The following is a 55,370-nucleotide window of genomic DNA, read 5'->3' as shown; positions in this document are numbered from 1 at the left end:
AGGCGCGCCAGCGTTTTGACAGGAAACGGGTCTGCTGTTCGAGGGACCGGTAGAAGGCATCGCTCTGCGCGGTGTCCGTCCCGCGCAGCATGAAAAGTGCGTGGTTGATCCAGCGGATCAGCCGCCGACCGGTCAGCGCCGGGGTCCAGCCCGGCCCCTGCCCGCGCCCGAAACGGTCGATCCAGCCCCAAAGCCAATCCTGCGCTGACGCCCGCGCCCGTGCATCCCCCACGGCGGCAAGATCATCCAGCCATGCAAAACCGTGCAGTTCCGCCGCAAAGGCAGGGTCAGGCGGGGTCAGATCCCACATCGCGGTCTGCGGCGCGGTCAGCAGGCTGCCGGCAAAAAGGTAATTGCCCGCCATCAACTGCCGCCCCCGCGCGAAAGAGCCGATGGTGCGCGGCTCGGGCGACGCGGTGAAACCCGCCACCCGCCCCCGGCCCCGGGTCGCACGCCAAGCGTGCCAGCGGTTCAAAAACCGCACCCTTCGGGCCATGACGCTGGAAAGATTAATCATATCAAGCTGCCCCTGACGCTCTGATGGCGTTTGGCGGCAGCATAACCGCGGCCCTGCAATGAGTCACCGGATTTTCCCCGCGCGCCGGGGGATCGGCGGGGAACGGACGGTTGCCAGCCCGCAGGGGTGCCGCCTAAACAAGGGCACCGCAACCGGAGCGCACCGATGATCGCCAGCCTGATGATGTACCTACGGCCAGAAACCGCCGCGGCCACGGCCCGCTACTGGGCGTTGATCCGCGACGGGCTGCGCGCGCGAGGCGTTGTGGCCCCGGAAGAGTTGGACAATGCGCGAGAGGAATTCGCGGTCGGGAAAGCCCGCGACCTGACCCTTTCGCAAACCTGCGGGATGCCCTACCGCCTGTGGCTGCACGACCATGTTACGCTGATCGGGACACCAGACTTTGCCGTTGAGGGCTGCCCGCAGGGCTATTACAACAGCGTCTTCGTGGTCCGCGCCAATGATCCCCGTGAAACAATTTCCGACTTTCGCGCGGCGCGGTTCACCTACAACCAGACGTTTTCGCAGTCAGGCTACGCCGCCGCCTACGCGCATTGCAGCGCAGAGGGTTTCTGGTTTGCAGATCGCAGTCAAAGCCACGGGCACCGGAACTCCGCCAAAACCGTGGCCGAGGGGCGGGCGGATATTGCGGCGCTGGACGGGGTGTCGTGGCGGCTGATCCAGCGGTATGACGCTTTCGCGGGTGGCTTGCGGGTGCTGGAAACCACGACGCCGACGCCCGGCCTGCCCTATATCGCGGCGGCAGATACCGATCGCGAAGCCACATTTGCAGCGGTCCTCGATGCCATCGCCGGGCTTACGCCCGAGGATGCCGCGACGCTGGGCCTGCGCGGCCTGGTCGAGATACCGAAATCCGCATACCTCGCTGTGCCCTCCCCACCCGACGGGGCGTGAGGGTCAGCCCTTCCGCAGACACGCGATATAGAAACCGTCCATCCCGCCTTTGTCAGCCCAAAAGTCAGGACGCAGACGCAACCCGCCCTCTTCGGTGACCCACTCAGCCGCGACCCCCGGCAACTCCAGCGCAGCGCGGTCGACCGTCATGTCGCCGTGCCGTTCCAACGCCTCATCGACCTGCACTTCGCCCTCGTCGGGCAGCAGGCTACAGGTACAGAACACCAGCCGCCCGCCGGGTTTCAGCAGGGTCCATGCGTGGTCGATCAACTCGGATTGCAGTTCAATCAGGTCCCCGAATTCCGAGCCATCCTTGGCATGGGGCAGATCGGGGTGGCGACGGATGGTGCCGGTGGCGGAACAGGGCGCGTCGAGCAGGATCGCGTCGAACGCGCCCTCTACGGCACGGGCGTCCCTGGTGAGCGTCTTGGCCTTAAGCCCCACGCGGGCAAGGTTTTCCTTCACCCGCTGCATCCGTGGATGCGATTGGTCAACGGCAGTGACAACGGCCCCCGCAGCGGCAAGCTGCATGGTCTTGCCCCCCGGCGCGGCGCAGAGGTCGAGCACGGTTTCACCTTCCGTCGGGGCCAGCACCCGCACCGGGATCGCAGCGGCGGCATCCTGCACCCACCAGTCACCTTCGGCAAAGCCGGGCATGGTGGAGACCTGCCCTGCGTTCATTACGCGCACCGATCCTGTCGGCAAGAGCGTGCCGCCCACGGCCTCGGCCAAGGCGGCCGGATCACCCTTGGCGGTCAGATCCAGCGGTGCGCCCGCGAAATGCGCCTCTTCCATCTTGGCGATGGCGTCGGTGCCCCAAGCCTCGGCCAGTGGACCGCGCAGCCATTTGGGCAAGCGCGGTGCGCGCAGGGCGCCCCAAGCCTCAGGCCCCTGTGCGGCGATCTTGCGCAGCACGGCGTTGGTCAGCCCCTTGAGATGGCTCAGCGTGCGATGCTGCGACACGAGATTGACCATCGTGTTCACGACCCCATGCGCCGCGCCGCCCTGACACAGCTCAATCGTGCCGACGCGCAGCACGTTGCGCACGGTCAACGGCGGGGCCTTTTGCAGATGTTTTTGCAACAGCCGGTCGGCACGCTCCAACCCGCGTAGCGTGTCCTGTGCCAGACGTTGTGCCCGCGCCCGGTCATCGGGGGGCAGCTTGTCCAACGCGCCGGAGGCGAGCAGTTCCGACATCAGTCGCGGCTCTTCGCCCAAAATCTGATCCAGCAGATATACCGCGCTTCTGCGGGCCTGAACGCCTGTGTCTGCCATGGTCATGTCCTATCTGGGTCTCGCTTGAGGGGTTGCCGGGTTGTCTGGGCCAGCGCGCGACGTATATCAAGGGAGAACTTGGCTCAAGAGGACCATGATGCCCGATCAACGCCCCATTCCCGACAGCAAACCCGGCCCTGACCCAACCCCTAGCCCCGCGCCGGACCTGCCACCGCAGCCCAAACCGGGGCCAAAGCCGATCCCCGACACGCCGCATGACCCGACGCCGCAGCCCGGCCCCGATCTGCCTGCCGCCGCACAGCGCGCGCTGGCCGAGGCCGCCGCGCGCCGCAAGACCGCAGCCGCGCTGGACCTGCCCGCTGAACTGGGCGGGCGCGATGGGCCGGAGCCGGTGCGCTATGGCGATTGGGAGAAAAAAGGCATCGCCGTCGATTTCTAAGCGGCCTTAGCGCAGGGTCAGCACCGCCGACTCGCCCGCACCCTTGTCAGAGGTGAAGCGGAGTTTCGCGCCATCGCGCATCACGACTTGGCAATTATAGCCCAAATCCTTGCCGCCCCAAACCAGCGTGCGGCAGAAATAGCCGTCTTTCCACGACCAACTGCCGGTGATCTGCCAAGCGGCCCCCTTGCCAGCGATGGCCCCGCCGGGGGTCACCTGCAGATTGACGAGCGGACGGGTCAGCCTTTTGCCATTCACTGCCGCGACAAAATCTGACTTGCTCTGAATACGGGCATACTCCGCCGCCGCGGGCAGGCCGCTTAGCGCCAGCACCGCAGTCGCGGCGAGTGCAAAGGTAATCCTCATCGAAACCTCCCTTGGTGAATTGCCTTTAGCATTCACGTAAGCAAAAGAGGTAAAGTTTCAGATAATCTGCATCTGGTTCAGCGTTTCAGGCCCAGCACATCAAGCATGTCATATTCGCCCGGCGTCTGCCCCTGCCCCCAAAGCGCGGCCTTCAGCGCGCCCCGCGCAAAGAGCGCCCGGTCGGAAGCGATGTGGCGCAGGATGATCCGCTCCCCGGCGGCGGCGAACATCACGTCATGCTCCCCCACGATGTCACCGCCCCGGATCGCGGTGAAACCGATATCGCCCTGCTGCCGCGCGCCGGTGATCCCATCGCGGCCCCGGTCTGACACATCAGCCAGCTTTACGCCGCGCCCTTCGGCGGCGGCTTCGCCCAGCATCAGAGCCGTGCCAGAGGGGGCATCGACTTTCTGGTTGTGGTGCGATTCGATGATCTCAATGTCGTAATCCACGTCCAGTGCAGCGGCGACCTGACGGGTGAGCTGTGTCAGCAGGTTCACGCCAAGGCTCATATTGCCTGCACGGATGATAATGGCCCCCTGTTCGGCGGCTGGGGCAAGCTGCGCGATTTCCTCATCGGTCATCCCGGTGGTGCCGATGACATGCACGATCCCGGCCTTCGCAGCCGCAGCGGCAAAGGCGATCGTGGCTTGGGGCGCGGTGAAGTCGATCACGGCCTGCACCTTGGCAAACGCCTCAGCGGCATCATCGGTCACGGTGACGCCCAGCGCCGCACCACCCATCGCCTCGCCCACATCGCGCCCCACCCAATCATGACCCGTCCGCTCTACCGCTGCGGCCAGATGCATCTTGTCGCTGGCGGTGATCTCACGGATCAACATTTGGCCCATGCGGCCAGAGGCGCCTGTAACGGCGATGCCGGGGGTCTGTGTCATGAGGTAACTCCTGCGGTTCGGGGGCATGAATGGCTCGGCTGGTTTAGCCCGTCGGCGAGCGCTTGGCAAAGTGCAACCGAAGCCTTAGATGGGGTTCATGGCAAAGAACAAGTTTCATGAGGGCGCAGGCCCGTCGCAACGACAACTCCGCGTGGGCGAAACCGTCCGCCGCGCCTTGTCTGATGTTCTCGCACGTGGGGACGTGCATGACACCGATCTCAACCGGCTGTCGATCACCGTGGGCGAGGTGCGCATCTCTCCTGATCTCAAGATCGCAACGGCCTATGTGCTGCCGCTGGGCGGTGAAGGTCAGGATGAGGTGCTCAAACTGCTGGCGCGCAATAAGAACGAATTGCGCCGGCAAGTGGCTAAGAAACTCACGCTCAAGTTCTCTCCTGATCTGCGGTTCCAATTGGATCGGACATTCGACCGGATGGACGACACGCGCCGGATGCTGAACCAAGATGTGGTGCGCCGCGATGCGGACGCGCCAGACGATGACGCTGCAGACAGCGCGCCGGATCAGTGATCCGCGCCGGTCTGATCGCAATGGCGCTGATCGCGCTGAAAGGCACGCCTTCGGACGCTGCTGAATGCCGCAACATCACGTTCGACGGCAGCTCCTACACCGTTTGCGAGGTCGATCTGGAGCGTGACGATCTGCGGCTCTTTCTCAACGATGACGCAGGCGCGCCCTATGGGTTCTTCGGCTCGCTTGATGAAGCGCTGAAAGCGCAAGGCCTCCGGCTCGGCTTTGCCATGAACGCGGGCATGTACCACGAGGATCGCTCTCCGGTCGGACATTACATCGAAGAGGGTGTCGAGGCGCGCGGCGTGATCGACAGCGCAGGGCCCGGCAACTTTGGTTTGCTGCCCAATGGCGTCTTCTGCCTGCGCGATGGCCGCGCCGATGTGATCGAGACCAAGCGCTATCTTAGGAACAGGCCCGCCTGCCGCTTTGCCACGCAATCCGGCCCGATGTTGGTAATCGATGGCGCTTTGCATCCGCGGTTTTTGCCCGACAGCACCTCGCGCTATATCCGCAATGGGGTTGGTACCAGCACCGATGGCAAACGCGCGGTCTTTGCGATTTCCAATGACGTGGTCACCTTTCATGAGTTTGCCCGGCTCTACCGGGATGAGCTGGACCTGCCTAACGCGCTGTATTTCGACGGCAATATCTCGCGCCTGCGGGCGCCGGGATTGCGCCGCACCGGGGCGGGGTTCACCACGCTGGGGCCGATCGTCGGCATCGTCACGCCTGCAAAGTGACCTTTTCCCCGCTTGGGGGCTGGGCAGCGCGGCATGGCTCCGTTAGAGGGCAGCACCACAAAGGCGAAGGGGCAAGACATGGCACGCAAACGCAAGGGTCGCGATATTTCAGGCTGGCTGGTGGTGGACAAACCCGCCGGGCCGACATCGACCGCCGTGGTCAACAAGGTCCGCTGGGCGCTGGAGGCCAAAAAGGCGGGCCACGCGGGCACGCTGGACCCCGAAGCCACAGGTGTTCTGGCCATCGCCTTGGGCGAAGCGACCAAGACCGTGCCCTACATTATCGACGCGCTTAAAGCCTATGAGTTCACTGTGCGTTTGGGGATTTCCACTAACACCGACGACGCCGAGGGCGAGGTCATCGGCACTTCCGATCTGCGCCCTGACGATGCGGCGATTAAGGATGTGCTGAGCGATTTCATCGGGGATATCCAACAAGTCCCGCCGCAGTTCTCCGCCGTGAAAATCGATGGCCAGCGCGCCTACAAACGCGCCCGCGACGGCGAAGAGATGGACATCGCCGCGCGCGCGCTCTGGGTGGAAAGCCTGCTGCTGCTTGATCGGCCTGATGCCGATCACGTCACGCTTGAGATGGTCTGCGGCAAGGGTGGCTATGTCCGCTCCATCGCCCGCGATCTGGGGCAGAAGCTTGGCTGCCTCGGCCACGTCCGCGAGCTGCGCCGTACCTGGTCTGGCCCGTTTGAGGCCGCGAATGCCCTGACACTGGCACAGATCGACGAGATCGCCCGCACGCCAGAACTCGACACGCATCTGCTGCCGCTGGCCGAAGGCTTGACGGAACTGCCCGAGGTCAAAGCCACTCCCGAAGGCGCGACGCGTCTGCGCAATGGCAACCCCGGCATGGTGATCGCCCATGACGTGGAATATGGCGATGAATGCTGGGCCTCGCTGGATGGCCAGCCCGTCGCCGTGGGCCGCTTCAAGGCAGGCGAGTTGCACCCCAGCCGGGTGTTCAACCTATCTTCGGACACCAACGAGGGCTGAATGGCCCTCATCACCCGCAGCCATACCAAGGGCGATGCGCCCTCAACCGCCGTCTACTCCCCCTGTGAGCTGTATCGCTACAGCCTCACACGGGTCTGGGACAGCGCCGCGCCGCGGGTGATGTTTGTGATGCTGAACCCCTCCACCGCGACCGAGGTGCAGAACGATCCCACCGTCGAGCGTTGCGAGCGCCGGGCGCGGGTGCTGGGCTTTGGCGGTTTCCGGGTGACCAATATCTTTGCCTTCCGCGCCACCGATCCGCGCGACATGCGCGCGGCGGTTGATCCCATCGGCCCCGAGAATGACGCCACGCTTATCGAGGGGGCCGGTTGGGCTGACCGGATCATCGCCGCTTGGGGCGTGCATGGCGCACATCTGGACCGGGGTTTGGCCGTCGCCGCTCGGTTGGCGCGGGGGGATAAACCGCTTTACCACCTTGGTCTCTCCAAAGCTGGCCACCCGCGCCATCCGCTTTACCTGCCCTATACCCAGGAGCCGGTTTTGTGGCAGCCCTAGCGCACTGCGCTAGCAACCACGCGTTAACCATTCTCCGTCTATTCCTTTGATTTTAAAGCCGCGCCATGGCCTTTTAAGGGTGGGATGATGTGTCGGGCACTAGGCAATGAACGGTGGAACTGCGGATGCTGTGGCTGGCTGGAATGATGGGATTAATGGCGGTTGGCGCTGTCACATTTGTGGAAATCGAAACACCGTCAGAGGATGATACGCCTGAAGCCGACACCCCGCGCGGCGGCAGCGCTACTTTGGGGGACATCCTTACCGGCAGCGATGCCGGTGAGGCGGTGCAGGGCGGTAGCGGCGAGGACCAACTTGGCGGCTACGGCGGGAATGATCTGCTGAATGGTGCTGCTGGCAATGATGATCTGCACGGCCATGACGGCAATGACACGCTGCACGGCGACGAAGGTAACGACAGCCTGCACGGCAATGACGGTGATGATGACCTTTTCGGCGGCGCGGGCAACGACAGCCTTTTTGGCCACAATGGCGATGACTTTCTCTATGGCGGCGCGTGTGATGACGCGCTGCAAGGCTCTGCGGGTGATGACCTGCTGAATGGCGACGCAGGAAACGACGCACTCCAAGGCGGGCTTGGCGATGATGCGCTGCGGGGTGGCAACGACGAAGATACGCTTTTTGGCGGCTGGGGGGATGACACGCTTACCGGGGCGGATGACGAGCAGAGCCGCGACTACCTTAATGGCGGCGGCGGGGATGACCTGATTGTCGCAGGCGCGCAGGACGTTGTGACGTCAGGCGAAGGTACGGATCAAATTGTTTTGGGGGATTGGATTACCGAGCAGGGCGCGGCACAGATCATGGACTATCACGCACAGAATGATTCGCTTTTGTTTGTCTGGGATGACAGCACCGCCACCGGGTCAGAGCCGCCCCTTTCCATCCTTCCCGATCCCGACCAACCGAACCAGACGCTCGTCCTGCTGGATGACATCATCGTCGCGCGGGTCGCCGGAGATAGTGTCGCGCTGGAAGATATTGCTCTGATCCCGCTCAGCGCGGCCCTTGCACTTGTTCCTGCCGCGTGACGCATGCAACCGCCGCCGCACAAATCACCCTTTGCCAAAGGCGCAAATTCGCCCTATACGCCCCCATCGCCTGCTGATTCCGTCAGCGGGTGATATCTCCATGGGCCTGAGCTGGACGACATCCCGGCCTGCGCCATCCATTTAAACTCTTTTCGAAAGGAGACCCCGATGTCGATTACTGCTGAAGAAAAAGCAAAAGTCATGAAAGATTTCGGCACCAAAGAAGGCGACACAGGTTCGCCCGAAGTACAGGTTGCCATTCTGACCTCGCGCATCGTCACGCTGACCGAGCACTTCAAGACCCACAAAAAAGACAACCACGGCCGCCGTGGTCTTTTGAAAATGGTCGCGACGCGCCGCAAGCTGCTGGATTACGTTAAGGCCAAAGATGAGTCCCGTTATCAGGACCTCATCAAGCGTCTGGGCCTGCGCCGCTAAGCGCACGCCACCGGGTTACCCGGTGACAGAACTGATAAAACCTCCCGGCCCGCGCCGGGAGGTTTTTTTGTGCGCGCAGCCTGCACGATAGCGCAGCGGAAAGAACCCGCCGCTTATAGCTCTGCCACGATAGAACGCTTCCCATTTGCCTTGAAAACCTGTATGTCCGCGCAATCTGAAATCCGGCGCGCGGACTCCTGCGCCTGAAAAAGAAGATACCGGAGTCAGGGGCAATACGGCCCCTATGCAATGGCCAATGGGCCAAAAAGGAAACGTAGATGTTTAATGTAACGAAAAAATCGATCCAGTGGGGCGAAGAGACGCTGACACTGGAAACCGGTAAGGTTGCCCGTCAGGCGGACGGGTCGGTGATTGCCACGCTGGGGGAAACCAGCGTTATGGCCAACGTGACGTACGCACGTCAGCAAAAGCCGGGCCAGGACTTCTTCCCCCTGACCGTGCACTACCAAGAGAAATATTATGCCGCCGGTAAAGTACCGGGTGGCTTCTTCAAGCGTGAGGCCCGCCCCACCGAGAAAGAGACCCTGACCGCGCGTCTGATCGACCGTCCGATCCGCCCGCTCTTTGTCCCCGGCTTCAAAAACGAAGTTCTGGTGATGTGCACCGTGCTGAGCCACGATCTGGTCAACGACCCCGATATGGTCGCCATGATCGCCGCTTCCGCCGCGCTGACGATCTCCGGCGCGCCGTTCCGTGGCCCGATCGCTGGCTGCCGCGTGGGCTATGAGGATGGCGATTACATCCTGAACCCAACAATCGACGACATGCAGGACCTGCGCCTGAACCCCGAGCAGCGCCTCGATCTGGTTGTCGCCGGCACCAAAGACGCCGTGATGATGGTCGAATCCGAAGCCTATGAGCTGTCGGAAGAGGAAATGCTGGGCGCCGTTAAGTTCGCCCATGAGCAGATCCAGCCGGTGATCGACCTGATCATCGATCTGGCCGAAGACGCCGCGAAAGAGCCGTTTGACTTCCAGCCCGACGACTACTCTGATCTGTCCGCCGCTGTAAAAGCTGCCGGTGAAGACGAAATGCGTGCCGCATTCGCCATCGCCGACAAGCAAGAGCGCACCGCCGCTGTTGCCGCCGCCCGCGAGACGATCAAAGGCAAGCTCAGCGAAGAGCAGCTGGAGGACAAGAACCTCGGCTCCGCGATGAAGGGCCTTGAGGCCAGCATCCTGCGCGGCGACGTGGTGAAAACCGGCAAGCGTATCGACGGTCGTCGCACCGACGAAATCCGCGATATCGTGGCAGAAACCGGCATCCTGCCGCGGACCCACGGCTCGGCGCTCTTCACCCGTGGTGAAACGCAAGGTCTCGTCGTGACCACGCTCGGCACCGGCGACGATGAGCAGTTCATCGACGCGCTGCACGGCAACTTCAAATCGAACTTCCTGCTGCACTATAACTTCCCCCCCTACTCGGTTGGTGAAGTTGGTCGCGTGGGCCCTCCCGGCCGTCGTGAAGTTGGCCACGGTAAGCTCGCTTGGCGTGCCTTGCAGGCGGTTCTGCCCGCAGCCACAGACTTCCCCTACACCATCCGTCTCGTGTCCGAGATCACCGAATCCAACGGCTCCTCGTCGATGGCATCGGTCTGCGGTGGTTCGCTGTCCATGATGGACGCAGGCGTGCCGCTGAAATCGGCTGTGGCCGGTGTGGCGATGGGCCTGATCCTCGAAGATGACGGCTCCTACGCGATCCTGTCGGACATCCTGGGTGACGAAGACCACCTCGGCGACATGGACTTCAAAGTGGCCGGTACCGAAGCGGGCATCACCTCGCTGCAGATGGACATCAAGGTCGCAGGCATCACGCCCGAGATCATGGAAAAAGCCTTGGCTCAGGCCAAAGAAGGCCGTATCCACATCCTTGGCGAGATGAACAAAGCGATCTCCGGCGCAGCGGACTTCTCCGTGCACGCACCGCGCATCGAGACCATGCAGATCCCCACCGACAAGATCCGTGAAGTGATCGGGTCCGGCGGCAAGGTGATCCGCGAGATCGTCGAAGTCTCTGGCGCCAAGGTCGACATCAACGACGAAGGCATCATCAAGATCGCCAGCGCCAATGGCGACGCCATCAAAAAGGCCTACGACATGATCTATTCGATCGTGGCAGAGCCCGAAGAGGGCGCGGTCTACACCGGCACCGTCGTGAAGATCGTCGATTTCGGCGCCTTCGTGAACTTCTTTGGCAAGCGCGACGGTCTGGTACACGTGTCTCAGATCGAAAACCGCCGCCTGAACCACCCTTCGGACGTTCTGAAGGAAGGTCAGGAAGTGAAAGTGAAGCTTCTGGGCTTTGACGATCGCGGCAAGGTGCGCCTGTCGATGAAAGTCGTCGATCAGGAAACTGGTGAAGAAGTCGCTGCCGAGAAGAAAGAACCGGCAGAAGGTTGATTAAAACCTGCTGCGGACCCTCACCAGGGTCCGCAGTTTTTCCCGCAGGGCAGTACAAGACATGAGCGCAGAGAATCTGGTCACGATTTGCATCACCATGGGGCTGCGCCCCGATGTCCTGCAACAAACGCTCGAAAGCCTCGGCCCGGAACTGCGTAAGCTCCCCATCATTGGCATCAACGACTTTGGCGATGCCGAAACAAGCGCGGTCTTCGACCGTCTCTGCCCCCACGGCCAACGCATTGATCTGGGCAAACAGGTCGGACACCACCCCGCCGTTGACGCCATGTATGCCAAGGTGCGCACGCCTTATGTCTTTCACATGGAAGACGACTGGGAATTCACCCGCCACGATTTTTTAGATGACGCCCTGCGCCTGCTAGAGGCACATCCCGATATTTCCTCGGTCTGTTTCCGCGACACCGATAACTTCTTCATCGAAGACGCGGCCCGCGCCCAGATCGTCAAGGAGGACTGTGCAGGCGTCTCCTACGCGCGCATGGATGCTCTCAGCCCTAAATGGTATGGCTATACGTTCAACCCGCATCTTGCCCCCCTCTCCCTCTGGAAAGAGGTTGGCGGCTTCAGCGGTTTCAAACGTGAAAGCCATATTTCGCGTCACCTGCGCAAACAGGGTAAATTTACGGCCTTTCTGAAACCCGGCGCTTGCCAGCACATCGGGTTTGTCAGCGTCGCCCACAAACCGCCTTCCGCCTTCAAACGATTCAAAAACTGGCTGCGCGGTCGACCCACCCCCAAAGTTTAACCCGTAAGAACCTGTTGCCGTCCCCCGGGCCGACAGGGATGAGGTCAAATCCATGCCGCAGCGCCCCAAGGGATTCGTCATCAATCTCGCCGCCTCCCCCCAACGGCTGGACAGCGCGAAGGCCGAACTGGACGGGGCGCAAGTCGACCCGATCCGCGTAGACGCATTTGACGGGCGTGAAATCGACCTCGCGCAGTTCGCGCCCTATGATGATAGCAAAGCCCGACGGTTCATGGGCCGCTCGATGACCCAAGGTGAGGTCGGATGCTACGTCTCCCACCAGCGCGCCGCCACGGCCTTTCTAGAAAGCGGCGATGAGATCGGCTTCGTTTTCGAAGATGATATCGCCCTGCAGCCTGATTTCAAAACTGCCGTGCCGCAACTGATAAAATGGCTCCGCGCCCGCGACGATTGGCACTGCGTCAACTTAGGCGCAACGCGCTTGAAGATCACCAGTCCCATGGCCAAGGTCGCAGGCATTGAGGTGCTCCGCGCCCACTATTTCCCCATGCTCGCCCATGCGCTGATCTGGAACCGCGCCGGAGCCAATGCCTTCCTTGCCGCCTCCGAGCCTATTTTCTGCCCCGCAGACAATATGTTAAGACAAGTCCTCACACGTTCCGACATGGGGCTGGCAACCGCCCAAAGCCTCGTGACCGCTGGGCGGTTCGACAGTGACATTTCCGCCCGTTCAGGCGGAAACCGAGGTCAGTTCCGCCGATCGCCGCTCTATGGCCTGCGCAAACAGCGCCGCTTGCTGCATGAAAAAGCGATGGCCTTCGCGCATAAGCTCGGCCATCGCTAACAGCGCATCAACCCGGCAGCTTGGCCTTACGCAGATAGGGCAACACAGTCTCAAACGCCCCGAACTTCGCCTTGGCGTCCTCGTCTGACACGGTCGCGGGAATGATCACATCCTCGCCCACCTGCCAATCCGCCGGCGTTGCGACGCCATTCTTGCCGGCAGTCTGCAACCCATCCAGCGCCCGCAGGACCTCGGCAAAGTTGCGGCCCACGTTCATCGGGTAGGTCATGCTCAGCTTCAACTGCTTATCCGGCGAAATGATAAAGACCGAGCGTACAGTGGCACTGTCATTGGGCGTGCGACCATCAGGCATATAGGCTTCGGCGGGCAGCATATCAAAAGCCTTCGACACCTCGAGCCCTGCGTCAGCGATAATCGGGAAACCGGCCTTTGTGCCCGCAACCTTCTCAATATCGCCCTTCCACTTTTTATGCTCTTCCACCCCGTCAACACTCACGCCGATCACCTTGGTGCCGCGCTTTTCCCACTCATCGGAGAGCCGCGCCACGGCGCCGAATTCGGTCGTGCAAACGGGGGTGAAATCCTTCGGATGCGAGAACAGGATCGCCCAGCTGTCACCGACGAACTCATGCAGCGAAAAACTGCCCTGATCGGTTTCGACGGTAAGGTCGGGAATAGTGTCGTTGATACGCAAGCCCATGATATCCTCCGGGTCAATCTGTGAACAGATAGGCTAGAGGTAATCGCAAACCCCGCCATTTTCACCCCCCGATTGCCACAAAGCAAAACTTCACCGCAGCGCCACGGCCCCCTTCTCCTTCATCCTTTCTTAAATACCGATCCCGCCCCGCCTCACATCGAAAGGCTGGGCACGGAGCGCCCTTCAGAACGGCGCCTTCGCCCGGACCTTGGTCGATGCCCCGCCCTGCGGATGGTTAAACCGCAACTCTTCACTGTGCAGCATCAACCGAGGAAAATCTCGCGCAGGCCCGGTGGCATAGAACGGATCGCCCAGAATAGGATGCCCAAGCGCCAGCATATGCACGCGCAGCTGGTGGCTGCGTCCTGTTTTGGGGAACAGGCGCATGCGCGCGGTCTCGCCATCGGACTTGATCTTTTTCCAGTCGGTCTGCGCGGGCTTGCCGGTCTCATGACACACCATCTGCAGCGGACGATTGGGCCAATCAACGATCAGCGGCAGATCGACCGTGCCGGACTTCTCTTCCGGCACACCCCAGACCCGAGCAACATAGGTTTTTCGCGTCATGCGTTTTTCAAACTGCAGCCCAAGATGGCGCTGTGCATGGGGTGTCATCGCAAAGATCATCACGCCCGAGGTGTCCCGATCCAACCGATGCACCAGCAACGCCTCGGGAAAGACCGCCTGCACCCGCGCGATCAGGCAATCAGCCAGATGCTCGCCTTTGCCGGGCACGCTCAGCAAACCGGAGGGCTTATCGACCAGCAAAACTTCGGCGTCTTCATGCAGAATGACCAGCGGGTCCTGCGGCGGGTTATATTCGCTATCCATGGTTCCCCCTCGCAGATGCCGCCCCGCGGATCAAGCGGCGCGTGGCGGTCAGGCGACCGCAGCGAAACTGTCTTTGAGGATCGCGGCCAATGCAACGGCATCCGCTTGGGTGAATGCATTGGGCTGGTCGCTGTCGATATCAAAGACCCCCAGCAATTCCCCCGCGCCGTTCCAGACCGGCAGCACCAATTCCGACCGCGTCGACGAGGCGCAGGCGATATGGCCCGGGAAGGCATCGACATCTTCCACCAATTGCACCTCGCCCGTGCGGGCCGCAGCCCCGCAGACCCCGCGCGAAAACGGGATCACCAAACAGCCGTGTCCGCCTTGATAGGGCCCGATCTTAAGCAACTCAGGCGCGGTGACACGGTAGAACCCGGTCCAGTCGAACCGGTCATCTGCGTGATGTACCTCGCAGGCGATGGTGGCCATCAGCGCCACGGCATCGTCTTCGCCCTCCGTCAGAGCGGCAATGGTTTTCGATAGGGTTTGGTAGTCGACTGTCATGGAAAAACTCATATTGCAGATAGAGAAAGGGAGGCAGCCCGCCCCCCTTTGGATACGTCAAAAAGCCGTGGGATCAGGGGCGTTCAATCGCGATGGCCGTGCCTTCGCCGCCGCCGATGCAGATCGCCGCGACACCGCGCTTCAACCCGCGCTTTTCCAGTGCGTTCAACAGGGTCACCATGATCCGCGCGCCTGAGGCACCGATGGGATGGCCAAGCGCACAGGCGCCGCCGTTGACGTTCACGATGTCATGCGAGAGGTCCATTTCATGCATGAAGGCCAGCGGCACCACGGCGAAGGCTTCATTGACCTCCCACAGGTCCACGTCTTCTTTTTTCCAGCCGATCCGCTCCAGCAGTTTCTGCGCTGCGGGCACGGGTGCGGTGGTGAAAAGCCCCGGCGCTTGGGCGTGGCTGGCATGGCCGACGATCCGAGCGCGGATGGTCTGGCCGCGGGTCTTGGCTGTCTCCTCATCCGCCAGCACCAGCGCCGCCGCCCCGTCGGAGATCGACGAGGAATTCGCCGCCGTCACCGTACCCCCCTCACGGAAGGCTGGTTTTAACTGAGGGATCTTCTCGGGCCGGGCGCTGGCAGGCTGCTCATCCGCGCCGACCGTGGTGCTGCCCTTGCGCGATGTCACCTCAACCGGGGCGATTTCATCGGCAAAGGCACCGCCCTCTTGGGCCTCAATCGCCCGCGACAGCGACGCCAGTGCATAGTTGTCTTGGGTCTCACGGGTAAACTGAAACCGCTCGGCGCAATCTTCGGCAAAGGTGCCCATCAGACGGCCTTTGTCATAGGCGTCTTCCAAGCCATCAAGGAACATATGGTCGATCACCTGCCCATGGCCCAACCGCGCCCCGCCGCGCATTTTCGGCAGCACATAGGGCGCGTTGGTCATGCTCTCCATGCCGCCCGCGACCATCACATCGGTATGGCCAAGCGCGATTTGGTCAAAGGCCATCATCGCCGCTTTCATGCCAGAGCCGCACATTTTGTTAAGCGTAGTGGCGGGCACTTCTTCGCCCAGACCTGCCTTGAACCCGGCCTGACGCGCGGGCGCTTGGCCCTGCCCTGCGGGCAAAACACAGCCCATCAGCAGCTCCTGCACCTCGGCGGGATCCGTCGTTCCCAACGCCGCCTTGATCGCACTGCCGCCCAATTCCGCGGCTGTCAGCCCTTGGAAAGCCCCTTGAAAACCGCCCATCGGGGTTCTGGCTGCACCGGTTATCACGACATTGCGCATCACGTTCTCCTAGAGTTGCACCGCACACCAGTTGGTAAGGTTTTACGGTTAATCACGTCTCGAACTTCAAAGTCTCGAGGCATGTTTATGGAAGTTTCCGCCAAAACAGAAGACCGCTTTTGCGTGGTCAGCGTGCTGCACGAACGGATCGACGCCGCCGCCGCGCTGGAGTTCAAGGACGCGGTGCGCCGCGCCACCACCCAAGCGCCATCGGTGGTGATCCTTGACCTGCACCGGGTCAACTTCATCGATTCCAGCGGGCTGGGCGCGATCGTGGCGGCGATGAAACATCTGGCACCGCAGCGGGCCTTGGTGCTGGCCGGGCTAACTCCGGCGGTGGAAAAGGTCTTTACCCTTACCCGGATGGACACGGTCTTTGGCATTTTTCACACGCTGGACGCCGCCCTCAGCGCGCACCGGGGATAGTGCCATGCGGCAGCCCGCCGCGCGCTCTGCGCTTTGCCCGTTTGAGATCACCGTTCACAGCGGCCCCCACGCCGCGCGGGAGGCTCTGACGCTTTTGCTGGACGGTCTCACTTGCCTCGCGCTTGAGGCCAAAGAGGTCTGCGTGGTGCGATTGGTCGTCGCCGAAATGCTCAACAATATCGTCGAACATGCCTATTCGGATGCCGACCTTCCCGGCCCCATCCATATTGCTTGTCATCATGCGCCCGATGGCCTGCACCTTGCCGTGTCGGACGAGGGGCTGCCGATGCCCGATTTGCAAGCGCCCTTGGGCCTGCCGCAAGAGATCGACCGCCCGGTCTGCGATCTTCCCGAAGGGGGCTTTGGCTGGTTTCTGATCCGCGATCTGGCAAAGGACTTAAGTTATCGCCGCCTGGCCCAAAAAAACCGGATCGACCTGCGGCTCCCGGTCGGGTTGCCGCCGCGTTAACCCCTGCGGCAGTGCAGCAGGCAGATTTCGCAAAACGGCCCCGCTCGGATCACAATTGCGCCTTGGTTGTAGGGCAAAAGAGTGCCTGTAGCTGCAAATAGCTTCCCTCGGCACCGTGTTTAATAGCCCCCACCCAGTACGCGGTGCCGAGGATCTTTCCCCGCATTGGCAGAACCGAAATGACCGTCTAGGGTCACGCTGATATATCAGCGAGGGACAGCACATGCGCGATTTTCACTTTCCCGGCCGGTCACCGGTCTTGGCCACCAATGGCATCTGCGCCACGTCGCACCCGCTCGCCGCGCGGGCGGCGGTCGATATCCTTGCGCGCGGGGGCAACGCCATGGACGCGGCCATTGCCGGGGCGGTCCTGCTGGGCATTTGCGAGCCACAGATGACCGGGATTGGCGGCGATTGCTTCGTGCTCTACTCTCCGGCGGGGAGCGAAGAAGTCCATGCGCTAAACGGCTCAGGCCGCGCACCCGCAGCGCTGGACGCCGCCAAGCTGCGCGACAAGGGCGAGAAGACGGTGCCGCTGCGCTCAGCCGATGCGGTGACCATTCCCACCGCCATAGATGCCTTTTGCCACCTGTCCGACAGCCTCGGCAAGCTGGGGCTGGACGCGTTGCTGGCCCCTGCGATCCACTATGCCGACGCCGGGGTACCCATCGCCCCGCGCGTGGCTTTTGATTGGGCCACGGACGGCGGCACCCTTCAGGGGCGCGCGCGGGACCACTTCCTCATCAAAGGTAAAACGCCCCGCGTCGGTGATATTTTCCGCGCGCCGGGACAGGCCGAAGTGCTGCGCCGCGTGGCCGCGAAAGGGCGCGATGCCTTCTACACCGGAGAGATCGCCGAAGACATGATCGCCACCCTGCAAGCCGCAGGTGGCAGCCATAGCGCCGAGGATTTCGCCAGCGCCCGCGCCGAGGTCTCGACGCCCGTGTCGGGCCACTACAAAGACCTCGAAGTGGTCGAACATCCGCCCAATGGCCAAGGGGCGACCGCCCTGCTTCTGATGAATATCCTAGATCACTTCGACATCGCCGGAATGGACCCACTGGGAGCCGAGCGGCTGCATATTGAGGCCGAGGCCACCAAACTGGCCTATGACGCGCGCAACCGGTTTCTGGCGGACCCGGATCACACCACGCGGTTGGAGCATATGTTGGCGGCTGAGACCGCCCGCGCCCTTGCAGCGCTGATCGATCCCAAACGCGCCATGGCCGCCGCCGCGCCGATCAGCGAGGCGGTGCACAAAGACACGATCTATATCACCGTGGTGGATGGGGACGGGATGTCGGTCTCGCTGATCTATTCGATCTTCCATGGCTTCGGCGCTGGCATCGCGTCGGATAAGTTCGGCATCCTGCTGCAAAACCGTGGCGCGGGCTTCACGCTGGAACAAGGCCACCCGAATGAGCTGAAAGGCGGCAAACGCCCGATGCATACGATCATTCCCGGCATGATCCGCGAAAACGGTCGCGTGACCATGCCCTTTGGCGTGATGGGCGGGGCCTATCAGCCCTGCGGCCACGCGTGCTTTGCCTCGAACCTCACCGATTTCGGCATGGACGTGCAAAGCGCCATCGACGCGCCGCGCGCCTTTGCCGATGGGCAAGTGATGAAGGTCGAACGCGGCTTTGGCGACGACGTCCGCCAAACCTTGAGCGATCTGGGCCATAAGGTTGAGGTGCCTGAAACGGCAATCGGCGGCGCACAGGCGATCCGCATCCGCGAAGATGGCGTGCTGGAAGGCGCGAGCGACCCGCGCAAGGACGGCTGTGCCTTGGGGTATTGATGAAATGTCCGGCGGGCAAGCGACGGCCCGCCGGGCTCAGTTCATCTGGAAATGCAGCGGATAGGCACCGTCGGTGAAGGGGCCGAAAAGATCGGGGATATCGGGGTGGTCCACAGGCTCCCCCGAATAATCAGCCACGAGGTTCTGCTCGGACACATAGGCCACATAGTAGCTCTGATCATTCTCGGCCAAGAGATGATAGAACGGCTGGTCTTTCACCGGACGGTTCTCTTCGGGAATCGCCTCATACCATTCTTCGGTATTTGCGAATTCCGGGTCGACGTCAAAAATCACACCCCGAAAGGGATGCTTCTTGTGACGGACGATTTGCCCGAGGTGATATTTTGCGCGCGTACGTATCATAACATGCTGCCCCTACCCCTCGACGGTAGCCCTTTCAAGGGGCTTTTGTCCAATCAAGGCGGCTCCGCGCGGGGAAACAGACTGTGAACGCAGCACCGACAGTGGGTTTCCGGCAGCACTCCGGGCGGGCGATCAACAGGTTTGTCGGGATTTCGCGGAATACCGCCTGCGCAGGGCTGCGCGGTCAGCGCAATATCGCGCAACGCGGCGCGTAATTTCCCAATTTAGTGATGTGATGAAGGGGGTGAATCGGTTAAAGTCTTTTGAAAAAACGTCCCCTAACAAAAAACGAGAGGCGAGAGGCAGATGAGCAAGCATTTTTGCGCAATGATGATCGTACTGCTGGTGGCATCCTGCGGCGGCGGGCCTCAAACGGCCCCGCGTGATCTGGATAACGCCTGCACGATCCTGAAAGAGCACCCCGACTATCTGAGGGCATTCCGCGCGACCGAGCGCAAATGGGGTGTACCGATCCACGTGCAGATGGCCACCATCCATCAAGAAAGCAAATTCGTGGCTGACGCGCGGACGCCGTTCAAATACGTGCTGGGCGTGATCCCGATGGGCCGCCAGTCCAGCGCCTTTGGCTATTCACAGGCCTTGGACGCGACATGGGATGAATATCTGGAATCCGAAGGCCGCTGGCGTGCGAAACGCGATGAGATCCGCGACGCGAGCGATTTCATGGGTTGGTACATGAACCTGACGCGCGACCGGAACGGCATTTCCCTGCACGACGCCCGGAACCAATACCTCGCCTATCACGAGGGGCACACGGGTTTTTCCCGGCAGAGCTACAACAGCAAGGCTTGGCTGGTCGGGGTCGCGGGCAAGGTCGATTCCCGCGCCAAACTGTATGAAAGACAGATCGCCGGCTGCCGTTTGGGCCGCTGGTAAAAACGATCTAATCCAATGCAAAACGCCCCGGCTGGATCAGCCGGGGCGTTTTTTTTGTTCAGCAGGGCCGCTTAGCGTTTGCTGCCTGCCCGTGCGCCTGCGGTGTCAAACAGGCTGTTGGAGATATTGCCCCCCACCTGCATGTCACCCAGCACAACGGTCGTGGCACTGCCATTGCCGTCGTTGATGATCCACTGACGCAGCTGCACCGGGTTGCCGGTGAACTTCATCTGGATGTTGCCATATTGCGGGTTGGCGGGGTCTTGGGCCGTGACCGTGGTGGCGGTGCCGTCATAGCTGTGACCGGTCACCATTTTCGCCCGGCCCAGATTGACGTTATCCGCCAAGATGATCGACAGCGGGGTGCGTGCCAGCGGATAGGTCTCGGCCGGCTGGTTGGATTTCTTGTCATAGATCACAACCGTATTGGCACCCGCAACGACCAGACCGGAATCAGGGGCGTTATATTCGAAACGTACCTTACCGGGGCGTTTGATATAGATCGTGCCCGTGCTGATCGACCCATCATCGTTGATCTGGGTAAAGTCGCCCTTGGCGGTGCGAAGCTGGTTCAGATAGCCCGAGATCTCGTTCAGCGACAGCTGCTGCGCCGCCGCCGCGAGGGGGGCCGATATGGCCAGACCAACCGCCAGAATAGCAGAAGTAAGTTTACGCATGTTGTTCGTCCTGTGTTGCCTCACGTTCTGACATAGGGCGGGTGGGCGTGATATTCGATATCAGGGGGCGGTTTTTCGCTATCGCAGCCTCTGCCCCATAAAAAAACACCGCCGGGAGGGAGGCCCGGCGGTGTTTTTCTTTATGACCGCCCCCGAGAGGGGAGGGGGCGCGTAGCCTATGCCTGTTCCGGCACCAGAATCTCGCGCTTGCCAACATGGTTGGCCGGAGACACGAGCCCCTCTTCCTCCATCTGCTCCACCAAACGCGCGGCCTTGTTATAGCCGATCGCCAGTTTGCGCTGGATGTAAGAAGTCGAGCATTTGCGGTCTTTGATGACCACCTGAACGGCGGTGTCATAAAGCGCGTCTTCACCATCGGTATTGCCGCCAAGGCCCAGCACCGCGTCGATGTTGCTTTCTTTATCCTCGGACGGCCCTTCAACCACACCACCGACATAGTCGGGCTCACCGAACTGCTTGAGGTGGTTAACGATCTCTTCGACCTCTTCGTCGCTGACGAAGGGGCCGTGGCAACGGGTGATCTTGGCCCCGCCCGCCATATAGAGCATGTCGCCCATGCCCAGCAGCTGCTCGGCACCCATTTCACCCAAGATCGTGCGACTGTCGATTTTCGAGGTCACTTGGAAGGAAATCCGCGTCGGGAAGTTCGCCTTGATCGTGCCGGTGATAACATCGACCGAGGGGCGCTGCGTCGCCATGATCAGGTGGATACCCGATGCCCGCGCCATCTGCGCCAGACGCTGAATGCAGGCTTCGATTTCCTTGCCCGCGACCATCATCAGGTCGGCCATCTCGTCGACGATGACAACAATATAGGGCAGCGCCTCGGGGGTGTTTTCCTCAGTCTCAAAGATCGGCTCGCCGGTATCTTCGTCAAAGCCGGTTTGCACGGTACGAGAGAACATCTCGCCCTTGGCCAGCGCTTCGCGGACGCGACCGTTGTACCCTTCGATGTTCCGCACGCCCATTTTGGACATCTTGCGATAGCGCTCTTCCATCTCTCCGACGGTCCATTTCAGCGCGACAACGGCCTTTTTCGGGTCGGTCACAACTGGGGACAGCAGATGCGGAATGCCGTCATAGACGCTGAGTTCCAGCATCTTGGGGTCGATCATGATCATCCGGCATTCTTGCGGCGTCAGCTTGTACAGCAGCGACAGGATCATCGTGTTGATCGCCACCGATTTACCCGAACCGGTGGTCCCCGCGATCAACAGGTGCGGCATTTTCGCAAGGTTGGCGACAACCGGATCACCGCCGATGTCCTTACCAAGCGCCAGCGGCAGGCGCTGGTTGCCGTCGCCGAAATCACGACTCGACAGGATTTCGCGCAGGATCACCTTCTCGCGGTGTTCATTCGGCAGTTCGATCCCGATCACGCTGCGGCCCGGTACGGTCGAGACACGCGCCGACAGCGCGGCCATGGAGCGCGCGATGTCATCCGCAAGACCGATGACGCGGCTGGCCTTGAGACCCGGCGCAGGCTCAAGCTCATACATGGTGACGACGGGGCCGGGGCGCACGGCGACAATCTCGCCCTTGACGCCGTAATCATCGAGCACGGTTTCCAACATGCGCGCGTTTTCTTCCAACGCCTCATCGCTCAGGTGCAAACGCTGCACGCCTTCGGGGCTTTCCAAAAGGCTCAGCGGTGGCAGCTCAAATCCGGGATGCGTGTCGTCGAAGGTCAAAGCAGGCTGCGCTTCGACCTGTGCCTGCTTGGAGGGCTGCACGGGCTTGCGGGTTGGCTGATGCACCACTTTGCGCGGCTCGGCCACGGGGATTTTCATCGTTTCGGGTGCAGGCGCTTGCTGCAAAGGCAGGCTTTCGGAGGTGACGGTATCCTCGTAGCGCTCAACCATTGGGTCTTGCATCATCGGGTCTTCGACCATCGGCTCCGGTGCGTGCTCAGGCTGAACCTGCGGCCTGCGCAGCAGCGGCTCAGGGCGCAAGGTGACAGCGCCTGCGGTCAAAGGCGGCTCGGCGCGCAGGGTGGCGGGCTGGCTGGTGTTCAGCAACAGCGGGTCCGGTCCACGGCCCCGGCCTTTGGTCAGCGGGGCGGTTGTGGGCGTGTGGATCGCATTGGCATTGCGGACGCGGTTCTTGATGACATCGGCGATCTTGCTCTTGATGCGCTCCTCGCCCGGTGTCTCATCCACGATGGCGTCGCTGTAGGTCTCGATCAGTTCCGGCTCGGGCATATCGTCCGCTTCGGGGCGTTTGATAAGACCGGGCATGCGGCCAAACAGGCTGCGCGGCTCTGCTTCCGGCTCAGGCATAGGGGCTTGCTGCGCGTAATAATCCTGACCAGCATCCTGTGCGACCCAAGTCTCGGCTTCCTCAGCCTCCTGACGGCGACGCTCACGGCGTTCGGCCTGACGGGCCGACAGGTTCTGCGCGGCCACAACGGCACCGCTGGCGCCACGGCCCAGAAGGGTCATCAACCCGGCATAGGCCATGATCAGACCGACCAGCAGGAACCGCGCGATGCGCAACAACTCAGCCTTGGTGAAACCCAGTACAAAGGCACCAAGAGCCACGATTGCCACGCCCATCAAAAGCGACATCAGCTTGACCGTCAGGGTCGAGCCGATGGGCAGGATCGTCAGCAGCGCGCCCATGACGGTATCGCCAAAAAGCCCGCCCAGACCGAAGCTATGGGTCAACAGCCATTCCTGACCGGGGGCCAGTGTGGCGGCATAGATGGCCCCAAGCGCCACGGCGATGGGAGCAAAGATCAGACGCCCGAGGGCGCGGTCATCGCCTTGATGCAGCGCGAAACGCCCGCCCCAGAACAGCAGGACAATGGCAATGCCCCAAGCGCCCCAGCCAACGATCATGAACAACGGTGCAGCGATGGAGGCACCGATCCGGCCCATCCAGTTCTGCACCGGCGCATCCGTCGAGACCATCCAGTTGGGATCGTCGGGCGTATAGCTGCCGATCATCATGGCGGCCATAATGCCCAGCATGATCAGCGCCAGCCCCAGCAGTTCACGACCGCGCTTTTCGATTGCCTCGGCCATGTTGCTGTCTAGCAATGGATCGCGTCCCCGTGTCTGATATGCCATGTCGTCCCTCGCTTATGTCGAATACAGACAGTCGCGGATCGCTTCCAACCCGCGCGTCGTTTCGTCTTTTGGGGCCACCAAGGCGACCCGAATGTAATTCTGACCGGGATTAACCCCGTCTACGTTCTGCGCCAGATAGCTGCCGGGCAGCACCCGCACGCCTGTCTCGCGCCACAGTTTCAGCGCTGCGGCCTCGTCATCCTCGACCGGGAGCCACAAGAAGAACCCCGCCTCGGGGCTCGCATAGCCCGGCACATTGCCAAAGATCCGGTCGGCGATGGCGTATTTCTCTTGGTAGAGCGCGCGGTTCTCTTCCACATGCGCCTCATCCGCCCAAACAGCGGCAGCGGCCTGTTGCAAGGGCAGCGGCAATGGCGCGCCCGCGTAGTTGCGCAGCTGCTTGATCTCGCGCATCGTCTCTGCCCCGCTGGCGGCAAAGCCCGAACGCAGCCCCGGCAGGTTGGAGCGTTTCGACAGCGAGTGAAAGATCACCACCCGGTTGCGGTCGGTGCCGAGTTCCTTAACCACCTCCAGCGCGCCGGTGGGGGGCGTGTCGCGGTAGATCTCGGAATAGCATTCATCGGCGAAGATCAGGAAATCATATTTCTCGGCCAGCGCGATCAGATCGGCCCAATAGTCACGCGAGGCGACAACGCCCTGCGGGTTGGCGGGCGAGCAAAGATAGGCCGCCGTGGTGCGGCGCAGCACGTCTTCTGGCAGGCTGGCATAGTCCGGCAAATGACCGGTTTCGGCGGTGGCGGGCACCATGATTGGCTCTGCCTCACCGGAAATCGCGCCGATCATATAGACTTGGTAGAAGGGGTTCGGCATCAGGATGGCCGATTTCTCCCCATTCTTCGTCGCGGGGCAAAGCGCGATGACGGCATTATATAGCCCCTCGCGGGTGCCGTTGAGGGCCATGACTTCGGTCTCGGGGTCCATTTCGACACCGTAGCGCCGCGCGATCCATGCGGCGATGGCGGCGCGCAACTCGGGCGAGCCGTCGTTTGGCGGGTATCTGTTGAAACCTTCGGCGTGTTTCGTGATCTCATCCGTGACCCAAGCCGGGAAAGCATGTTTCGGCTCGCCAATGGTCATATGGATAGGCGTACCGCCGCCCTCATGCCCATCAAGCAAGGCACGCAGGCGCGGCCACACGTGGGCCGGAAGGTTCGAAAACCGCTCGGAATACATCATCAAAACTGCCTCGGATCGGGATCATTTGCGCCCCGTTTGCCCCAAGGTACCCAAGGCCGCCTCTCCCGTCCAGAAAAACCGGGAGATTTGCCGCCCTTGTGGCTTTTCGGTCGTGCGCTGTTATGCCTCGCGCAGGGCCGCTTCAGCCGCTGCACCAAGGCGCAAAAGCTGCTCTTCGGCATTGGAAGCCGCCATCAAAGAGATGCCGCAGGACGGCGCTCCGGTTGGCAACGTAAGCGCGCAGAGCCCCATGAGATTCGCGACTCGCGTGTTGCGCAGCGAAAGGAGATTCTGCGCGAGGTAATAGTCGTGATCGCTGTTCAGCCGCTCGATGTTCGGCGGCAGCATCGGCGCGGTCGGCACCAGCACCGCGTCATAGCCCGCCACGGCCCGGTCATAGCCCGCCCGCGCCAGATCAAGCTTGGCCCAAGCGGCGACGTAATCAGGGCCAGAGAACCCCTTACCCAACCGAAAACGCTCAAGAATTTCGCTGAACATCGCCTCTGGGTTCGCCTCGATCACATCCCGCCACAACCCGTAGGCTTCGGTGGTGTAGAGACAAGAACTCAGCGGCATCGCCTCTTCGACCTCGGGCACGGCGATTTCATCGACAGTAGCACCTGCGTCTCGCAACCGCTCCACTGCCGCGTTGAAAGCCGCCTTTGGCTCTTCGGAAAGCTCTTCCATCACAACGTTGGTCAACACCGCAAAACGACAACCTTCGAGATCGCTTTCGTGCAAATCGGGAGATTTGGCACCTTCTAAAACGCTCAGCAGCAGCGCTGCATCTTCGACAGATCGGCAAAGCGGGCCGACCGTATCAAACTTCGCCGCCAGCGGCACCGTCCCGGCCAGAGAGACACGGCCCGCTGTGGTTTTCAGCCCCACCAGATCGTTCCACGCCGCCGGGATACGCACTGACCCGCCCGTATCGGAGCCAATCGCCGCCGCCGCCAGGCCAAAGGCAACCGAAGCCGCCGCCCCGGAGGACGACCCGCCCGACACACTGTCAGGCTCGTTGACACAAGGCGGTGTCGCAGTGCTGGGGTTATGACCAAGGCCCGAAAAAGCCAATTCGCTCATATGGGTCTTACCCAAACAGACCAGCCCCATGGCCGTGGCATTGGCGAGGACTTCGGCGTCGCTTTCCGGCACGCGGCCTTCGAGCAGCTTGGTCCCCGCCTCCGTCGCCGTGCCTGCGGTGTCAAAAAGGTCTTTCCAAGAGATCGGCACACCATCGAGGGGCGACAGGCGCTGGCCGTCGCGGGCGCGCTCTGCCGCCGCCGCCGCTTCGGCGCGGGCGCGCTCGGGGGTGACGCGGGCATAGATACGGTCGCGCATCGGATGCGCGTCGATGGCATCAAGAAAGGTATCGCAAAGCGCCACGGGGTCGATATCGCCCGCCGCGATTCCGCGCCCCAGATCCGCTGCCGTCATTTCCAACAATTCGTGCATGTCGTACCCCTTGCCGATGTTCGTGGCGAACCTAGCGACCGTTCGGCGCATGGACAATCCCTGCGCGCAGGTCATATCTAGGGCCATGGATTTTGACCACGATATCGCGATCATCGGCGGCGGGCTGAACGGCCCTGCCCTTGCTCTGGCCCTCAGCCGCGCGGGTTTGCGCGTGGCGGTGATTGACGCCCTGCCCGCGCAGACCTTTGAGAATGCCGACTTCGATGGCCGCGCCTATGCGCTGGCGCTGACCTCGGTCAGGTTGATGGAAGGCATCGGCATCTGGCCCGAGATCGCCGGCGACGCCCAGCCGATGCTGGAGATCAAAGTCACCGATGGGCGCGCCGGAACCGGCCCCTCGCCCATGTTCATGCATTTCGACCATGCCGAGATCGAAGAAGGCCCAATGGGCCACATGGTCGAAGACCGCCACCTGCGCCGCGCCTTGCTAAAGGCCGTTGCGGCCGATCCGGCGATCACCCTGTTGAACGACACCCGCGTCACCGATCAAACGGTAGAGCCGACAGGCATCACCCTGACGCTGGAGGGTGGCAAGACCCTGCGCGCGCGACTGGCAGTCGGGGCCGATGGGCGCGGCAGCGGCACCGCCGAACGCGCCGGGATCAAGCGCATCGCATGGTCCTATGCACAAACCGCATTGGTCTGTGTGGTCAACCACGAGAAACCCCACCACGGCATCGCGCATCAGTTCTTCATGCCCCCCGGCCCGCTGGCGATCTTACCGCTAACCGGCAACCGCTCGCTGATCGTCTGGAGCGAAGCCAGCGCCAATGCCGCCGCCATCAATGCCCTGCCCGAGGCGCAATACCTTGACGTGCTGCGCCCGCGCTTCGGCAGCTTTCTGGGTGAGATTTCTCTGACCGGCCCGCGCTACAGCTATCCGCTGGGCCTGTCGCTGGCGCATTCCATGACCGCGCCGCGCGTGGCGCTTCTGGGCGACGCGGCCCATGGCGTGCACCCCATCGCGGGTCAGGGGCTGAACGCGGGCCTGCGCGATGTGGCGGCCTTGGCCGAGGTGATTGCCGATGCGGTGCGACGGGGCGAAGACCCCGGAAACGACGCGGTACTGGCGCGTTATCAGGAATGGCGGCGCTTCGACAATGCCAGCCTCGCGCTGGCGACAGACAGCTTTAACCGGCTGTTTTCGAACGACAATGCGCTTTTGCGCTTGGCCCGCGACATGGGCATGGCCGCGATCAACGCCCTGCCCGGCCTGCGCCGGACCTTCATCCGCGAAGCGGCGGGGCTGACGGGCGACTTGCCCCGATTGATGCGTGGAAAGCCCCTTTAGCGGGGTCCAGTTACAGCGTCCGCGCTTCGTCCGGCAGCATCACCGGAATGCCATTGCGGATCGGATAGGCCAGCCCGGCAGCTTTCGACACCAGCTCTTGCTTTTCCGCGTCATAGGTCAGCGTGGTCTGGGTGCGCGGGCAGATCAATGCCTCCAGCATCCGGCGGTCGAATTGAACGGTGGCATCCGTCATTGCATCAAGCCCTCTTCCTGACCGCCGCGCATCGCGAATTCGATCAATGTCACCAATGTCTCGCGCCGGGTTTCCAGCGAAGGCGCCTCTAGCAACGCCTGTTTGTCCTCGGCTTCAAACTCCAACATCATCGACAGGGAGTTTATCAGCAGCTCATCCTCGGCATCTTTCAACGTGTCCCAATCAGCCGAGAGGCCGCGGGTGTCGAAATACCGCCCCAAGAGATCAAGAAACCGCACCCGGTCGAAACTGTCGTCGACCTCATCCTCGCCCAAGTCACGGTCAAAGCCCGCCCAGTTCACATCGCAGCGGCGATAGGGGGAAAAGCCTTCGATCTCTTCCACCACGCGAAAGCGCGAGACGCCGCCAAGGGTCACCATATAGCGGCCATCCTCGGTCTCGGAAAACTGGGTGATGCGGCCCGCGCAGCCGATCTGGTGCAGCCCGTTGCCGTCGCGGCCGGGTATTTCGTTGGGCTGGACCATGCCGATCAGCCGCGTATCGGTCTTGAGCGCGTCTTCGATCATTTGAAGGTAGCGCGGTTCGAAGATATGCAGCGGCAGGCGCGAGCGGGGCAGCAGCAGTGCCCCTGCCAACGGAAAGATCGCAATAGTCTTGGGCAATTCTGCGGGCTTGATCATGACAAAGGACTTAGTGCGCCCGTCTCCTCAGGCAAATATCATTGACGACAGTTTGCGACGGCCATTCAGCACCACCGGATCATTGGGTTTAAGCGCCTCAAAAATGGTGAAAAGCTGCGTCTTGGCGGCGCCCTCGTTCCACTCTTTGTCGCGGCGGAAAAGCTCCAGCAGATGATCGACAGCGGCCTCGGCATCGTCATGGGCGTAAAGCGCTTGGGCCAGATCGAACCGCGCCTGATGATCGTCGGGGTTCGCCTCTACCTTCTCGGTCAACTCGGCCACGGGGCCGGCATCGGCGGCCTGATGCGCCAGTTGCAATTGGGCATGGGCGGCTTCAAGTTCGGGGGCCTTGGAGATCTCAATCGGCGCACCGTTGAGCAGGGCTTCGGCCTGATCCAAAGCGCCCATGGCGATATGGGACCGGACCATGCCGCCATAGGCGGGCGCGTTCATCGGGTCTTCTTCCAGAATTGCGGCAAAGGTCTGCGCCGCATCCGTGGCGGCCCCCTCGGCCAGCATCTCTTCGGCTGCGGCGACGGCATCGGCCAGCGTATCACCGGGGGCTTCGCCGCCCCCCGCCTTTACCACGCGGTCGACGAAAGCCTTGATCTCGGACTGCGGCAGCGCGCCTTGGAAACCGTCGACCGGCTGGCCTTTGAAAAAGGCATAGACCGTGGGGATCGATTGGATCTGCAATTGGCCCGCGATGTTCTGGGCCTCATCGACATTGACCTTCACCATCTTCACCGCGCCCTTGGCCGCGCGCACGGCGTCCTCCAACATCGGGCCAAGCGTCTTGCAGGGGCCGCACCACGGCGCCCAGAAATCAACGATGACCGGCACCGTTTGCGAGGCATCGACCACGTCAGCCATGAAGGTCGCCTCGGTCGTGTCCTTGATCAGGTCGGCATCCGCAGGGGCGGCGGTGGAAAGGTTCAGGTCGGTCATGCTGTTATCCTCGCTAATCGCGTTTGGCCTTATATGGACGTGCGGGGACGCGATTCAAAGGTCAAAACTGGCAAAAACCGGCGCGTGGTCGCTGGGTTTCTCCCAACCGCGCGCATCGCGGACGATATGGCTGGAGTGCCCGGCCTGCGCGATATCCGATGTGGCCCAGATATGATCGAGCCTGCGACCCTTGTCGGCGGCATCCCAATCGGCAGCGCGGTAGGACCACCAGCTATAGAGATTGCCCGCGGGCACATCTTGGCGGGTGATATCGACCCAATTGCCCGCATCCTGCACCGCGCCAAGCGCTTCGACCTCGACAGGCGTGTGGCTGACGATCTTCAACAGCTTTTTATGGTCCCAGACATCATCCTCACGCGGGGCGATGTTCAGGTCGCCCACAAGGATCGACTTCTCGGGTTTGTCGCCGTGGAACCAGTCGCGCATTTCCGAGAGGTAATCGAGTTTCTGGCCAAACTTCTCATTGATCTCGCGGTTGGGTTTGTCGCCGCCTGCGGGGACGTAGAAATTGTGGATCGTGGTGCCGTTTTCCAGCTTGGCCGCCACATGGCGGGCGTGGCCCAACATGGCGAAATCCTGATCGCCCGCATCCACCAAGGGCAGCTTCGACAGGATCGCCACACCGTTGTAGCCCTTCTGCCCACGCGCAACCATATGCGTGTATCCCGCCACCTTGAACGCCTCGACCGGGATCTTGTCGACCGGGCTTTTGCATTCTTGAAGGCAGAGCACATCCGGCCCGTGTTCGGCCAGCAGCTTCAACACCAAAGGCTCGCGCAGACGGACAGAGTTGATGTTCCAAGTGGCGAGAGAAAAGGACATGGGGGCAGGCTCCGGTCTGGGGGTAGGTCGGCACAATAACGCGGGTGGCGCGGCGGTGCCATGCGGAAATGGGGTTCCTTGCGGTAAGGGCCATCGCCTGCCCGCGAGTCGGCGACCCAAGGCCGCTTGTTGCCACTTTATGGTGCGGCCTTGATGTGGGTTCTGAAGGTCGCGCCCAGCCTCTCTAAATCGCCTATCCGGTCGCACCGGAGGTGCGCTCAGAATGATACGGCACGCCTTTGACGTGACGGGCGGGCAGGCGATGGCCCGGCGCCTGCGGCGTGTCTCCGGGCCGGAGTGACGATCTCAACCCCGCCCCGGACAAAAAAAGGCCGGGCACTATGGCCCGGCCAGTCCAACAGGGAGGTATGTACCTTTACCCGGGTACAAAAGTCGGGCTTCAAACCGAGTGGCGGGTCATGAAAACCCCGCCTCTCAGGGTTTCCAACCAAACGAGGTTGGAAATGGTTCCCGGTTTTTATGCCATCAGGCGATAACCACCGGATTCAGTCACCAGCAAGCGGGCATTCGAAGGGTCAGGCTCGATCTTCTGCCGCAGGCGGTAAATATGGGTTTCAAGCGTGTGGGTCGTGACGCCCGCGTTGTAACCCCAGACCTCATGCAGCAACACATCGCGCGGCACCACACCATCGTTGGAGCGGTAGAGGAACTTGAGGATATTGGTCTCTTTCTCGGTCAGACGCACCTTGCGGTCGTCCTCCGTGGTCAGAACCTTCATCGCGGGTTTGAACGTATAGGGTCCAAGCTGGAACACCGCATCTTCGGACTGCTCGTGCTGGCGGAGTTGCGCACGGATACGGGCCAGAAGGACGGGGAATTTGAACGGTTTGGTGACATAGTCATTCGCCCCCGCATCAAGGCCGAGGATGGTATCGGCATCGGTGTCATGGCCGGTCAGCATCAGGATTGGGCTTTTCACCCCCTGTTTGCGCATCAGACGGCAAAGCTCACGGCCATCGGTATCGGGCAGGCCCACGTCGAGGATGATAAGATCATAGAGCGCCTCTTTCGCCTTGGTCATCGCCTCGGTGCCGTTGGCGGCCTCGAACACATCGAAATCCTCGGTCATGATAAGCTGTTCGCTCAGCGCTTCGCGCAGGTCATCGTCATCGTCAACGAGCAGGATTTTCTTAAGCTGGGCCATCTATCTCTCCGTCTGTTGTCTTATACATGCGCTTCGACATGGGGTCCGACAAGGGATGTGACCTCTGTCTCACAGCCTCGTGTCAACAAAGCGTGAAATGTTTCAATTCCTTGGGAAATAACTTAGATAAACGCTGAAGCCTTTGCGGAGTTGCAACAAACCATGAGTTTCGCCCCGGACATCACCGAACAACTGGCGCGTGCGCGGGCCGATCTACGCATGGGCGTGCCCGTGGTTTTGGCCGAGGGTGCACAGGCCTCTCTCGTACTGGCGGCTGAAACGCTCACCGCGCAGCGTCTTGCGGATGTGTTGGCCTTGGGCGGCGCGCCGGTGTTGGCGATCACGGCGCGGCGGGCGGAGACGTTAAAGGCCCGCGCCTATGACGGCAATCTCGCCCGCGTACTGCTGCCTCCCGGTGCAACGCCCGCTTGGGTGCAAAGCATCGCTGATCCGGCGGATGATCTGCGCGCCCCGATGAAAGGCCCGCTCAAAACCGCGCGGGGTGGCGATACTGCCGCGCACAGTGCCGCGTTGGATTTGGTGAAAGCCGCGCGAATGCTGCCCGCAGCGCTGATGCTGGACCTGCCGCAGGGCGCTGACTTCGCGCAACTGCATGGGTTGACCATGATTGATCTTACAGCCGCCGCCCCCGTTCTTGCGCGCCGCAGCGCGCTGCACCCAGTGGTCAATGCCCGCCTGCCGATGGAGGTGTCCGAGGCCGGTCGCTTGCATATCTTCCGCCCCGAGGACGGCGGCGAAGAACACTATGCCATCGAGATTGGCCGCCCTGCCCGCAACACACCCGTTCTCTGCCGTCTACACTCGGCCTGCTTTACCGGCGATCTTATGGGCAGTCTGAAATGCGACTGCGGCCCGCAGCTTCGTGCGGCGCTGGCGCAAATGGGCGGTGAGGGCAACGGTATCCTGCTCTATCTTAACCAGGAGGGGCGCGGCATCGGCCTTGCCAATAAGATGCGCGCCTATTCCCTTCAGGATCAAGGCTTTGATACCGTGGAGGCCAATCACCGACTGGGGTTTGAGGATGATGAGCGCGACTTTCGCCTTGGCGCGGACATCCTGCGGTCGATGGGTTTTTCCGCCGTGCGTCTGCTGACCAACAACCCCCGCAAGGTCGGCATGATGGAGCAAAGCGGCGTTGCGGTGACCGAACGTGTCCCGCTCGCCGTGGGCGAAAACCGCCATAACAGCGCCTATCTGGCCACCAAGGCCGCAAAATCGGGCCATTTCCTGTGACACCTAATGACATGGTTTTGACCCCGACGGGGCTGCGGTTTCAGGGGCGGCGCTATGCCTGCAGCATCGGCAAGGGCGGTCTGACCCGTGACAAGCGCGAAGGCGATGGGGCGACGCCGCGCGGGGTGCACCGTTTGGTGGGGATTCTCTACCGGCCTGACCGTATCCCTGCTCCGAGCGCCTGGGCGCAGCCGATCCGCCCGGGTGACCTGTGGTCGGACGCCAGTGGTCAGCCAGACTACAACCACCGCGTCCACGCGCCCTATGGCCATAGCCATGAGGCGCTGCGCCGCGCTGATCCGCTCTATGATCTGGTGATCCTGACCGATTGGAACTGGCCAGAGGCCGAGGCCGGGCGCGGCTCCGCGATCTTTATTCACCAGTGGCGGCGGCCCGGCTACCCGACCGAGGGCTGCATCGCCTTTGCGCGGGACGATCTTCATGAGATCGCGGCCCGTGTCGGCCCGGCGACGCGGCTGATTATTCGCTAACCCGCTCGCCAAAGATGGCAGAGCCGACGCGCACATGGGTAGCACCAAGCGCGATGGCCTGCTCAAAGTCACCGCTCATGCCCATCGACAGGCCGCTTAGATCGTTGCGCGCGGCAATCTTGGCCAGCAGGGCGAAATGCAGCGATGGGGCCTCATCCACCGGGGGGATGCACATCAGCCCCTTGATGGGCAGATCCAGCGCGCGGCATTCGGCAATGAAATCATCCGCCTCACGGGGCATCACCCCGGCCTTCTGATCTTCTTCGCCGGTGTTGACCTGAATGAACAGATCGGGACAGCGGCCCATTTCCTGCGCCAGACGCGCGATGGTCTTGGCCAGTTTGGGCCGGTCGACCGTGTGGATCGCCTCTGCCAGTTCCATCGCCTGACGGACTTTGTTGCTTTGCAAGGGGCCGATGATGTGCAGGTCGATGCCGTCGAATTCTTCGCGGAAGCCGGGCCATTTGCCCGCCGCCTCTTGCACGCGGTTCTCGCCGAAAGAGCAGTGTCCCTCTTCCAAGACCGCACGCACACGCGCGTCGGGCTGAACCTTGCTGACGGCGATCAAGGTGACCGACCCCGCCGCGCGGCCTGCATCGGCTTCGGCTTTCGTGATGCGGTTTTGGATGTCGCTCAGACTCATTTTCGGCCCTCCATTTCAGGCGCGCAGAAAACAACAGCCTTGAGTAAAAGAAAAGGGGCAGACCGAAAGGCCTGCCCCAATATTCAGAGTATGTCGTTCAACTTAGAAGTTGAAGCGAACACCCATGTCGGCGCGGTCGTCGCCGTTGAAGCGGTGAGCAACACCACCACGCAGGGAGACACCGCCGCCCAGGTCGTGGTTGAAGTCAACACCGTAGCCGGTGTCGTTGCCTGCGCCGTCTTGGTCAGCAACATAGACTTCTACGTCTGTCGCTGCGCCAACGTCGAAACGACCGGCCAGAACAACGCGGTCACCGTTGGTGCCGTTGTCAGCAAACGCCAGTGTCACGTCGGCGATGCCGAAGGAACCGCCAGCTGTTGCTGTGAACTCGGTGTCGCCTGCGTCGTCGGAGTCTTGACCACCAACTGCGAAGGTCCAGCCGCTCCATGTGTAAGCAACGTAACCAGCAACGCGGTCGTTGGTGTCGGAAGCAGACACGTGAACCGACAGATCGCCAGCGGAGTACATGACTTCAACGCCGTTGGAGCCAGCTGCGCCGTTACCACCGGAGGAGTATGCGTCGCCGTTGCCGGCGTAGGCGGTGTAGTCATAGCCCAGGCCGGTCAGGCCGAGGTCGATCGGGTACTGACCCGGCATGGATTCCAGAGCACCGAAGATGTTGCCAACGCCGACTTCAAAGCCACCGGAACGAGCGAAGAAACGAACGCCGTTGATGCCTGTGCCTGCGGGACCAGCATTTTCTGCGAAGTCGTCAGCTGTGCCGAGAATGTTGTCGGGACCAGCGTTGATCGACTGCTGCTCATCGGAGTTGTTCTGCTGGATACGTGCACGGGCACCAACAACAACGCCAGCGTCGGACTCAGCTGTCGCGTCGATCTGCAGACGGAAACGGCTGGTGACGTCTGTGGAGTCGCCTGCTGCTGTGTCGTTGTACAGGATACCAAAACGGCCGTAGCCGCCGAATGTTACGTCTGCTGCTGCTACACCGGCGGTCGCAACCAGGGCTGTTGTAGCGAAGAGAACTTTTTTCATGAGTTTTCCCTCGGTTTGAATTCATATGCCCAGACCGGGGAATCCGGTAAGGGTATGAAGGGTGTTTGCCCCCAATGCCCCGCACTTGGCAAGGTTCGCGCGCCCCCCGCCCTCAATGTCGCTGACGCTGGTGCAGCTATGCCACAGTTTCGCCGCCCGGGCCTGCCCCGCCTGCCCGTTACTGCCTTTGGCGCAGGGGCAGAGCGCCCGAACAGGCACCTATGACATAGACCTTGCCGATAAGGGCCTGCTTGGATAGACCGGAGCGCAAACAGGCAAAGGAAAGCTGCAATGGCCCTTCGTACCGCTTGCAAGATGGCGATCTCCGTTCTGGCGCTCAGCGCGCTTGCCGCCTGTGGTGGGGGCTTTGGCAGCCCAGCCACGGAACGGCCGGATCAATACACCAACCCGAACAATCCCAATAACATTGAGACCAATCCAGACAATACGATCTGGTCGATCTTCAATCGCAAGAACACGGATTCCAGCGTTTCAGTGAACAAGTACCTCTGGTCGGCCTCGCTGGAAGTGTTGAACTTCCTGCCGGTGCAATCGGTCGATCCTTTCACCGGGGTTATCGTCACGGGCTACGGCACCCCTCCGGGCGGTGGCCGTGCCTATCGCGCGACCGTGCTGATCGACGACCCGGCACTGGATGCCCGCTCGCTCAACGTGGCGCTGCAATCCTCGGGCGGCCAGCCGGTGGCACGGGCGACAACCCGCGCGGTAGAGGATGCGATCCTCAGCCGGGCGCGGGAGATGCGCGTGTCCGACAGCAGATTCTGAGCCCGCTTAACTCAACACGTTTCCAACGCCGGGCCTTGTGAGAGCAGCAGCCCGGCGTTTTTCATGTCATAAGGTCCCCGTCATGCCCCGCTATACCCCCGCCGAGATCGAAGCCCGCTGGCAGCAAGCCTGGGAAAAGGATGGCGTCTTTCAGGCCGTCCGCAACGCTGACAAGCCGAAATACTATGTGCTTGAGATGTTCCCCTACCCGTCGGGCCGCATCCACATGGGCCATGTGCGCAACTACACGATGGGCGACGTGATCGCGCGCTACAAGACCGCCACCGGGCATAACGTGCTGCACCCGATGGGCTGGGACGCCTTTGGCATGCCCGCCGAAAACGCCGCCATGGCCATCGGCGGCCACCCGGCGGATTGGACCTATGACAACATCGCCGAGATGAAAAAGCAGATGAAGCCGCTCGGCCTGTCGATTGACTGGTCGCGCGAGATCGCCACCTGCCACCCCGGTTACTACGGCCAGCAGCAGGCGCTGTTTTTGGACTTCCTCAAAGAGGGGCTGGTCTACCGCAAAAACGCCGTGGTGAACTGGGACCCGGTCGATATGACCGTGCTGGCCAACGAGCAGGTCGAAAACGGCTGCGGCTGGCGCTCTGGCGCGCCGGTAGAGCGGCGCGAGTTGACGCAGTGGTTCTTCAAGATTTCGGACCACTCCGAAGAGTTGCTCTCGGCGCTCGACAGCCTCGACAACTGGCCCGCGAAGGTAAAGCTGATGCAGGCGAACTGGATCGGCAAATCGCGCGGGCTGCAGTTTGCCTTCTCGACCATCGAAGCGCCTGAAGGTTTCGACCGCATCGAAGTCTACACCACTCGCCCCGACACGCTGCTGGGCGCGTCTTTTGTCGGCATTTCCCCCGATCACCCGCTGGCCAAGACGCTGGAGCGGGACGATGAAGCCGTCGCCGCCTTCTGCGCCGAATGCCGCAAGGGCGGCACCACCGAAGAGGCGATCGAGACCGCCGAGAAGCTGGGCTATGACACCGGCATCCGCGTGCGCCATCCCTTTGACACGGCGCATGAACTGCCCGTCTATATCGCCAACTTCATCTTGATGGACTACGGCACCGGCGCAATCTTTGGCTGCCCAGGCCACGACCAGCGCGATTTCGACTTTGCAACGAAGTACGAGTTGCCGATCATCTCGACCTTCCTGCCGTCGGAAGATGCCTCGCCCAAGCTCGACGAAGCCTTCGTGCCGCAGAAGTCGGAAAAGGTGTTCTACAACCGTGGCTTTGCCGGCGACCAGTGGCAAACCGGCGAAGAGGCTGTTGATGCCGCCATCGCCTTTTGTGAAGAAAACGGCATCGGCCAAGGCGTCACCAAATACCGCCTGCGCGACTGGGGGCTGAGCCGCCAGCGCTACTGGGGCTGCCCGATCCCGGTTGCCCATTGCGACGACTGCGGCGTGGTGCCTGAAAAGAAAGAGAACCTGCCGATCGAGCTGCCCTACGACGTCACTTTTGACACCCCCGGCAACCCGCTTGACCGCCACCCGACATGGCGCAACTGCGCCTGCCCCGCCTGCGGCAAGGACGCCCTGCGCGAGACCGACACGATGGACACCTTCGTCGACAGTTCGTGGTATTTCGCCCGTTTCACCGCGCCGCGCGCGGACACGCCCACCGTCATGGAAGACGCGCAATATTGGATGAACGTCGATCAATATATCGGCGGCATCGAACACGCGATCCTGCACCTGCTCTACTCGCGCTTCTTTGCCCGTGCGATGCAGATCACCGGCCACCTGCCCGAAAGCGCTGTTGAGCCCTTCGACGCGCTCTTTACCCAAGGCATGGTGACGCATGAGATCTACCAGACCCGCGACGATAATGGCCGCCCGGTCTATCACCTGCCCGAGGAGGTGACCGAGGGCAAACTCAGCGACGGCACCGAGGTTGAGATCATTCCCTCCGCCAAGATGTCGAAGTCCAAGAAGAACGTCGTCGACCCGCTGCACATCATCTCGAACTACGGCGCCGACACCGCGCGTTGGTTCGTGCTCAGCGATTCGCCCCCCGAGCGCGATGTGGAATGGACCGCCAGCGGCGCCGAGGCGTCTTACAAGCACCTCTCCCGCGTCTGGAACATCTGCGACCGCGTCGGCGAGATGGACCGTGATGCCGCTGGCACCGGCGATGATGATCTGCTGCGTGCCATGCATAAAACGATCCATGACGTAACGATGGGCGTCGAATCCTTTGGCTTCAACGCGGCGATTGCCAAGCTCTATGCTTTCACAGCGACACTGCAAAAATCCAAAGCAGGCTATGCCGCGCAGCGTGAAGCGATCATGACGCTGGCGCAGTTGATGTCGCCGATGACCCCGCACCTGTCGGAAGACATCTGGGCGCATCAAGGCGGCGAAGGGCTGATCACCAAGGCCCCATGGCCCAAGGCCGACGAGAAGATGCTGGTCGATGACACCGTGACCCTGCCGATTCAGATCAACGGCAAACGCCGGGCGGAAATTCAGGTGCCCGCCGACATGCCGAAGGAAGAGGTTGAAAAAATCGCGCTGGCGCATGAAGCTGTCATTCGAACGCTGGACGGGGCCACACCGAAAAAGGTCATCGTCGTGCCCGGACGGATTGTGAATGTCGTTGCCTAAGCCCACCCATATGCGCCGCCGCTTCCTGTTGGCTCTGCCCCTGCTGGCGCTCGCCGCCTGCGGGTTCGAGCCGGTCTATGGCCCCGGCGGCGCGGGCACGGCCCTGCAAAACCGCGTGCTGGTCGATGCGCCCGAAGACCGCTTTGGCTATTTTCTGGTGCGCGAGGTGGAAACCCGCTTGGGCCGTGCCGCCACCCCCCGCTGGGGGCTGGCGCTGACCACCACCACAACCGAAGACGGGCTGGCCATCGACAGCGAAGGCAACACCCGGCGCTATAACCTGCTTGGCACCACCTCTTACGCGCTGCGCGATCTCGACAGCGGACAAATCGTGACCTCGGGCAAGGTCGAAAGCTTTACCGGCTATTCCGCCACCGGCACCACCGTCGCCACCCGTGCCGCCGAGTTGGACGCGCAAGAGCGCCTAATGGTGATTCTGGCTGACCTCGTCGTGAGCCGTCTTTACGCAGCTGACTTGCCGCAATGAAGCTCACCCCGCGCGACGCAAAGCCCTATTTCGCGCGGCCTGATCCCGCGCGGACGGGGCTTTTGATCTACGGCAGCGATGCCATGCGCGTTGCGCTGAAACGGCAGGAATTTCTGAAAAACCTGCTTGGCGCCAATGCCGAAGAGGAAATGCGCCTGGGCCGGATGCCCGCAGGCGAATTGCGCCGCGATCCGGCGATGCTGATGGACGCGATCAAGGCCGTCGGGTTCTTCCCCGGCCCCCGAGCGGCGCTGGTGGAAGAGGCAAATGACAATATCGCCAAAATCCTGCTCGACGCGCTGAAAGACTGGCAGCCGGGCGACGCGCAGATCATCGTCACGGCGGGCGATCTAAAAAAAACCTCCAAGGTGCTCAAAGCCTTTGAGAGCCACCCCAACGCCTATGCCACCGCGATCTATGATAACCCGCCCGACCGGGCCGAGATTGAGCAGATGCTAAAGGATGCGGGCCTCACCCCCGAGGCCGACGCCATGGCCGCGCTCAGCGATCTGGCCCGCACCCTTGATCCGGGTGATTTCCGCCAAACGCTAGAAAAGATCACGCTCTACAAACTGGGTGACAGCAGCCCCATCGGGCTGGAAGACATCGCCGCCTGCGCCCCCACCTCGACCGAGGCCGAGGTCGACGACATCCTGCATGTGGTCGCCGAGACCCGCGCCGCCGAAATCGGCCCGGTGATGAGCAAGCTGCAAGGCCAAGGCGTGAACCCGGTAACGCTGACGATCATGGCGACCCGGCATTTCCGCACCCTCTACCGCATCGCCGCCAACCCCGGCGCGCCGATCTACGGCGTGCGTGACCGCGACCGCGCCATGCGGCAGGCGCGCAACTGGGGCGCGGTGAAGCTGGAAACTGCGCTTGCGGTGCTGACCGAAACCGACCTCAAGCTGCGCTCTGCCGGGCAGCACGCCCCGGCGCTGGCTTTGGTCGAGCGGGCCTTTATCCGTCTGGCGATGCTGGGCGCACAACGTTGATTTTGGGAGAGGAAATTCAATGTATACTGTCATCGGCGGCACCAAATCCCGCGCTTTTCGCGTCATGTGGATGCTCGAAGAATTGGGCCAACCCTACGCGCTGAACCCCGCCGCGCCGCGCTCGGAAGAGGCGCGCAAATACAACCCTTCGGGCAAGATCCCCGCCCTTGTGGACGGCGATGAGGTACTGACCGATTCCCTCGCGATCATGACCTATCTGGCCGACAAGCACGGCGCGCTGACCGCCCCCGCAGGCACGCCCGAACGCGCGCGGCAGGACGCATTGACCTTTTGGCTGATTGACGAGTTCGACGCGATCCTCTGGGCGGCGGCAAAACACAGTTTCATTTTCCCCGAAGAAGCGCGCGTGCCCGCGATCAAAGACAGCCTCAAGGCCGAGTTCGAACGTGCGGCCAAAAACCTGTCTGACCGCCTGGAGGGGCCGTTTCTGATGGGCGATCAGATCACCGTCCCCGACCTGCTGGCGGTGCATTGCATCAACTGGTCCATCGGCGCGAAATTCCCGCGCGTGGATGATAAGCTGAACCTCTGGGCCAAATCCCTGCGCGAACGCCCTGCCTTCGTCGCCGCGATGGCCAAGGAAAACGGTTAACGCCGCGCCCATTCCACAGCATGGCGGCCCGCCCAATGGCCGGTCGCCAGACAACCGTTGATCAGATAGCCGCCCGTGGGCGCTTCCCAATCCAGCATTTCCCCGGCGGCAAAGACGCCCGGCACCTCGCGCAGCATCAGCCCCGCATCCAGCGCGTCGAGCGCTATCCCCCCCGCCGTCGAAATCGCCTCATCCATCGGACGCAGCCCGGCGTGGGCGATGGGCAGGTCTTTCAGCAAGGCGGCCAGCGCCTCGGCCTCCTGCGGCAGCGGGCGCGCCATCTCTTGCAGCAGCGCGATCTGGGCGGGGGTCAGTTTCAGCCGCTTGCGCAGATGATTGGCCTGACTGTCCTTACCGCGCGGCTTCGCCAAACGTGCCGCGACATCGCGGACCTGCAAGTCCGGCAGCAGATCAAGCGACAGCCCCTGCCCTTCGCGCAGCCCGCGCGAGACGCTGTAAATGCCCCCGCCCTCCAGCCCACGGGCCGAGATCACCGCCTCCCCACGTGAGGTGTAGGGGCCAGCGCGCCATGCCACACCCTTGAGCGCCGCGCCGAAATGTCGGGTCATATGCGGCGACCAATCGACCAGCAGCCCGACGTTGGCCGGGGCGAAATCGCGCAGGGCCACGCCGCGCTCGGCCAGCAGGGGCGCCCATGCCCCCGTCGCGCCAAGCCGCCGCCAACTTGCACCGCCAAGGGCCAGTACCGTCACATCGGCCTCGACCACTTCCCGCCCGCCGGGCGTATCGAAAACAAAGGCATCCCCGTCCCAGCCCTGCCACTGCCAGCGGGTGTTGATCGTCACCCCGCATTCCGCCAGCCGCGCAAGCCAAGCCCGCAGCAGCGGAGAGGCTTTCATCGCACGAGGGAAAACCCGCCCCGTCGAGCCGGTAAAGACCTCTTGCCCCAATCCTTCGGCCCAGTCCTGCACCGCTTGGGTATCGAAGGCTTCCAGCATCGGGCGCAAGGCAGTCTGCGCCTCTTCATAGGCGGCGAGAAAGGGCGCGAACGGTTCGGACTTGGTCAGGTTCAACCCGGATTTGCCCGCCATCAAGAACTTGCGCCCGACCGAGGGCTTCGTCTCACAAAGCGTGACCGACAGCCCCGCCTTTGCCATGGCCTCGGCCGCCATCAGCCCTGCGGGGCCGCCCCCGATGACCAAGGCGCGGGTCACGCGGCGCGCCCTTCGGTCTGATTTTCTGACGGGGAAGCCATCGGCCTGTCCTTGCCTTGGGGAGGATTTGACACATCCTCTTGCCTGCCGTGGCCCTGCAATGCAAGCGAAAGGGAGGACCGTGACCGAAGGCGAGGACTTGCCAGATTGCCCGCTCTGCCACCGGCCCATTCCTCGGGATGTGCCACAGAGCCTGCATCATCTCATCCCCAAGCTGCGCGGCGGCAAGGGGGGGCCGACGGTGCTGATGCACCACATTTGCCACCGCGAGGTGCACGCCGCTCTGACCGAGACTGAGTTGGCGCGGCACTACAACACGCCTGAAGCGCTGCGTGGCCATCCGAGGCTGGCCAAATTCGCCGCATGGGTGGCGAAACGCCCGCCCGGTTTTCGTTCCAAAGTGCCGGGTGGCACGCGCAAGCGTTAGGCGGGGCTGCACATCCGTTTGATTTCCTGCGCGATTTCGGGCCGCGCAGCCAGCGTATCGACGGCCAGCGCCAGCGCGTGATCCTGCAGTTCTTCCGCCTCGACAAGGCGGTCGATCAGGCCAAAGGTCAGCGCCTCCTCCGCCGTGATCCTCTGCCCGCCCATCAGCAAAAGCTTGGTCCGCGCAGGGCCGATCAGCGCCGCCATCCGCGCCGGGTCCGAGGGCTGCGGCAAAAACCCGAGCTTCATCACCGGATAGAAGAATTTCGCCCCCGGCCCCGCGATGCGCAGATCGCAGGCCAGCGCCATGCCCATCGCACCGCCCGCCAGCGTGCCATTGAGCGCGGCAATGCTCAGCCCCGGCAGGGCAGCCACTGCGCCCGACAGACGCTCCCAAACATCCGATTTCGCCAGTCCCGCGCGGGCTTCGTCAAGATCGGCCCCCGCGCTGAACACCTTGCCGCGACCGGTCAGGATCACCGCGCGGGCGGCCTGTGCCTCCTCCATGATATCGGCGAGTTCGACCAGCATGGCATGGGTCAGGGAATTGGCCTTGTCGGGGCGGTTGATCGTGACGGTCCAGATGTCGCCCGCGCGGTCAAGCTCGATCATATGAGGCCCACCGCCTTGCGGATGCCCTCATCCCGCAGGGAAATCTCATCGCCGAGGAAACGATCCGCCTCGGGGCCGCACATCCACAGCAGCGTGCGCGCGGGCCAATCGGCGGGGATATGCACGTCCCAGTCAAGCTGGCTGACCGGGTTCACGCCGCTGTCTTTGATGTCGCGCTGCATGTCGGTGGCCACGGTGCCCGGCGACAGACCGATGGCGCGGATGCCGTTGCCGCCCTCCTCGTGGTGCAAACACTGGGTCAGCATATTCGCCGCCGCCTTGGAGGCGCAGTAGTGGCTCCATGCCTCCACCGGGTTGTGCGCGGCCCCCGAAGAGATCGTCAGCACCGTGCCGCCGCCGGTTTCCTTCATCAGTGGCAGAGCCGCGCGCATGCCGTGAAAGACGCCAGTCACGTTGATGTTGATCGCCTTGGCCCAATCCGACGGATCGGCCTCTGCCATGAGCGAGATCGGATCAATCACGCCTGCATTGTTGATCAGCACATCCAGCCCGCCAAACGCCCGGCGCGTTGTCTCAACCGCAGAGGTCATCTCGTTATAGCGGGTCACATCGCAGGGGATGGCGATGGCGCGATTGCCCAACTCTCCGGCCAATTCGGCGATGGCATCCTGACTGCGCGCCAACAGGGCGACATTGGCGCCTGCCTCGGCGAAAACCCGCGCGGCGGCGGCGCCGATGCCCCGGCTGGCACCGGTAATCATGATCGTCTTGCCTGTCATGTCCATGGGGTGATCCTTCCGCTAATTTTGTACATTACTTGGAGGCTGTGGTAATCTGCCGATCAACCCGGGTCCAGCCTCGCGTCGCTTGACCCTGCGCGGGGATTGGCAGACCCTATGCACAACTCATTGCCGAAAAGGAATTTCCGATGTCTCGCATCCCCACAGCGTCGCTGCTTCTCGCCCTGCCGGTCACGCTGGCCTCGACGCCCCTCTGGGCCGACCTGACCCCTGCCGAAGTCTGGGGCGATTGGCGCCAGTATATGCAGAGCATGGGCTATCAGGTTGAGGCGAGCGAAGCCTTTAACGGTGCGGACCTAACCGTCAGCGATGTGACCCTGAAGATGGACATGGCTGAAGAGGGTGGCGATTTTTCCCTGTCGCTCGGCACGCTGCGTTTCGAGCCGGAAGGTGACGGCGCGGTCAATATCCGCATGCCCAATGTCATGCCGATGACGATCAACGTCGCGCCCGAAACGCCCGAGGATGAACCGGTGTCGATGGTGTTGAACTACGCCCAGACCGCCCCGGTGATGCGCGCCAGCGGCAGCGCTGAGGCGCTGCAGTATGACTATGCCGCCGACAGCATCTCGCTCACGCTTGCGGGGCTCAAGGTCGGCGAAGAAAGCTATACCGAAGAAGAAGCCAAGTTCACCCTGACCGGCAGCGGCGTCAGCAGCCGGACCGAAATGACCGGGACCGATACGCGCCGCTACGACCAGTCGGGCCGCATCGACAGCCTGCAATATGACGTGGTGATGAAAACCCCCGAGGACCCTGCCCGTGTCGCCGTGAAGGGCGGCGTGGATCAGGTGGTCTTTGATGGCAGCGGCGCGCTGCCGATGATCGACGCAGGCGCCGACGTGGCCGCGATGATGCGCGAAGGTCTGACCTTTGGCGGCAGCTTTACCGCTGGCGCAGGCCGCACCGACATGCAAGTCTCTGACCCCGAAAATGGAGAGTTTCAGCTGGCCTCAAGCTCAACCGGGGCGAAGCTGGGCGTGGCGATGGGGCCCGAAGGGCTCTCCTATGACGGTGGCCAGCAGAACATCGAAGTCAGCGTCACCGCCGCCGACATGCCCTTCCCGATCCAGTTCAGCATGGCGGAAAGTGCGTTTAATCTGAAAATGCCGGTGATGAAGTCCGAAGAGCCGCAGGACTTTGCCTTTGGCGTCAAGCTCGACAGCTTCAAGATGTCGGACATGATCTGGGGCATCTTTGACCCCACCGGCCAATTGCCTCGCGACCCGGCAACTTTGGTCGTGGACCTGTCGGGCAAGGCCAAGCTGCTGTTTGAACTGATGGACCCCGAAGTCACCGCCACCATGGGCGATGAGGCACCGGGCGAAATTCACGAATTGAACGTAAACGAAGTCACGCTTGACGTAGCAGGGGCCGAGTTCGATGCCACGGGGGCGATCACCTTTGACAACGAAGACATGCAAACCGTGCCCGGCATGCCAAAGCCCGTCGGCGCGCTGGACCTGTCGTTGATCGGCGGCGTGGCCTTGCTCGACAAATTGGTGACCATGGGGCTGATCCCACAGGAGCAGGCACTGGGCGCGCGGATGATGATGGGGCTCTTTACCGTCCCGGGCGAAGGCGAAGATTCCCTGACCTCCAGAATCGAGTTCACCGAAGAGGGCGGCATCCTCGCCAACGGTCAGCAGATCAAATAACAACCGGCGCGGCCTTGGTCCGCGCCCTTTCCGCGTGGGAAAATACAGCGCGGCCCTTGCCCCTCTCGGGGCGGGGGATTACCCCTTTTCCAACCCCAAAAGGAGCCAGACCATGCCAGACGCCCTTGATGCATTGACCAAGTCCCTCCTTCAGGCGGCCACCAAGGCCGGGGCGGATGCAGCCGATGCCATGGCGATCACGGCAAGCTCCGTCTCGATCGAAGTGCGCGGCGGGGCGCTGGAACAGGCCGAACGCTCTGAAGGAACGGACATCGGGCTGCGGGTTTTTGTCGGGCAACGCTCGGCCAATGTCTCGGCCTCCGATACCTCCGCGCGCACGATTGAAGAGATGGCCGAACGCGCCGTCGCCATGGCCCGCGAAGCACCCGAAGACCCCTATGCGGGGCTGGCCGATCCCGCTCAACTCTCTGCCCGCCGCGATGCGGAAGGGCTAGAGCTTTGCGACCCCGCGCCAGAGCCTTCCCCCGAAGCCCTGCAAGATGACGCTGCCCGCGCCGAAGCCGCCGCGCTGGCCGTCAAAGGGGTGAGCCAAGTGCAATCCGCAGGCGCTGGCTATGGCGCACAGAAAATCCATCTCGCGGCGACCAACGGGTTTGAGGGCGGCTATGCCCGCAGTGAACGCGGGCTGTCCTGCGTTGCCATTGCGGGCAGCGGCACGGGGATGGAGCGGGACTACGACGGCGACAGCCGCATCTTTCAGGCCGACCTGCGCGACGCGCAAGAGATCGGCACCCGCGCGGGCGAACGCGCGCTGGCGCGGCTCGATGCCCGCAAGCCGCCCACCGGCAGCTATCCGGTGCTGTTTGACGAACGCATCGCCGCGTCGCTGATCGGGCATCTGCTGGGCGCGATCAACGGTCAGGCGATTTCGCGCGGGGCGTCCTTCCTGCGCGATGCGATGGGTGAACAGGTGCTGCCCGAAGGTTTGTCCCTGATCGAAGACCCGTCCCGCATCCGTGCCACCGGCTCACGTCCTTTCGATGCCGAAGGGTTGCCGACCCAGCAACGCGCCATCGTTGAAAAAGGCATCCTGCAAGGCTGGACGCTCGACCTTGCCACGGCCCGCAAGCTGGAGCTTACCCCCACCGGCAACGCCGCGCGGGGCCCCGGCTCTGGCCCGCAGCCCTCGAACTGGAACATCGCGCTGACCCAAGGTGAGGCCAGCCGCGACGATCTGATCGCTGAGATGGGCACCGGGCTTTTGGTGACCTCGATGATCGGCAGCACGATCAACCCCAATACGGGCGACTATTCGCGCGGAGCTTCGGGCCTTTGGGTCGAGAATGGTGAGATCACCCATGCAATCAACGAATGCACCATCGCGGGCAATCTGCGCGACATGCTGCGGGCGATGATCCCCGCCAATGATGCCCGCAGACATCTCAGCCGTGTTGTGCCCTCTCTGCTGGTGCCGGGGATGACCCTTGCCGGTGCCTAAGGACGACCTTGCCCTCTTGATCGACGCCGCCCTTAAGGCAGGTGCGGTTGCGCGCGGCTTTGTCGGGGCCACGGCCAAACGCTGGGACAAGCCCGACAACGCAGGCCCGGTGACCGAGGCCGATCTGGCGGTGAACGATCTGTTGCTCGCGGAACTGCGCGGCGCACGGCCCGGCTATGGCTGGCTCTCTGAGGAGACTGAGGACAATACCGACCGACTGGGGCATGAACGGGTCTTTATCATCGATCCGATCGACGGCACCCGCAGCTTTGTCGAAGGCTCTGACACATGGGCGCATTCACTGGCGGTGGCCGAGGCGGGCGAGGTTACGGCGGCGGTGGTCTACCTGCCAATGCGCGACATGCTCTACGCTGCCAGCCGGGGCGGTGGGGCCACGCTGAACGGCACGCCGATCCGCACCTCAGAGATCGGCGATCTGGCCGACGCGACCGTCCTTGCCGCGCGGCCCGCGCTGGTGGCAGAACGCTGGCACGGCGGCGCACCGCCTGTGTTCAAACGCAGCTACCGTCCCTCGCTCGCATACCGCATGGCACTGGTGGCGGATGCATCGTTTGACGCGATGATCACCCTGCGCCGCACGTGGGAATGGGACATCGCCGCAGGCACCTTGATCGTGGCCGAGGCGGGCGGCACCTGCGCCACCGCCACCGGCGCGCCGCTCAGGTTCAACAACCCCGACCCGCGCGTGGATGGCATCGTCGCGGGCGGCCCAATGGTGCAGCGCGCGCTGATCGACGCCCTTGCGTGACCGGCCCCATCTGCTAGGCACTATGCGCAGCACCGCAGCTTTGACAGATCAAAGGACAGCTCCATGACCCAACGCCTGCACCTTGTTTTCGGTGGCGAACTTGTCGATCCGACCAAGAACGCTTTCAAGAACGTCGACAACATCCATATCGTCGGGATCTTCCCCAACTACGCCAGCGCCTATGACGCATGGAAATCCGAAGCGCACCGGACCGTGGATAACGCCCATATGCGCTATTTCATCGCGCATCTGCACCGCCTGCGCGACGAGGAAACCTCGGCCTCGCCCACCGAAGAGCTGGAATAAACCACCATGGCGGCGCGGTCGCTGGGGCTTGCAGCCTATCGCGCCCTTGTGCGCCGGGGCGGGGCCGAAGACGCAGCGCCCTATGCCACGCGCCCCGAGGGTGAGCTGGTCTGGATGCATGCCGCCGAGGCGGGCAATGTCTTGGCCGTGCTCGACCTTGCCAAACGTCTGATGGCGATGCGCGACCGCGTCGCGGTGCTGGTGACCCTTTCGGAGAGCGCGGCCACCCAAGACCTCCCGCCGACCGACACCCGCGATCTTTTCATCCTTCCCGCCCCCAGTGAACATCCCGAGAATGTGGCGCGGTTCCTTGACCATTGGCGCCCCGGCTTTTGCCTGTGGACATGGGGTGGGCTGAGGCCCAATCTGGTGTTGGAAACCGCGGCGCGCGGCTGCCCGATGATAATGATCGACGCCGACAGCGCTGGTTTCGATGGTCGCCGGGACCGCTGGATGCCCGATGTGACCCGACAGTTGTTGTCCGCCTTCGATCAGGTGCTCACCCGCTCTCCGGCCGTGCTGCGCCGTCTGGTGCAACTGGGCCTGCCGCGCAGCAAGGGAGAGGTGACTTCGCCACTGCTGACGGGCGGCCAAGCGCTGCGCTGCGCGGAAACGGATCTGGCGGATATGTCGGCCTGCCTTGTCGGTCGCCCGGTCTGGTATGCGACACAAATCCTGCCCGAAGAGATACCCGTCGTGCTGACCGCTCACCGCCAAGCGCTGCGTCTGTCGCACCGGTTGCTGCTGATCCTGCACACCCATGACTACCCTACCGCCGATATCGCCTATGAACGCGCCCGCGCGCGGGGATTCACCGCGATGCGGTGGGGGGATGATCCCTACCCCGATGAAACCACTCAAGTCATGGTGGCCGATGACCCCGGCGACCGGGGGCTGTTTTTCCGCGTCGCACCCGTGTCGTTCCTTGGCTCTTCGCTGGTGTCGGGCCATGGCGGCTGCGATCCCTTCGAGGCGTCAGCGCTTGGGTCTGCGGTGCTCTATGGCCCCAAGGTGCGGAACTTTCTGCCGTCCTACGGGCGGCTTGCCACGGCGGGGGCGGCGCGGATCGTCAACGATGCGGGTGCGCTTGGCAATGCGGTCTCGCGGTTGATCGCACCGGATCAGGCGGCGACCATGGCCCACGCGGGCTGGGACGTGATCAGCGAGGGGGCCGAACTGGCCGACAGGGTGATCGAATTGATCCAAGACAGCCTCGACGACCATGCGGGAGCCTCAAATGCGCGCGCCTGATTTCTGGCATCAGCCCCGACCCGATTGGCGTGCACGGTTGCTGCAACCACTGGGCGTGCTTTATGCCGCTGCCACCGCGCGGCGGCTGGCCACAGGTACGCCGCTGCGCTTGGGTATTCCGGTGATCTGCGTCGGCAACATCAATGCAGGCGGCACCGGCAAGACGCCCACAGTGATGGCGGTGCTGAAATATCTGCTAGAGCGCGGCCACCGCCCCCATGTCGTCTCACGCGGCTATGGCGGCACGCTGGAAGGCCCGGTGCGGGTGGATCCAGCGCAGCACAGCGCGGGCGAGGTGGGGGATGAACCACTGCTACTGGCCGCATTCTCGGATGTCTGGGTCGCCCGCGATCGTGCCGCGGGTGCGCAGGCGGCAGAGGCTTCGGGCGCCACTGTCGTGGTGCTGGATGACGGCTTTCAGAACCCCGCCTTGGCGCAGGATCTGAGCATCGTCGTGGTGGACGCGGTCAAAGGTTTCGGCAACGGCCTGTGCCTGCCCGCCGGGCCGCTGCGCGAGCCTGTCGCGGCGGGGCTGGCGCGGGCTGACCTGCTGCTTTCCATCGGGGATGAAGCGGCGCAGACCCGTTTCGCGGCAGGGCTACCGAACACCGATCTGCCCCATGCACGCGCCGAACTCGCGCCCCTGCAGACCGGGATGGATTGGTCGGATTCCCAAGTGCTCGCCTTTGCAGGCATCGGCCACCCTGAGAAGTTTTTCGCCACGCTGCGCGGGCTGGGGGCTACGATCCTCCATGCCGAAGCGCTGGAGGATCACCAGCCGCTGACGCCACGGCTGATGCTCCGGCTAGAGACCGAAGCCGCGATGCGCGGCGCCCAGCTTGTCACCACCGAGAAAGACGCCGTGCGCCTGCCGATGGAGTTCCGCGCCAAGGTGCTGACCCTGCCGGTGCGCCTGTCCCTGCCCGAAGGCAATGCGCTGCACGCCGCGCTGGACAGGCTGCCACGGCCCTAGTCTTTCATGGCCCCAGTCTTTCAGGGCCCTAGCCTTTGTTGTCTTCGCCCAATTTCGGTGCGGGCCGGTGCAACGAAAGCTCGGCCCCCGAAAAGGTGAAGGGCGACCGCAGCCCCGGCACGCCATCAAGCTCGATCTGCATGCCCCGCGCCACGACCTGCGGATCGGCCATGACATCGGACATATCGTTGATCGGCCCAGCAGGCACGCCATGCGCCTCACAGGCGGCCAGCAGATCATCGCGGCTGCGCAGACGGGTCGCCCCGGTTAGGCGGCGGATCATCTCGGGCCGGTTGGCGACCCGGTCGGCGTTCTTGAGGTATTCCGGCGCGGTGGCCATATCATCCAGCCCCAGCAATTGACACAGGCGCTGATATTGCCCGTCATTGCCCGTGGCGATGATGAGATGCCCGTCGGAACACTCAAACACCTCATAGGGCGTTAGGTTGGGATGCGCGTTGCCCATCCGTGTCGGCGCCTTGCCGGTGGTGAGGTAGTTCATCGCCTGATTGCCAGTGATCGCCACGGCACAGTCCAGCAGCGCCATGTCGATATGTTGCCCCACGCCGGTTTGGTGACGCTGGTGCACAGCGGCCAAAATCGCGGTGCTGGCATAGACCCCCGTGAAAATATCGGTGATCGCCATGCCGGATTTCTGCGGGAGGCCGTCCGGTTCGCCGGTGATCGACATCAGTCCGGACATGCCTTGGATGATGAAATCATAGCCCGCGCGGTGGGCGTAAGGACCGGTTTGGCCGAAACCCGTAATCGAGCAATAGATCAGCTTGGGGAACTGCGCAGACATGCTGGCATAGTCCAACCCGTATTTCGCCAATCCGCCAGTCTTGAAATTCTCAATCAGGATATCCGCGTCGGCCAAAAGTTCCTTGACCTGCGCCTGACCTTCCTCGGTCCGGAAATCCACGGTGACAGAGGCTTTGCCCCGGTTCGTCGAATGGAAATAGGAAGCGGTGACGTCCTCGTCGCGGGTGACGAAGGGCGGGCCCCATTGGCGGGTGTCATCCCCCGCCGGGCTTTCCACTTTGATCACCTCGCACCCGAGGTCCGAGAGTGTCTGACCGGCCCAAGGGCCGGCCAGAACACGCGCCAATTCGACGACTTTCAGTCCTGCAAGCGGGGCGGTCATTAGCCCGCCAGCGCGTCGTCGAGGAGTTCTTTCATGTCGGCATAGGACATGTTCGAGTGTTTCTTGCCGTCGATGACGAAGCTCGGCGTGCTAGAGATATCATCCTCTTTGGAGTTCTCGGTGTACCATGCCACCAGCGCCTCGGCTTTGGCGCCGTCTTTCAGGCATTCGTCCAACGTCTCGTTATCAAGGCCAGCCAGACGGCCAATCTTGCGTAGCTCGTCGACGATGGCCGCAGGCTCGCCCGCGCGGGTCCACTCACTTTGCGATTTGTAGATCAGGTCAGCGATGCCAAAGAATTTCTCTTGCCCGCCGCAGCGCGCCACCATGGAGGCCCAGAGGCCGTAGCGGTCGAAATAGACTTCGCGGTAGATGAATTTCACTTTGCCGCTGTCGATGTAATCAGCCTTCAGCTTTTTGAAGGTGTCGTTGTGGAAGGTCGCACAATGCGGGCAGGTGAAGGAGGCGTATTCGATCATCGTGACCGGCGCGTTTTCGTCGCCCATGACCATCTCGGTGATGCCGGAGGTATCCATATCGCCTTCAGTCGTCTGGGCATTCGCGGCCCCAACGAAAGGTGTCAGCGCGGTGCTGCCGAGGGGGGAAGAGCCGAAGCTGCTTGCGGCAAACCAGCCACCGACGCCGAGTGTGGCGAGACCGCCAAGGATTACGTTTCTGCGATTCATGAGATGTTCCTTTGTCTGTTACGTCAGCTTTAGGTGGTCAGCTTTGGTTCTTGTTCAATATGTTCTCGCCCAGACGTGCAAGGGCTTCGCGCAGCCCTTCGTCGGCCACGGGCTGAGCGGCTTCGGCTGCTTTGCGTTGCAATGCAGGGCTCGGAGCGGCCTTTTCGGCCTTGGGCTTATGGTCAAACGCCACCTGCCCTTCGGCAAAGCCGGTCGCCGCCGTCTGGGTGATGCGCACCCGCGCGATCGCGTTATAGCCATAGACCGCGTTGACCCGCGCGCGCAGTTGCTCTTTCTGCATCTCCAGCATGGGCGCATTGGCCCCGGTGGTCAGCAGGGTCAGCGTGGCGCCGATACCCTCCTTGCGGCCATAGCTTACCTCAACCGGGCGTGAGATGGCGGCGGTCGCCTCGCCCACGATTTCGGTCCAATGGGTCAACAGACGCGATTGCGCGAAGCCACGGGTCTCGCTCGCCTTGCGAATCTGCTGCGAGAGCAGGCTGTCGGTGCGTTTGAACCCTTTTGTAGTCGTACGACGTGGCGGCATGGCTTTGTTTCCCGAATATGCTGACATACATAACCATTTGCCCCAGCGTCACCAGCCCCCGCTCCTCGGAAAGGCCTAAACATTGCGTGAGAATACATCCGTCAGCAAGCTGCCGCCGATCCTGCTAGAGTGGTACGACACCCATGCCCGCGCCCTGCCGTGGCGGGTGCCGCCGCACGACCGGATGGCCGGGGTCATGCCCGACCCCTACCGCATCTGGCTGAGCGAGGTCATGTTGCAGCAGACCACCGTGGCCACGGTGAAGGACTATTTCGCGCGGTTCACCGCCCGCTGGCCGGATGTGGCGGCCCTTGCTGCGGCTGAAGATGCCGATGTGATGGCCGAATGGGCGGGGCTTGGCTATTACGCCCGCGCCCGCAACCTGTTGAAATGCGCGCGTGTGGTGGTGGCGGACCATGGCGGCAGCTTCCCTGCGGATCATGATGCGTTGCTGAAACTGCCAGGAATCGGGCCCTATACGGCAGCGGCGATCTCTTCCATCGCCTTTGATCTGCCCCATGCGGTGCTTGACGGCAACGTTGAGCGGGTGATGGCGCGGGTCTATAACATTCACACGCCGCTACCTGCAGCAAAGCCCGAGTTGATGGCGCGGGCCGCCGCGCTGACCCCGCAGGGCCGCCCCGGCGATTATGCCCAAGCGGTGATGGATCTCGGCGCCACGATCTGTACGCCAAAGTCCCCCGCCTGCGGCATCTGCCCTTGGCGCGACCCTTGCGTCGCGCGAGCGGAAGGAACGGCGGCGCTCTTGCCCAAAAAAGCCCCGAAAAAGCCGAAACCCGTGCGGCACGGCACGGTCTACCTCGCCCAGCGCGAGGACGGCGCATGGCTGCTGGAAACGCGCCCTGACAAGGGACTGCTTGGCGGGATGCTAGGTTGGCCCGGTTCTGACTGGGTCGACACGTCTGAGCCGCGCCCCGAAGGGACCCCGCCGCTAACAGCCGATTGGCAGCCTCTGCCCAGCGAGGTGCGCCATACCTTTACCCATTTTCACCTGATGTTGACCGTGCAGCACGCGCGTGTCAGCCATGATACCGCGCCGCAAAACGGTGAATTCATCGGCCAAAACCAGTTCAGCCCCAGCGATCTGCCCACCGTGATGCGCAAGGCTTTTGATCTGACCCGCTAGCGCCGCGTCAGGCTTTGTACCCCCGGCGATCTGCGGTATATCTGGCGCACAACAATGAGGTGCCCCATGCCGAACCGCATCATCGCCCCACAAGACCTTGCCCGCCTCAGTCGCGCCCTGCCGTTTTGGCTGTCGCTGCTGCTGATCCCGCTGGCGTGGTTTTGTGCCCTGCAAGGCGGCTGGACCATCGCGCTGCTGCCGCTGGTGACGTGGTATCTCTTTTCCCTGCTCGATGCGGTGCTGGGGCTGAACCTCGACAATGCGGACCTAGAGGCCACCGAAGATGACCTCTATTGGTACCGCCTCGTCACGTTAATCTGGGCCCCGCTGCAATTTCTCACTGTCTTTGGGCTGATCTACTATGCCACGCGGGCCGAGCATCTGGACACGGCGGAGCGGATATTCCTGTTCTTTGGCGTTGGCGTGATTACCGGCACCATCGGCATCAACTATAGCCATGAGTTGATGCACCAGCGGAATAAGACCGAACGCCTCTTGGCGGACAGCTTGCTGGCGATGGTGCTCTATTCGCATTTCCGCTCTGAACATCTGCTGGTGCACCACCGCCACGTCGGCACCCCGCGCGACACGGTGACGGCGCGCTATAACGAAGGGTTCCACCGCTTCTACCCCCGAGTGTTGCGCGAGTCGCTGACCTCGGCCTTTCATGCCGAAAAAAACATGCTGGCGCGCAAGGGGCTGCCTTGGACCGATCCGGGCAATCCGTTTTTCAAATACTGGGCGCTACAGGCCGCCTTTTTGCTGCTGGCGCTGGTCTTGGGCGGGTGGAGCGGTCTGGGCCTGTTCCTTGTCCAAGCCGGGGTCGCGATCTGGCAGTTGGAGCTGGTCAATTACATTGAACACTACGGGCTGACGCGCAAACATCTGGGTGGGGCCAAATACGAACATGTCCAGCCGCGCCATTCTTGGAACGCGGCGCATAAAGCGTCGAACTGGCTGTTGATCAACCTGCAACGCCATTCCGATCACCACTACAAACCCGATCGGCGTTTCCCGGTCTTGCAAACCTATGGTACGGGCGACGCGCCGCAGCTGCCCTATGGCTATCCGGTGATGACGATGGCCGCGATGGTCCCCCCGCTGTGGCGGCGCATCATGAACCCGCGCGTGCGCAAATGGCGTGAGATGTACTACCCTGAGATCACCGACTGGAAAGCCTACAACAAAGCCAGCAATCCCCTGCCCCGTCTCTGAGCGCGGCAACGCAAAGTTAAACTTTGCCTGTCACATAGGCTGCGATTGTTACCAGTGGAGTGGTATTGATGCAGCAACAGCAAGCGCCCTCGGGGGCGGCGTATGATGGCACCTGTCTGATCGTCGAGGACAGTGAGTTTGACAGAGAGAGGCTGCGCCGCGTTCTGGCCCGCGCCTATGGCGGGATGCGGGTGGAGTTCGCCCCCAGCATCGACGCCGCGCGCAAGGCGCTAAGCGCGGGGGACAAGGCGCTGATCCTGCTCGACAACAACCTGCCCGACGGGTTGGGCGCGAATTTCGCGCTGGAACTGGCCTGCGACGACCGCCATGCACAGACGCCGGTGATTATGGTCAGCGATTGGCCCTCCCCCGGCATGTGGGAAAAAGCCGCCTCTGCCGGGGTGCTCTACGTGGTGAATAAATCCGATTTCGATGCCCGCTATATTGACGCCGTGCTGCGTGAGTTTCAGGCCCGCAAGCGGTGGGTGAATTAGGCCGATCCAACAAAAAAACCCCGCCGTGGGGCGGGGTCAAGGTAGGCACCCGTGTGGCTGCCCCTCACGCAGAGGGGCCACGGGTGCCGGCGGTGTTCGATTGTTCGGAGTAGATCAGTTGGCCATCTCGGCCCTGATCTGCTGACGCAGAATGTCGATGGGGACATTCTTGCCGTCTTTCTTGTAGCACCAATAGGTCCAGCCGTTGCAGCTTGGCGCTTTCTCATAGGCCGCGCCCACCTGATGGATCGACCCTTTGACATCGCTGCCAATGAGGGTGCCATCGGCACGGACCTTGGCCTTGTGGCGGCCATTCATGGAATAGAGGTTCTCACCCGGGCGCAGCATGCCGCGCTCGACCAACTGGCCGAAAGGTACACGCGGCTCTGCGCGTTTGGAGGTGGTGGTTTGCAGCGCTTCGTTGTC

60 protein-coding genes (2 of these 60 running past the window's edge) are annotated in these 55,370 nt (G+C 62.6%); 33 read left to right on the top strand and 27 right to left on the bottom strand.

All coding sequences use genetic code 11. From position 1 onward, the window contains the following. Positions 1–517, bottom strand: the 5' end (the start) of a protein-coding gene (locus tag B5M07_RS02175) for a heparinase II/III family protein (RefSeq protein ID WP_205570892.1). Its footprint begins 1,232 nt before the window's first position; 517 of the gene's 1,749 nt are visible here — the first part of the coding sequence; the start codon lies at positions 515–517; its stop codon lies off the left edge, out of view. A 165-nt stretch (positions 518–682) separates the two neighbouring features. Between B5M07_RS02175 and B5M07_RS02170 the strand changes: the two genes are divergently transcribed. Then, the gene (locus tag B5M07_RS02170) at positions 683–1,432 is read left to right on the top strand and encodes a phosphate/phosphite/phosphonate ABC transporter substrate-binding protein (RefSeq protein ID WP_120350034.1); all 750 of its coding nucleotides are present in this window, start codon (positions 683–685) and stop codon (positions 1,430–1,432) included. Positions 1,433–1,435: 3 nt separating this feature from the next. On the opposite strand, the gene B5M07_RS02165 is transcribed toward B5M07_RS02170, so the two are convergent. Further along, positions 1,436–2,707 (bottom strand): RsmB/NOP family class I SAM-dependent RNA methyltransferase, encoded by a 1,272-nt coding sequence (locus B5M07_RS02165; protein WP_120350033.1) that lies wholly within the window; start codon positions 2,705–2,707, stop codon positions 1,436–1,438. Positions 2,708–2,906: 199 nt separating this feature from the next. Between B5M07_RS02165 and B5M07_RS02160 the strand changes: the two genes are divergently transcribed. After that, positions 2,907–3,107, top strand: coding sequence for a DUF1674 domain-containing protein (locus B5M07_RS02160; RefSeq protein WP_120352126.1), 201 nt, complete (start codon positions 2,907–2,909; stop codon positions 3,105–3,107). A 6-nt stretch (positions 3,108–3,113) separates the two neighbouring features. On the opposite strand, the gene B5M07_RS02155 is transcribed toward B5M07_RS02160, so the two are convergent. Together B5M07_RS02155 and dapB are read right to left on the bottom strand one after the other, a co-directional pair. Continuing rightward, positions 3,114–3,473 (bottom strand): dihydrodipicolinate reductase, encoded by a 360-nt coding sequence (locus tag B5M07_RS02155; RefSeq protein ID WP_120350032.1) that lies wholly within the window; start codon positions 3,471–3,473, stop codon positions 3,114–3,116. A 77-nt stretch (positions 3,474–3,550) separates the two neighbouring features. After that, on the bottom strand, positions 3,551–4,369 hold the full coding sequence (gene dapB / locus B5M07_RS02150) for a 4-hydroxy-tetrahydrodipicolinate reductase (RefSeq protein WP_120350031.1): 819 nt from the start codon (positions 4,367–4,369) through the stop codon (positions 3,551–3,553). Positions 4,370–4,466: 97 nt separating this feature from the next. Here dapB and rbfA point away from each other — a divergent pair, with 97 nt between their 5' ends. The 9 genes from rbfA (at position 4,467) to B5M07_RS02105 (ending at position 12,643) form a co-directional block, all read left to right on the top strand. After that, on the top strand, positions 4,467–4,898 hold the full coding sequence (rbfA, locus tag B5M07_RS02145) for a 30S ribosome-binding factor RbfA (protein ID WP_067626238.1): 432 nt from the start codon (positions 4,467–4,469) through the stop codon (positions 4,896–4,898). Beyond that, the gene (locus B5M07_RS02140; protein ID WP_120350030.1) at positions 4,895–5,641 is read left to right on the top strand and encodes a phosphodiester glycosidase family protein; all 747 of its coding nucleotides are present in this window, start codon (positions 4,895–4,897) and stop codon (positions 5,639–5,641) included. The genes rbfA and B5M07_RS02140 overlap by 4 nt, the downstream gene beginning before the upstream one ends. 78 nt (positions 5,642–5,719) lie before the next feature. Continuing rightward, positions 5,720–6,646 (top strand): tRNA pseudouridine(55) synthase TruB, encoded by a 927-nt coding sequence (gene truB / locus B5M07_RS02135; RefSeq protein ID WP_120350029.1) that lies wholly within the window; start codon positions 5,720–5,722, stop codon positions 6,644–6,646. Continuing rightward, complete coding sequence (locus B5M07_RS02130; RefSeq protein ID WP_120350028.1) at positions 6,647–7,162, top strand: DUF1643 domain-containing protein; 516 nt, start codon at positions 6,647–6,649, stop codon at positions 7,160–7,162. A gap of 113 nt (positions 7,163–7,275) precedes the next feature. Further along, complete coding sequence (locus B5M07_RS02125) at positions 7,276–8,214, top strand: calcium-binding protein (RefSeq protein WP_254693945.1); 939 nt, start codon at positions 7,276–7,278, stop codon at positions 8,212–8,214. A 168-nt stretch (positions 8,215–8,382) separates the two neighbouring features. Then, a complete protein-coding gene (gene rpsO / locus B5M07_RS02120; RefSeq protein ID WP_067624299.1) occupies positions 8,383–8,652 on the top strand; it encodes a 30S ribosomal protein S15 in 270 nt (89 codons plus the stop codon). 278 nt (positions 8,653–8,930) lie between these two features. Beyond that, the gene (pnp, locus tag B5M07_RS02115) at positions 8,931–11,072 is read left to right on the top strand and encodes a polyribonucleotide nucleotidyltransferase (RefSeq protein ID WP_120350026.1); all 2,142 of its coding nucleotides are present in this window, start codon (positions 8,931–8,933) and stop codon (positions 11,070–11,072) included. Between the two features lie 61 nt (positions 11,073–11,133). After that, positions 11,134–11,838 carry a glycosyltransferase gene (locus B5M07_RS02110; RefSeq protein ID WP_120350025.1) on the top strand — a complete coding sequence of 235 codons (705 nt, stop codon included), beginning with the start codon at positions 11,134–11,136 and terminating at the stop codon, positions 11,836–11,838. Positions 11,839–11,890: 52 nt separating this feature from the next. Then, complete coding sequence (locus B5M07_RS02105) at positions 11,891–12,643, top strand: glycosyltransferase family 25 protein (RefSeq protein ID WP_120350024.1); 753 nt, start codon at positions 11,891–11,893, stop codon at positions 12,641–12,643. 7 nt (positions 12,644–12,650) lie between these two features. On the opposite strand, the gene B5M07_RS02100 is transcribed toward B5M07_RS02105, so the two are convergent. The 4 genes from B5M07_RS02100 to B5M07_RS02085 form a co-directional block, all read right to left on the bottom strand. Continuing rightward, entirely contained in the window at positions 12,651–13,304 is a 654-nt protein-coding gene (locus tag B5M07_RS02100) for a peroxiredoxin (RefSeq protein ID WP_067937672.1), read from the bottom strand. Between the two features lie 183 nt (positions 13,305–13,487). Continuing rightward, complete coding sequence (locus B5M07_RS02095; protein WP_120350023.1) at positions 13,488–14,135, bottom strand: pseudouridine synthase; 648 nt, start codon at positions 14,133–14,135, stop codon at positions 13,488–13,490. A gap of 48 nt (positions 14,136–14,183) precedes the next feature. Next, positions 14,184–14,642 carry a GAF domain-containing protein gene (locus B5M07_RS02090; RefSeq protein ID WP_120352125.1) on the bottom strand — a complete coding sequence of 153 codons (459 nt, stop codon included), beginning with the start codon at positions 14,640–14,642 and terminating at the stop codon, positions 14,184–14,186. 73 nt (positions 14,643–14,715) lie between these two features. After that, positions 14,716–15,888, bottom strand: a complete 1,173-nt coding sequence (locus B5M07_RS02085) for a thiolase family protein (RefSeq protein ID WP_120350022.1) — start codon at positions 15,886–15,888, stop codon at positions 14,716–14,718. 87 nt (positions 15,889–15,975) lie between these two features. Between B5M07_RS02085 and B5M07_RS02080 the strand changes: the two genes are divergently transcribed. The 3 genes from B5M07_RS02080 (at position 15,976) to B5M07_RS02070 (ending at position 18,584) form a co-directional block, all read left to right on the top strand. Further along, the gene (locus B5M07_RS02080; RefSeq protein ID WP_120352124.1) at positions 15,976–16,314 is read left to right on the top strand and encodes an STAS domain-containing protein; all 339 of its coding nucleotides are present in this window, start codon (positions 15,976–15,978) and stop codon (positions 16,312–16,314) included. Positions 16,315–16,318: 4 nt separating this feature from the next. Then, the gene (locus tag B5M07_RS02075; RefSeq protein ID WP_120350021.1) at positions 16,319–16,783 is read left to right on the top strand and encodes an ATP-binding protein; all 465 of its coding nucleotides are present in this window, start codon (positions 16,319–16,321) and stop codon (positions 16,781–16,783) included. Positions 16,784–17,006: 223 nt separating this feature from the next. Then, complete coding sequence (locus B5M07_RS02070) at positions 17,007–18,584, top strand: gamma-glutamyltransferase family protein (protein ID WP_120350020.1); 1,578 nt, start codon at positions 17,007–17,009, stop codon at positions 18,582–18,584. Positions 18,585–18,620: 36 nt separating this feature from the next. On the opposite strand, the gene hspQ is transcribed toward B5M07_RS02070, so the two are convergent. Next, positions 18,621–18,947, bottom strand: coding sequence for a heat shock protein HspQ (gene hspQ, locus B5M07_RS02065; RefSeq protein ID WP_067261750.1), 327 nt, complete (start codon positions 18,945–18,947; stop codon positions 18,621–18,623). A gap of 306 nt (positions 18,948–19,253) precedes the next feature. Between hspQ and B5M07_RS02060 the strand changes: the two genes are divergently transcribed. Then, positions 19,254–19,844 (top strand): transglycosylase SLT domain-containing protein, encoded by a 591-nt coding sequence (locus B5M07_RS02060; RefSeq protein WP_067936426.1) that lies wholly within the window; start codon positions 19,254–19,256, stop codon positions 19,842–19,844. A 71-nt stretch (positions 19,845–19,915) separates the two neighbouring features. On the opposite strand, the gene B5M07_RS02055 is transcribed toward B5M07_RS02060, so the two are convergent. The 4 genes from B5M07_RS02055 to B5M07_RS02040 all read right to left on the bottom strand — a co-directional run bounded on the left by B5M07_RS02055 (position 19,916) and on the right by B5M07_RS02040 (position 26,265). Continuing rightward, complete coding sequence (locus B5M07_RS02055) at positions 19,916–20,521, bottom strand: LolA family protein (protein ID WP_120350019.1); 606 nt, start codon at positions 20,519–20,521, stop codon at positions 19,916–19,918. Between the two features lie 176 nt (positions 20,522–20,697). Then, positions 20,698–23,613: a DNA translocase FtsK gene (locus B5M07_RS02050; RefSeq protein ID WP_120350018.1), complete on the bottom strand. Its 2,916-nt coding sequence runs from the start codon at positions 23,611–23,613 to the stop codon at positions 20,698–20,700. A 12-nt stretch (positions 23,614–23,625) separates the two neighbouring features. Further along, entirely contained in the window at positions 23,626–24,807 is a 1,182-nt protein-coding gene (locus tag B5M07_RS02045; protein WP_120350017.1) for an aminotransferase class I/II-fold pyridoxal phosphate-dependent enzyme, read from the bottom strand. Positions 24,808–24,930: 123 nt separating this feature from the next. Then, positions 24,931–26,265: an amidase gene (locus B5M07_RS02040; RefSeq protein ID WP_120350016.1), complete on the bottom strand. Its 1,335-nt coding sequence runs from the start codon at positions 26,263–26,265 to the stop codon at positions 24,931–24,933. Between the two features lie 85 nt (positions 26,266–26,350). Between B5M07_RS02040 and B5M07_RS02035 the strand changes: the two genes are divergently transcribed. After that, entirely contained in the window at positions 26,351–27,577 is a 1,227-nt protein-coding gene (locus B5M07_RS02035) for an FAD-dependent monooxygenase (protein ID WP_120350015.1), read from the top strand. A 10-nt stretch (positions 27,578–27,587) separates the two neighbouring features. Here B5M07_RS02035 and B5M07_RS02030 read toward each other — a convergent pair whose 3' ends face one another. The 5 genes from B5M07_RS02030 to B5M07_RS02010 all read right to left on the bottom strand — a co-directional run bounded on the left by B5M07_RS02030 (position 27,588) and on the right by B5M07_RS02010 (position 31,367). After that, positions 27,588–27,770, bottom strand: a complete 183-nt coding sequence (locus tag B5M07_RS02030) for a Trm112 family protein (protein ID WP_067624385.1) — start codon at positions 27,768–27,770, stop codon at positions 27,588–27,590. Next, entirely contained in the window at positions 27,767–28,411 is a 645-nt protein-coding gene (locus tag B5M07_RS02025) for an LON peptidase substrate-binding domain-containing protein (RefSeq protein WP_120350014.1), read from the bottom strand. Before B5M07_RS02025 ends, B5M07_RS02030 begins: the two co-directional genes overlap by 4 nt. Positions 28,412–28,438: 27 nt before the next feature. Next, the gene (gene trxA / locus B5M07_RS02020) at positions 28,439–29,359 is read right to left on the bottom strand and encodes a thioredoxin (RefSeq protein ID WP_120350013.1); all 921 of its coding nucleotides are present in this window, start codon (positions 29,357–29,359) and stop codon (positions 28,439–28,441) included. Positions 29,360–29,413: 54 nt separating this feature from the next. Next, complete coding sequence (locus B5M07_RS02015; protein WP_120350012.1) at positions 29,414–30,202, bottom strand: exodeoxyribonuclease III; 789 nt, start codon at positions 30,200–30,202, stop codon at positions 29,414–29,416. A 478-nt stretch (positions 30,203–30,680) separates the two neighbouring features. Continuing rightward, complete coding sequence (locus B5M07_RS02010) at positions 30,681–31,367, bottom strand: response regulator transcription factor (protein ID WP_067261731.1); 687 nt, start codon at positions 31,365–31,367, stop codon at positions 30,681–30,683. Between the two features lie 162 nt (positions 31,368–31,529). Here B5M07_RS02010 and ribA point away from each other — a divergent pair, with 162 nt between their 5' ends. Together ribA and B5M07_RS02000 are read left to right on the top strand one after the other, a co-directional pair. Further along, positions 31,530–32,621 (top strand): GTP cyclohydrolase II, encoded by a 1,092-nt coding sequence (gene ribA, locus B5M07_RS02005; protein ID WP_120350011.1) that lies wholly within the window; start codon positions 31,530–31,532, stop codon positions 32,619–32,621. Continuing rightward, positions 32,618–33,112, top strand: a complete 495-nt coding sequence (locus B5M07_RS02000; protein ID WP_120350010.1) for a L,D-transpeptidase family protein — start codon at positions 32,618–32,620, stop codon at positions 33,110–33,112. Before ribA ends, B5M07_RS02000 begins: the two co-directional genes overlap by 4 nt. Here B5M07_RS02000 and B5M07_RS01995 read toward each other — a convergent pair. Then, positions 33,102–33,755: a YggS family pyridoxal phosphate-dependent enzyme gene (locus B5M07_RS01995; RefSeq protein WP_120350009.1), complete on the bottom strand. Its 654-nt coding sequence runs from the start codon at positions 33,753–33,755 to the stop codon at positions 33,102–33,104. The two genes, B5M07_RS02000 and B5M07_RS01995, sit on opposite strands and share 11 nt — an antisense overlap. 102 nt (positions 33,756–33,857) lie before the next feature. Beyond that, complete coding sequence (locus B5M07_RS01990) at positions 33,858–34,808, bottom strand: porin (protein WP_120350008.1); 951 nt, start codon at positions 34,806–34,808, stop codon at positions 33,858–33,860. Positions 34,809–35,099: 291 nt separating this feature from the next. Here B5M07_RS01990 and B5M07_RS01985 point away from each other — a divergent pair, with 291 nt between their 5' ends. From B5M07_RS01985 to B5M07_RS01965, 5 genes are all read left to right on the top strand, one after another. Further along, on the top strand, positions 35,100–35,594 hold the full coding sequence (locus tag B5M07_RS01985; RefSeq protein ID WP_120350007.1) for a DUF3576 domain-containing protein: 495 nt from the start codon (positions 35,100–35,102) through the stop codon (positions 35,592–35,594). Between the two features lie 82 nt (positions 35,595–35,676). Continuing rightward, on the top strand, positions 35,677–38,223 hold the full coding sequence (leuS, locus tag B5M07_RS01980) for a leucine--tRNA ligase (protein WP_120350006.1): 2,547 nt from the start codon (positions 35,677–35,679) through the stop codon (positions 38,221–38,223). Further along, a complete protein-coding gene (lptE, locus tag B5M07_RS01975) occupies positions 38,210–38,710 on the top strand; it encodes an LPS assembly lipoprotein LptE (protein ID WP_120350005.1) in 501 nt (166 codons plus the stop codon). Before leuS ends, lptE begins: the two co-directional genes overlap by 14 nt. Further along, complete coding sequence (gene holA / locus B5M07_RS01970; protein WP_120350004.1) at positions 38,707–39,705, top strand: DNA polymerase III subunit delta; 999 nt, start codon at positions 38,707–38,709, stop codon at positions 39,703–39,705. Before lptE ends, holA begins: the two co-directional genes overlap by 4 nt. A 19-nt stretch (positions 39,706–39,724) precedes the next feature. Further along, positions 39,725–40,318, top strand: coding sequence for a glutathione S-transferase family protein (locus B5M07_RS01965; RefSeq protein ID WP_067624420.1), 594 nt, complete (start codon positions 39,725–39,727; stop codon positions 40,316–40,318). On the opposite strand, the gene B5M07_RS01960 is transcribed toward B5M07_RS01965, so the two are convergent. Further along, positions 40,315–41,493, bottom strand: a complete 1,179-nt coding sequence (locus B5M07_RS01960) for a TIGR03862 family flavoprotein (RefSeq protein WP_120350003.1) — start codon at positions 41,491–41,493, stop codon at positions 40,315–40,317. The genes B5M07_RS01965 and B5M07_RS01960 overlap by 4 nt on opposite strands. A 121-nt stretch (positions 41,494–41,614) precedes the next feature. Here B5M07_RS01960 and B5M07_RS01955 point away from each other — a divergent pair, with 121 nt between their 5' ends. Continuing rightward, on the top strand, positions 41,615–41,920 hold the full coding sequence (locus B5M07_RS01955; RefSeq protein ID WP_240791559.1) for an HNH endonuclease: 306 nt from the start codon (positions 41,615–41,617) through the stop codon (positions 41,918–41,920). On the opposite strand, the gene B5M07_RS01950 is transcribed toward B5M07_RS01955, so the two are convergent. Both B5M07_RS01950 and B5M07_RS01945 read right to left on the bottom strand, forming a co-directional pair. Continuing rightward, entirely contained in the window at positions 41,917–42,531 is a 615-nt protein-coding gene (locus B5M07_RS01950; protein ID WP_120350001.1) for an enoyl-CoA hydratase/isomerase family protein, read from the bottom strand. The two genes, B5M07_RS01955 and B5M07_RS01950, sit on opposite strands and share 4 nt — an antisense overlap. Further along, positions 42,528–43,277, bottom strand: coding sequence for an SDR family oxidoreductase (locus tag B5M07_RS01945; RefSeq protein ID WP_120350000.1), 750 nt, complete (start codon positions 43,275–43,277; stop codon positions 42,528–42,530). Before B5M07_RS01945 ends, B5M07_RS01950 begins: the two co-directional genes overlap by 4 nt. A 143-nt stretch (positions 43,278–43,420) precedes the next feature. On the opposite strand from B5M07_RS01945, the gene B5M07_RS01940 reads away from it, so the two are divergent. The 6 genes from B5M07_RS01940 to lpxK all read left to right on the top strand — a co-directional run bounded on the left by B5M07_RS01940 (position 43,421) and on the right by lpxK (position 49,708). Continuing rightward, positions 43,421–44,950 (top strand): DUF2125 domain-containing protein, encoded by a 1,530-nt coding sequence (locus B5M07_RS01940; RefSeq protein ID WP_120349999.1) that lies wholly within the window; start codon positions 43,421–43,423, stop codon positions 44,948–44,950. Positions 44,951–45,062: 112 nt separating this feature from the next. Next, the gene (locus B5M07_RS01935) at positions 45,063–46,409 is read left to right on the top strand and encodes a TldD/PmbA family protein (RefSeq protein WP_120349998.1); all 1,347 of its coding nucleotides are present in this window, start codon (positions 45,063–45,065) and stop codon (positions 46,407–46,409) included. Continuing rightward, positions 46,402–47,178, top strand: coding sequence for a 3'(2'),5'-bisphosphate nucleotidase CysQ (locus tag B5M07_RS01930; RefSeq protein WP_120349997.1), 777 nt, complete (start codon positions 46,402–46,404; stop codon positions 47,176–47,178). The genes B5M07_RS01935 and B5M07_RS01930 overlap by 8 nt, the downstream gene beginning before the upstream one ends. Before the next feature lie 63 nt (positions 47,179–47,241). Next, the gene (locus B5M07_RS01925; RefSeq protein ID WP_120349996.1) at positions 47,242–47,484 is read left to right on the top strand and encodes a DUF4170 domain-containing protein; all 243 of its coding nucleotides are present in this window, start codon (positions 47,242–47,244) and stop codon (positions 47,482–47,484) included. Between the two features lie 6 nt (positions 47,485–47,490). Next, positions 47,491–48,735 carry a 3-deoxy-D-manno-octulosonic acid transferase gene (locus B5M07_RS01920; protein ID WP_120349995.1) on the top strand — a complete coding sequence of 415 codons (1,245 nt, stop codon included), beginning with the start codon at positions 47,491–47,493 and terminating at the stop codon, positions 48,733–48,735. After that, positions 48,722–49,708: a tetraacyldisaccharide 4'-kinase gene (gene lpxK / locus B5M07_RS01915; RefSeq protein WP_120349994.1), complete on the top strand. Its 987-nt coding sequence runs from the start codon at positions 48,722–48,724 to the stop codon at positions 49,706–49,708. The genes B5M07_RS01920 and lpxK overlap by 14 nt, the downstream gene beginning before the upstream one ends. A 28-nt stretch (positions 49,709–49,736) precedes the next feature. On the opposite strand, the gene B5M07_RS01910 is transcribed toward lpxK, so the two are convergent. The 3 genes from B5M07_RS01910 to B5M07_RS01900 are packed head-to-tail and all read right to left on the bottom strand — an operon-like array spanning position 49,737 to position 52,088. Further along, positions 49,737–50,855 carry a CaiB/BaiF CoA transferase family protein gene (locus B5M07_RS01910; protein WP_120349993.1) on the bottom strand — a complete coding sequence of 373 codons (1,119 nt, stop codon included), beginning with the start codon at positions 50,853–50,855 and terminating at the stop codon, positions 49,737–49,739. Next, positions 50,855–51,541: a DsbA family protein gene (locus B5M07_RS01905; protein WP_120349992.1), complete on the bottom strand. Its 687-nt coding sequence runs from the start codon at positions 51,539–51,541 to the stop codon at positions 50,855–50,857. Before B5M07_RS01905 ends, B5M07_RS01910 begins: the two co-directional genes overlap by 1 nt. Positions 51,542–51,578: 37 nt before the next feature. After that, the gene (locus B5M07_RS01900; protein ID WP_120352123.1) at positions 51,579–52,088 is read right to left on the bottom strand and encodes a DUF721 domain-containing protein; all 510 of its coding nucleotides are present in this window, start codon (positions 52,086–52,088) and stop codon (positions 51,579–51,581) included. An 82-nt stretch (positions 52,089–52,170) separates the two neighbouring features. Between B5M07_RS01900 and mutY the strand changes: the two genes are divergently transcribed. The 3 genes from mutY (at position 52,171) to B5M07_RS01885 (ending at position 54,944) form a co-directional block, all read left to right on the top strand. Beyond that, on the top strand, positions 52,171–53,235 hold the full coding sequence (gene mutY, locus B5M07_RS01895; protein WP_120349991.1) for an A/G-specific adenine glycosylase: 1,065 nt from the start codon (positions 52,171–52,173) through the stop codon (positions 53,233–53,235). Positions 53,236–53,301: 66 nt separating this feature from the next. Continuing rightward, positions 53,302–54,450, top strand: a complete 1,149-nt coding sequence (locus tag B5M07_RS01890) for an alkane 1-monooxygenase (RefSeq protein ID WP_120349990.1) — start codon at positions 53,302–53,304, stop codon at positions 54,448–54,450. Positions 54,451–54,518: 68 nt separating this feature from the next. Beyond that, complete coding sequence (locus tag B5M07_RS01885) at positions 54,519–54,944, top strand: response regulator (protein ID WP_120349989.1); 426 nt, start codon at positions 54,519–54,521, stop codon at positions 54,942–54,944. 114 nt (positions 54,945–55,058) lie between these two features. On the opposite strand, the gene B5M07_RS01880 is transcribed toward B5M07_RS01885, so the two are convergent. Next, a protein-coding gene (locus B5M07_RS01880; RefSeq protein WP_120349988.1) for a site-specific DNA-methyltransferase crosses the window boundary here: on the bottom strand, positions 55,059–55,370 show its 3' end. 789 nt of this gene lie beyond the right edge of the window; 312 of the gene's 1,101 nt are visible here — the last part of the coding sequence; its start codon lies off the right edge, out of view; its stop codon occupies positions 55,059–55,061.

Source organism: Sulfitobacter sp. D7, assembly GCF_003611275.1.
Taxonomy (GTDB): domain Bacteria; phylum Pseudomonadota; class Alphaproteobacteria; order Rhodobacterales; family Rhodobacteraceae; genus Sulfitobacter; species Sulfitobacter profundi.
Note: the sequence above shows the minus strand (reverse complement) of the source record. Positions and strands in the feature narration are given on the sequence as shown.

Coding starts and splice junctions, on each gene's coding strand:
- B5M07_RS02170 (WP_120350034.1), top strand. CDS start 683: ATGATCGCCAGCCTGATGATGTACCTACGGCCAGAAACCGCCGCGGCC.
- B5M07_RS02165 (WP_120350033.1), bottom strand. CDS start 2,707: ATGGCAGACACAGGCGTTCAGGCCCGCAGAAGCGCGGTATATCTGCTG.
- B5M07_RS02155 (WP_120350032.1), bottom strand. CDS start 3,473: ATGAGGATTACCTTTGCACTCGCCGCGACTGCGGTGCTGGCGCTAAGC.
- dapB (WP_120350031.1), bottom strand. CDS start 4,369: ATGACACAGACCCCCGGCATCGCCGTTACAGGCGCCTCTGGCCGCATG.
- rbfA (WP_067626238.1), top strand. CDS start 4,467: ATGGCAAAGAACAAGTTTCATGAGGGCGCAGGCCCGTCGCAACGACAA.
- truB (WP_120350029.1), top strand. CDS start 5,720: ATGGCACGCAAACGCAAGGGTCGCGATATTTCAGGCTGGCTGGTGGTG.
- B5M07_RS02130 (WP_120350028.1), top strand. CDS start 6,647: ATGGCCCTCATCACCCGCAGCCATACCAAGGGCGATGCGCCCTCAACC.
- rpsO (WP_067624299.1), top strand. CDS start 8,383: ATGTCGATTACTGCTGAAGAAAAAGCAAAAGTCATGAAAGATTTCGGC.
- pnp (WP_120350026.1), top strand. CDS start 8,931: ATGTTTAATGTAACGAAAAAATCGATCCAGTGGGGCGAAGAGACGCTG.
- B5M07_RS02110 (WP_120350025.1), top strand. CDS start 11,134: ATGAGCGCAGAGAATCTGGTCACGATTTGCATCACCATGGGGCTGCGC.
- B5M07_RS02105 (WP_120350024.1), top strand. CDS start 11,891: ATGCCGCAGCGCCCCAAGGGATTCGTCATCAATCTCGCCGCCTCCCCC.
- B5M07_RS02100 (WP_067937672.1), bottom strand. CDS start 13,304: ATGGGCTTGCGTATCAACGACACTATTCCCGACCTTACCGTCGAAACC.
- B5M07_RS02095 (WP_120350023.1), bottom strand. CDS start 14,135: ATGGATAGCGAATATAACCCGCCGCAGGACCCGCTGGTCATTCTGCAT.
- B5M07_RS02090 (WP_120352125.1), bottom strand. CDS start 14,642: ATGACAGTCGACTACCAAACCCTATCGAAAACCATTGCCGCTCTGACG.
- B5M07_RS02085 (WP_120350022.1), bottom strand. CDS start 15,888: ATGCGCAATGTCGTGATAACCGGTGCAGCCAGAACCCCGATGGGCGGT.
- B5M07_RS02080 (WP_120352124.1), top strand. CDS start 15,976: ATGGAAGTTTCCGCCAAAACAGAAGACCGCTTTTGCGTGGTCAGCGTG.
- B5M07_RS02075 (WP_120350021.1), top strand. CDS start 16,319: ATGCGGCAGCCCGCCGCGCGCTCTGCGCTTTGCCCGTTTGAGATCACC.
- B5M07_RS02070 (WP_120350020.1), top strand. CDS start 17,007: ATGCGCGATTTTCACTTTCCCGGCCGGTCACCGGTCTTGGCCACCAAT.
- hspQ (WP_067261750.1), bottom strand. CDS start 18,947: ATGATACGTACGCGCGCAAAATATCACCTCGGGCAAATCGTCCGTCAC.
- B5M07_RS02060 (WP_067936426.1), top strand. CDS start 19,254: ATGAGCAAGCATTTTTGCGCAATGATGATCGTACTGCTGGTGGCATCC.
- B5M07_RS02055 (WP_120350019.1), bottom strand. CDS start 20,521: ATGCGTAAACTTACTTCTGCTATTCTGGCGGTTGGTCTGGCCATATCG.
- B5M07_RS02050 (WP_120350018.1), bottom strand. CDS start 23,613: ATGGCATATCAGACACGGGGACGCGATCCATTGCTAGACAGCAACATG.
- B5M07_RS02045 (WP_120350017.1), bottom strand. CDS start 24,807: ATGTATTCCGAGCGGTTTTCGAACCTTCCGGCCCACGTGTGGCCGCGC.
- B5M07_RS02040 (WP_120350016.1), bottom strand. CDS start 26,265: ATGCACGAATTGTTGGAAATGACGGCAGCGGATCTGGGGCGCGGAATC.
- B5M07_RS02035 (WP_120350015.1), top strand. CDS start 26,351: ATGGATTTTGACCACGATATCGCGATCATCGGCGGCGGGCTGAACGGC.
- B5M07_RS02030 (WP_067624385.1), bottom strand. CDS start 27,770: ATGACGGATGCCACCGTTCAATTCGACCGCCGGATGCTGGAGGCATTG.
- B5M07_RS02025 (WP_120350014.1), bottom strand. CDS start 28,411: ATGATCAAGCCCGCAGAATTGCCCAAGACTATTGCGATCTTTCCGTTG.
- trxA (WP_120350013.1), bottom strand. CDS start 29,359: ATGACCGACCTGAACCTTTCCACCGCCGCCCCTGCGGATGCCGACCTG.
- B5M07_RS02015 (WP_120350012.1), bottom strand. CDS start 30,202: ATGTCCTTTTCTCTCGCCACTTGGAACATCAACTCTGTCCGTCTGCGC.
- B5M07_RS02010 (WP_067261731.1), bottom strand. CDS start 31,367: ATGGCCCAGCTTAAGAAAATCCTGCTCGTTGACGATGACGATGACCTG.
- ribA (WP_120350011.1), top strand. CDS start 31,530: ATGAGTTTCGCCCCGGACATCACCGAACAACTGGCGCGTGCGCGGGCC.
- B5M07_RS01995 (WP_120350009.1), bottom strand. CDS start 33,755: ATGAGTCTGAGCGACATCCAAAACCGCATCACGAAAGCCGAAGCCGAT.
- B5M07_RS01990 (WP_120350008.1), bottom strand. CDS start 34,808: ATGAAAAAAGTTCTCTTCGCTACAACAGCCCTGGTTGCGACCGCCGGT.
- B5M07_RS01985 (WP_120350007.1), top strand. CDS start 35,100: ATGGCCCTTCGTACCGCTTGCAAGATGGCGATCTCCGTTCTGGCGCTC.
- leuS (WP_120350006.1), top strand. CDS start 35,677: ATGCCCCGCTATACCCCCGCCGAGATCGAAGCCCGCTGGCAGCAAGCC.
- lptE (WP_120350005.1), top strand. CDS start 38,210: ATGTCGTTGCCTAAGCCCACCCATATGCGCCGCCGCTTCCTGTTGGCT.
- holA (WP_120350004.1), top strand. CDS start 38,707: ATGAAGCTCACCCCGCGCGACGCAAAGCCCTATTTCGCGCGGCCTGAT.
- B5M07_RS01965 (WP_067624420.1), top strand. CDS start 39,725: ATGTATACTGTCATCGGCGGCACCAAATCCCGCGCTTTTCGCGTCATG.
- B5M07_RS01950 (WP_120350001.1), bottom strand. CDS start 42,531: ATGATCGAGCTTGACCGCGCGGGCGACATCTGGACCGTCACGATCAAC.
- B5M07_RS01945 (WP_120350000.1), bottom strand. CDS start 43,277: ATGGACATGACAGGCAAGACGATCATGATTACCGGTGCCAGCCGGGGC.
- B5M07_RS01940 (WP_120349999.1), top strand. CDS start 43,421: ATGTCTCGCATCCCCACAGCGTCGCTGCTTCTCGCCCTGCCGGTCACG.
- B5M07_RS01935 (WP_120349998.1), top strand. CDS start 45,063: ATGCCAGACGCCCTTGATGCATTGACCAAGTCCCTCCTTCAGGCGGCC.
- B5M07_RS01925 (WP_120349996.1), top strand. CDS start 47,242: ATGACCCAACGCCTGCACCTTGTTTTCGGTGGCGAACTTGTCGATCCG.
- B5M07_RS01920 (WP_120349995.1), top strand. CDS start 47,491: ATGGCGGCGCGGTCGCTGGGGCTTGCAGCCTATCGCGCCCTTGTGCGC.
- lpxK (WP_120349994.1), top strand. CDS start 48,722: ATGCGCGCGCCTGATTTCTGGCATCAGCCCCGACCCGATTGGCGTGCA.
- B5M07_RS01910 (WP_120349993.1), bottom strand. CDS start 50,855: ATGACCGCCCCGCTTGCAGGACTGAAAGTCGTCGAATTGGCGCGTGTT.
- B5M07_RS01905 (WP_120349992.1), bottom strand. CDS start 51,541: ATGAATCGCAGAAACGTAATCCTTGGCGGTCTCGCCACACTCGGCGTC.
- B5M07_RS01900 (WP_120352123.1), bottom strand. CDS start 52,088: ATGCCGCCACGTCGTACGACTACAAAAGGGTTCAAACGCACCGACAGC.
- B5M07_RS01890 (WP_120349990.1), top strand. CDS start 53,302: ATGCCGAACCGCATCATCGCCCCACAAGACCTTGCCCGCCTCAGTCGC.
- B5M07_RS01885 (WP_120349989.1), top strand. CDS start 54,519: ATGCAGCAACAGCAAGCGCCCTCGGGGGCGGCGTATGATGGCACCTGT.